This window comes from Microcystis aeruginosa NIES-2549, from assembly GCF_000981785.2.
Classification (GTDB): Bacteria; Cyanobacteriota; Cyanobacteriia; order Cyanobacteriales; family Microcystaceae; genus Microcystis; species Microcystis aeruginosa_C.
Genome location: NZ_CP011304.1, coordinates 924,192 through 980,579 on the forward strand (window position 1 = coordinate 924,192; position 56,388 = coordinate 980,579).

Below are 56,388 nucleotides of genomic sequence, written 5' to 3' on the forward strand. Positions count from 1 at the left end.
ACCAACCACCGCTTTAGATGTGACTGTCCAAGCAGAAATATTAAGATTATTGCGAGATTTGTGTAAAAGCGATCGAGAAATGTCAATGGTTTTTATCTCCCACGATTTAGGAGTTATTAACGAAATTGCCGATCAAATTGTCGTGATGTATCAAGGAGAAATTGTCGAACAGGGACCGAAAGAAGAAGTATTAAATTCTCCCCAACATCCCTACACAAAAGGTTTACTTGCCTGTCGTCCCCGCTTAAACTCTCGTCCAGAAAAATTGCCCACCGTCAGCGATTTTTTACAAGTGGAAAAAGACTCTCAAGGTAAGATTATTAAACTACAGGAAATTACTCCACCAGCAGTTAAATTTATTACTCTCCAGGAGGAAGAAAGCAGAATTGAAGGTTTACAACATCACGAGAATATTTTATCAGTAGAAAATTTATCGGTTAGATTTCCAGTTAAGGGAGTTTTCGGGCAAGTAAAGACCTTTTTTAATGCCGTAGATCAGGTCAGTTTTGCCGTTAAACAGGGGGAAACCCTCGGTTTAGTCGGTGAGTCGGGCTGCGGAAAATCTACCTTAGCAAGGACAATTCTGCGCTTAATTCCTGCTACTTCTGGAAATATCTATTTCCGAGGAGAAAATCTCGCTAAGTTAAACCCCAGCGATCCAAAATTAAGACTACTGAGACGGGAATTACAGATAGTTTTTCAGAATCCCTACAACTCCCTGAATCCCCGTTTATCCATCGGTAAAGCAATTTTAGAACCGATGGTTATTCATCATACCGGCGGCAATTCCCAAAAGCGACGGCAACGAGTAGAATATTTATTAGAACGAGTTAAACTTGATCCTAATTGGTTTGATCGCTATCCCCATCAATTATCAGGAGGACAACGACAAAGGGTTTGTATTGCTCGCGCTTTAGCCTTAAATCCTCAGTTTATTATCTGTGATGAATCTGTCTCTGCTTTAGATGTTTCCGTGCAAGCGGGAGTCTTAAATTTACTCAAAGAATTACAGCAGGAATTTAATCTCACTTATATCTTTATTTCCCACGATTTAAGTGTTGTCAGATTTATGAGCGATCGGATTATGGTGATGAATAAAGGTAAAATTGAGGAAATGGGTACAGCTAACCAAATTATTAACTCTCCCCAAAGTGATTACACGCGTAAACTTATCGCTTCTATTCCCCAATTTACCGAAAGTCTTGCTAGTTAAAATTAGCCATCAAACCGAAAGGATTAGCTGCCTCTAATTGTGCCGATAAACCTAACAAAGTAATTTCATCAGCAGGTTTACCCACTAACTGGATTCCCACGGGTAAACCCTGACTATCAACCCCTGTGGGTAAAGCAATTGCAGGTAAACCACTCGCATTAGCAATCGGAGAAGGGGCAATCCAAGCAATCATCCTGTCAACCGCTTCTTGCGGTGGTAAATTTTCCCACTCACCAATTCCGGGAGGTTGATGTAGGAAAATGGGCAAAAGTAAGACATCAAAATTATCAAACATCGCCACAATTTGCCGCGAAATAACGTGCATCTGCCGCACCGCTTGCAGGTATTCCCCCGCGCTGCCAGAATTGTCTAATAACCATTGGTTAAGGGGACTTAATAACTCCTTGGGAATTCCCGTCGCCGCCGTCCCCGCTTGCCAAATACGCCGAAAAGGAGCGATTAACGCCTGTAAATCGGGAGAATACTCGGTTAAATGATGCCCCATACCCTCTAAAATTTTAGCCGTCTCGATCACAGCATTTTTATAGACGGAAGCCGCCTCGCCGAAGGGGGATATGGAAGTAGAAAAAGCGATTCTCAGGGGTTTTACGCCTCTCTGAGTGGCTTCTAGGAAAGAAAAGGGCGGATCGGGTAGCCAGTAGGGATCGCCCGTCGTATAGCCCGAAATCACGGTAAGCAGCGCCGCCCCATCTGCCACCGTCTTAGAAAGAGTGCCGTTAGTGGCGATACCGCTTTGAAATTCCCCCACCGGGGCATAGGAAACCCGTCCACGACTGGGTTTTATCCCCACCAAACCGCAACAACCCGCCGGAGTACGAATGGAACCGCCACCATCGGAACCCTGGGCAATCGGGCAGAAACCCGCCGCTACCGCCGCCGCCGCACCGCCACTGGAACCGCCTGCGGTATAATCGCGGTTGAAGGGGTTACGAGTCGGCAAAAAACCCGGATTTTCGGTGTAGGGAAAGGAACCTAGCTGGGAAGTGGCAGTTTTGCCCAGAAGGATAAAACCCGCCATTTTCATTCTGGTGACGATTCCTTCGTCGTATTGGGCGATATTTCCCTGTAAAGCGGCGACTCCGTAACTAACCGGCATTCCGGCGACGGCATTTAAGTCTTTAATGGCGGTGGGAACTCCAAAAAAAGGCGGTAATTCGGCAGTAGCGGCGATTTGACTTAATTGTTCCGTTTGGATGCTGGCGGTTGCTAGGGCGCTTTCCCCGGCGACATGGACAAAACTACCAATTTGACAGTCAAATTTCTCGATTCTGTCGAGGTATAAATGGGTTAATTCTAGGGGGGAGATTTGTTTAGTGCGAATCAGTTGGGCTAATTCTAGGGCAGATTTTTGTAATAATTCATCACTCATGAGCGATCGAGTTAAAATAGGTAAGTGAAAATAATTATATTCTTTAATGATAGAGATGGTTTTAAAAGAAAAAGTAAAAAAAGACCATTACTGTAAAAATTTCCCGATCCCCTCTTTTCTTTGAAAATTATGACCCCACAGTTAATTGAAATTCTCTCGGCTGACGAAATTCGTCGCACCATTACCCGTTTAGCTTCCGAAGTTATCGAAAAAAGTGGCGATTTAAATAACTTGATTTTGATCGGTATCTACACGCGAGGAGTGCCTTTAGCTAATTTAATTGCTAATCAAATTGAGAGCTTAGAAGGGGTAAAAGTTCCCGTAGGAGCGATCGATATTACCTTCTATCGCGACGATCTTGATCGCATTAAAACCCGCACTCCTGCTAAAACCAAAATGCCCCTAGATGTCACGGGAAAAACCGTGATTTTAGTCGATGATGTTATCTATAAAGGTCGCACAATCCGCGCCGCTTTTAATGCTATTATTGAGTATGGCAGACCGCAAAAAATCCGCTTATTAGTTCTCGTTGATCGTGGTCATCGGGAATTACCAATTCACCCAGATTTTACTGGCAAAAAACTCCCCACCGCAGCCGAGGAACAGGTCAGAGTTTATCTACAGGAGATTGACGGCAAAGATGGGGTGGAATTAATCAAATAAACAGATAATTGGTAACTAATCCCCGGAGGAAAATAAACAGAATTGCTTCGATAAGTAGGTAGGCGTTAAAAATTATCAGACACCCCCCTTATCAAGGGTAGGGTTGATTCATGAATCAACCCTACCTTATCAGGGGGGGCAGGGGGTATCGAACCTAAAATCCATTTTTAATTTAATTATAACCAGCTACTTAATAGCCACAAAAATAGCACTTGTTAAGTTTTTTCCTGTTTAGAAAACTTAACAAATTTAACCAACGAATTACTAAAGTCTGCTGAAGCTTTTACCCTCTATATATTTGCTAAATACAAAAATAATCTTTTTTAGGGCAAGGTAAAAGCAGCAATTACAGGATAATGATCGGAGGGAATAAGATTCAACCAACGGCAAGGATCGACTTTTGCCCAATCTAACTGCAAACGGCTATCATAATAAATGGTATCGATGGCTAAATAGGGGGTATCGGTGTAATTATTAAAGCTCATTTGTTCCGCTAATTCCAAATCGGCTAAAGCATCCTTTAATTTAATTTCTGACTGGAGAGGTTGAGTTAAAATCTGACGGGGTAATTGCTGAGAATTAACATTAAAATCACCTGTTAAAAATAGGTAATCTTTTGTTAAATCTAGTTGACAAAAACGCTCCTGTATGCACTTAGCACCTAAGTCCTTAGCTTTGTCGCTATAGTAATCGAGATGGGTGTTATAAAACTGTAAAGTTTGCCCCTCAAGAGTGCGAAATTTAGCCCCCGTTACCATGCGGGGATAAGGATTACCCCAAGCTTCGGTAATACTGCCAATAATATCGGGAGTTTCTGATAACCAAAATTCGTAAATTTCCAAACATTTCAACCGACTTGGTTGATACAAAATCGCACAATGTTCATCTAATCCTGTTCCCCTGCGATCGCTTCCTAAACTTTGGTATTTTGGCAATAAACGGTGTAGATCCAATAGTTGATTAGCGCGAGCTTCCTGAGTACCAATTATATCGGGAGAATAGTGAGCAATTAAAGCCGCGACTGCTTCCCTTCTTACTCGCCAATTACGCTCATCGGGATCGGGTTTATCGTAGCGAATATTAAAGGACATCGCTGTTAGTTTCATAGCAAAATGGAGAATAGGGAAGATGGAAGGGAATGGGGATTTCTGTCAGTGAATAGTAATCAGTAATCAGTGAACTGAAAACCCACATCTGATAACAAAGTCCGAATCTAAAACCTAATTCGTTAAGCTAAAAGCTTCGATGTGCTTAGTTTCTAACCTTCTTTTTAGGTAGGAGAATTGCCAGATTCTGTCTTTTGCCCCTTGCCTTCAGAAGCTGATAACTGATAACTGCCTTTTTCTAGGATCGAGAATCAGAATCTATATCTGTCTTCACTTCGGGGATAATATCCGGTCTTTGGGCATCTTCCCAACCAACCGGACGTTTAGAATTATACCAAGCGATCGAACCGATGGTGACAGCAGCCAGAAAACCGACCACATAAACTGCCACGAAATAAACGGGGAATTTGCCACTGGCCACTTCTAGGAGTAGATACATAATTTTTTCACGATTAAGCTTTTAATTTGTATATCTTAACAGAATCGGCCCCCTCATCCCTATTCTCGATCGCTACTGGTCCACCAACCGGAAGGCAGCCAAACACCGCCATGAAAAGCTATTTTTGCCGGTGTCATCACATATCCCCAGGCCTCGCCGATCAATTCTCGCTCTAGATTATAAATAGGGATTCTGCGACGCTGATACTCGTTTTCTTCTGGAGATCTGCCGGGTTGATAATCTTCCAAACCATCCAAAAGCTCAATATCATAATCTGCGTTAAAAGTCAATAAAATTCCCTTCACCCAGCCCTCCCCCTCGGTCAGTCCGGGATAACCGAGGGCGGTAAGATGGTATAAATGCCCCCTTGTGTAGGCGGTTTTAGAGTTGATCACTTTTCCTGCACAGTAGGCAGAATAGTTACTCTCCCTGGGTTTCAGGGTTCCATAAACAAAAACTTCCATCATCGATCCAATTGTGCAGCTACTCCTCCTAATAGGATATCGCGAACAAATTGACTGGCTAAAAGTTCGTGGGGAAAACCGAGGGAAATGGCACTGATATTATCGAGTCTTTGCAGCTGTTCCCCAGTCAGGTTAAAATCCACACAGGCGAGATTATCCTGCAATTGGGACAATTTTCGAGCGCCAATGATAGGAATTACGGAGTTAGGGCGATTTCTGAGCCAATTTAACGCCACTTGTGCCGGTGATTTGCCGATTTCTCTGGCAATCTCTAGGACGGTCTCGGCAATTTTCAGATCGCGATCAAGAATTTGAAAAGGTTGGTCGGTCATGCTTAAACGACCATCGACGGGGTTGGGTTGATTATATTTTCCCGTTAAAACTCCTCCTCCCAGGGGACTCCAAGCTGTCACCCCGATGTTTAATGCTTTGGCCATAGGCAATAATTCCCGTTCGGGGGTGCGTTCCTTGAGAGAATATTCTATCTGTAGTCCGATAAAGGGTGTCCATCCCCGTAGGGTGGCTAGGGTGTTCGCTTGGGAGACAATCCAAGCAGGACTGTCAGAAATGCCGATATAAAGCACTTTTCCCATCCTGACCAAATCATCGAAAGCACGCATCACTTCCTCGATAGGAGTGAGAGAGTCCCAAATATGAAGCCAGAGTAAATCGATGTAATCAGTGCCTAAACGCTTTAAACTAGCTTCTACCGCCTGAAAGAGGTTTTTTCGATGATTTCCGCAGGCATTGACATCGCCGGGGCGGGTGTTGAGAGAATATTTCGTGGCAATTACCCATTTTTCTCGATCGCCCTTGACAAATTCCCCCACTAATGTTTCACTGGTTCCGTTAGTGTAGAAATTAGCAGTATCGAGAAAATTGCCCCCCGCTTCCGCAAAAGCCTGAAAAACCGCCCGACTTTCCTCTTTATCCGACCCCCAACCCCAATCTTCCCCGAATGTCATCGTTCCTAGACATAGTTCCGAAACTCGCAGACCACTATTACCTAAAAGTTTGTAACGCATAATTAACTAAAATTTTGAATAATGAAGTTAATTATAATTGAATTTGATCGACATTTTTACTACAGCATCCAGTCTTTTTTGTCAAGTACATTTGATACAAGTTTCATAAGCTAACCCCAGTGAAAGCTATGACCTTAAAGGAGGATAAACCACCTCGGTGGGGGGGTCATTCCCCCGTTAACTGGGCGATTCTATTTAGGGTTTGCTGAATAAATCTAAAAACCTTGTTGGGTAAGACTTTTAGACTTTTTGTCAATCAAAAAGTACCAGGTATGGGAGTGATCAGGGGGAAAATTCCGGGACTTTTTCCCTAAAAATTAGGTAATTGGCCACCTCAAAACCGGTAAAATCCCACACCCCACACCCCACACCCCACACCCTGCCCCCACCGAAAAACTTTTTCAGCAGACCCTATTTAGTTGCTTGATTACCTTGGTTCGTCGTGGAGGGTTTCGGACGCTTCCCCAAGCTCGGCGTTTATGGGCCAAGCAAGTTGACACAATGCCTTACTTTTATGAAACCATCCTCCTAAATTGCCCTTAAAAAGGGGTATTTAAAGCTGAAAAAAGGGGCTTTGCGCCCCAAAAAATCTTTAGTCAACGGCTTAAAAATCTACACCAGACTATAGACAATTACTAAACCCAAAACTGCGGCAAAGACAATTAAAGCGTAGAATTGGGCGCGACCATTTTCGAGGTATTTGAGACCTTCACCACTGACAAGAGTAGCTAAACCGGTTAAATTCACTGCCCCATCGATAACGCGATAATCCACTTCCATAATTTGCCGTGCGAGACGACGACAACCCTGGACAAAAACTCGATCATAGAGATTATCAATGTACCATTTGTTCAGGGAAAAACGATACAAAGCGGGGAATTTTTCCGCAATAGTTGCGGGGTCAATTTTCTTCTGGAGATACATCAAAGAAGCGACAGTAATCCCGATTAAAGCAATCCCCACCGAATTACCCGCCATAATCAGAAACTCTGTCCAATCAAAAGCATGAACTTCTTCCACCACTTCGTTAGGAACATGAATAAAACCCTCGAAGAAATTCTGCCAAGGTTTACCCACCAAACCGATTAACAAAGAGGGAACCGCCAAAATCATGAGAGGTAAAGTCATAGTAATTGGCGATTCGTGGGGTTCATGGGCATGATGGCCGTGGTTGTCTTCTTCCTGTGCTTCCGAGTCTAATTGCTTAACATTCATCGCCCCCGGTCCAAAAGCTGGAATCGCGCCCGCATTGGCTAACAGTCGGCGTTTAATCTCCTTATTAGTCCCTCTAAACTCCCCTTCAAAGGTGTTAAAGTACATCCGGAACATATAAAAAGCTGTTAAACCCGCAGTAGCCCAACCGATTAACCATAAAGACGGGTTCGCCTCAAAAGCTAAACCGAGAATTTCATCCTTAGACCAGAAACCGGCGAAGGGAGGAATCCCACAGATGGCCAGAGTTCCCACCAGGAAAGTCAGGGCAGTAATGGGCATATACTTGCGTAAACCGCCCATCATCCGCATATCTTGCGCTAAAACCGGCTCATGACCGACCACATCCTCCATACCGTGGATGACCGAACCGGAACCGAGGAACAACATCGCTTTAAAATAAGCGTGGGTCATCAGGTGGAATAACCCGGCACTATAAGCGCCGATACCCATAGCCATAACCATGTAACCCAATTGGGAGATGGTGGAATAGGCTAAACCCTTTTTGATATCATTCTGGGTGAGGGCGATACTTGCCCCTAGGAAGGCGGTAAAGGCCCCCGTCCAAGCAATTACCGTCATCGCCGTGGGAATTGGCTCAAAAACGGGATACATCCGAGCAATCAGGAAAACTCCGGCGGCCACCATCGTGGCGGCGTGAATCAGGGCCGAAATTGGGGTCGGACCTTCCATGGCATCCGGTAGCCAGACATGAAGGGGAAACTGGGCTGATTTGGCCACGGGTCCAAGGAAGACTAAAACGGCGAATAATGCCGCTAAACTGCCGGCAATGGCTCCAGAAGAGACTAATTCCTCTAGACGTTCACCCATGATATCAAACTCGAAGCTACCAGTGGCCCAGAAAAGCCCCAGCATTCCCAGTAATAAGCCAAAATCGCCGACGCGGTTGGTAACAAAGGCTTTTTGACAGGCCTCGGCAGCCGCCGGACGAGTGAACCAGAAACCTACTAGCAGATAGGAACACATCCCCACCAATTCCCAGAAAACGTAGATCTGGACGAGGTTGGGACTGATGACCAAACCGAGCATAGAACTGCTAAAAATGCTCAGATAGGCGTAAAAACGCACATAACCGGGGTCGTGGGCCATGTAACCATCGGTATAAATCATCACCAAAAAGGCCACGGTGGTGACGATAACCGACATTAAAGCACTGAGGTGATCGATCGTATAACCCATTTTCAGGTGAAAGTTACCCGCCGATGCCCAATCGATCATTTGGTTGTAGGGAGCGTGTCCATTGATTTGACTCCACAGCAGCGCAAAAGACAGCACCATCGACGCGCCGAGGGTAGAAATGATCAATACAGCATTCACCTGTCGCAGACGATTGGTGACTTCATTAAAGGAAATTAAGCCCGCGCCCACTAGGGTAGCGCCTACCAAAGGCAGGACGGGAACTAGCCACGCGTACTGATAAAGCGGTTCCATTCAGTAATACCTAGTTTACAACTTCACACTATTTGGTTTATCTTCATCTATTGTGACATAGGTTAATTCTTAAGAAAGTGTTTATACCTAGTTTTGCTCAATAGGGCGGCGAAAGGTCAAAGGATCTTATCAATTTGGCAGTTTAGCGAGCGGGACGGTAATTTTTAGGGAGAAGCGGGAAAATTATCGAATAACCACGAAAGCAAGAGAAAGACCAAATACGGGTTTCCCCTAGCTAATACGACAATTTATTTAGTACAATTTAACTATACCGATCAAAATTAGTCCAAAAGGGAAATTATTCTTTGTATAGTGCCTGTCACAGTTAAAATCATTGAGTATGATGGGGAGTTTAACTTAACGAGGTATCATGTCCACCGCTCGCCATATCCTAGCACTTCTAAAAAGTCATGTAGAAGGCGAAGAGCAGCAATTTTATTCTGCTGCCCTACAGATGGCTGCACACGAAGCAAGACAAGGACATGGTAAGTTAGCCCAAGAAATTCGCGAATTAATTGACCAAGCAAAGGCTAGTAAATCGGTTATTGAAAAAAAATCTGATCCAATTCCTTTAGTACAACCAAAAGGAGATTTAGCCAATCTGGTTTCGGTCAGATATCCCGATATTCGATTATCGGATATGATTTTAACCTCTGACCTTGAATTTAGACTTAAACGAGTATTAACTGAACAAAGACAAGGAAAAAGACTCAGAGAACATAATCTTATGCCTCGTCGGAAACTGTTGTTAGTAGGTCCACCGGGTTCTGGTAAAACAATGACGGCTGAAGCTTTAGCAGGAGAGCTTAAATTACCTTTGTTTACGACTTTATACGATAGTCTAATGGGCAAGTATATGGGAGAAACGGCTAGTCGTTTAAAAGTGATTTTTGAGGCAATGACAATAACAAAAGGGGTCTATTTTTTTGATGAATTTGATGCGATTGGGACTCAACGTCATAATTCTAACGACGTGGGAGAAATTCGTCGCATTCTCAATTCTTTTTTGATGTTTTTAGAACAAGAGCAAGGGGATAGTTTGATTTTAGCAGCGACTAATCATCCTCAGTTACTAGACAAAGCTCTTTTTAGGCGTTTTGATGATGTAATTGAATATCAGCTTCCCGATGCCGCAATTATTCGTGAATTGATTGAATCTCGTCTTATTTCTTTTGAAATTGACTGGAAAGATTGGTCAAACATTCTTAATCAAGCCAATGGACTCGCTCAAGCTGAAATTGTCAGAGCGACAGATGACGCAGCCAAGCAAGCTGTTTTGTCAAATAGTCAGAAGGTAAGCGAAGATTCTCTGATTTCAGCTATTATGGAACGTAAGGATCTGAACTTCAATGAATAAAACCTAATCCCATAATGTCGCAACGTTCTCGCCGTCTTCCTCACTTGTATCTACGGAATAACGATAAATTTCGTAAAAGCGCCGATTATACTTCACCGCGCTCAGTTAATGCTCCACCACCACCCGATCGGAACAGAATAGAACACGCTGCAAAATTAGAACTTGCTATTGGTGAAGCGATTACGAAAGCTCGTCAACAATTAGAATCCCGTTTATCGGCAATTGCCGTCGGACAACCCGGATTCTATTTAGAATTTCAGGTAACAAAAGATCAAGCGAATGCTTTTGAAAATTTAGGAGATAAACGCAAAAAAATTGAATTAGTTGCTGTTAAGCCTTCTCCTGAACAAGAAAATATAGTTAAGGCTACTGTTTTTGTACCAGAGTCAGCGACAGAATTTTTTGAGAACAAAGTAGAAGAATATCGTGATGAAGAAACAACAAAAGGAAACCCAAAAAATGCAGCCCTAATAACACGACTAGAAAACGTTGAAATTGGTACAGTTCAATCATTATTTACTGATGATCCTGCTTTATTTCCTCAGAATGGACAATCAATATGGTGGGAAGTATGGTTACGTCGTGGACAACTTGAAGACTTCCAAACCATTGCTCAAAGACTCGATATTATGACTAAATTTCATATACATTTTCCCGAAAGAACTGTTACTTTAGCTATGGCTAATGTAGAAAAAATACAGCAAGTTCTTCAAAATTCTGATACGGTTGCAGAATTAAGAATTGCTAAAGATACGCCTTCCTTTTTTCTTGATATGAAATTAATTGAAAAGGAGGAATGGGTCGAGGATTTATGGAATCGAACTTTACCTCCTAGAGATAATGCTGTTGCTGTCTGTCTTCTTGATTATGGAGTTAATAGACGACATAAACTGATTGAAAAAGGTCTTGATAGTAGTGATTTATATACTTGTGATCCTAATTGGGGAACTCATGATCCTCATAATACACATGGTACAGAAATGGCGGGTTTAATTCTTTATGATGATTTATTTAATGCTTTACAAACACAAGGATATATAACGCTTATTCACCGTTTAGAATCAGTTAAAATTCTCCCTCCTGTCGGACAAAATGATCCTGAACTTTATGGCGCAATTACAGAGCAAGCAGTCTCTCGTCCAGAAATACAAAATCCCAAGCGAAAACGTATTTTCTGTATGGCTGTAACTAGCGAGCAGCCATCACCAAATTATGGAACTCCCTCCTCATGGTCAGCAGCAATAGATCAACTATCTTTTGGTGAAGATAATTTTAAGCGATTAATCATTATTTCAGCAGGAAATATCAGAGAAGAAATATCTTTATCTGATTATTTAACCCGCAATGATGTGGCAACAATTGAAAACCCAGCACAAGCTTGGAATGCTCTTGTTGTGGGAGCTTACACTGAAAAAGTTAATATCAGTCATCCCGACTTTCACGGTTGGCAACCTGTAGCTCCTTGGGGTGATTTATCTCCTAAAAGTTGTACTTCTGTTTCTTGGGAAAATCAATGGCCAATTCGTCCTGATATTGTTTGTGAAGGGGGAAATTATGCCTCAGATGGGGAAAATTATGCACAAATGATTGACGATTTATGCTTATTAACAACTGCTCATAGTCATAACTATAAATTGTTTACTTATATGTGTGATACCAGTTGTGCAACTGCACTCGCTAGTTATATGGCTGCTCGAATTCTTTCAGAAAATCCCAAATATTGGCCAGAAACAATACGCGCTTTAATCGTTCATTCAGCCGAATGGACTGTTAGGATGATAGCTAATTTTCCAAAGAAATTGAAGCAGCAAGATAAAAAAAATTTGATTCGTCGCTATGGATATGGTGTTCCTGATTTAGACAGAGCTTTAAAAAGTTCAAATAGTGACTTAACAATGGTTATTGAAGATCAATTGACACCTTTTAAAAAAGATGGTAGTGTCATTAAAACAGACAAAATGAATCTTCATAGCTTACCCTGGCCAAAAGAAAAGTTAGAAGAATTAGGAGAAGCCAAGGTAGAACTGAGAGTAACTTTATCGTATTTTATAGAACCTAATCCAGGGGAGCGAGGTTATAAAAGAAAACACCATTATGCCTCTTATGGACTCAGATTTCAAGTAAAAAAACCTTTAGAGACCGATGACCAATTTCGACATAGAATTAATAAAGCTACCAGAAAAGAAGAAAAAAATATTTCTGGCAGTAAAGAGGAAGATAACTGGTTTTTGGGTCCTCATTTAAGGAGTCAAGGTTCACTTCATTCTGATATATGGACAGGAACGTCCGTCGATTTAGCAAGTAGAGGAATGATAGGCGTTTATCCTGTTGGTGGATGGTGGAAAGAACAAACACAAGAGGAACGCCATGATCAACCTGTTCGCTATACATTAATTGTAACGATTCGAGTACCAGAAATTGAGTGTGATATTTACACCCCTGTATCTAATTTAATTTTAATCAGTCAAGATACACCCACTAACATACCAATAGAAACAGAGATTTAATCTTTACATCGAACTTCATCCATTAAATATATCTCAGGAATTGAGAAAATTGGTAACGATTCTCTGTCAGTTTCCCTACCAACTTTTTCACCTTCCCTCCCCAACAACCCAACTTAATCAGCGCGATTTAGACATGGCTAGAGGAAATAGAGGTTTAGAGGAACTAAAGAGTTGGTCAATAATGGGTAAAATGTTTGTGTATAGGACATTTTGAAACCCGCGGATTTGCCTCCCGATGGCAAACCATTCCCACTTCCATGGCGCGTTACGTCCCATAAATTCCCAACTCATTTTTTCCCCATGACTAAACCCTTAGACTCCCTGAAACAGCCCAATCCCTCGGAAAAAACAGCCCCTAGAGATGATTGGTTAGATAGCGAACTATCTCGTTTAGAAGATTATGAACCTTACGATTGGGGAGAAATAGATCCCTTAATGTTAGGCAAACCCGTACAATATGTTTCTAGTATTGGCTTAGTTGTAGAGGGTGGCAAAGATTGGGGTTGCTGATTTGCAATAGGAATCTTCTTGTGTGGGGTTTTTAAAACCTAGAGCCAAACTAACTTTTGGATAGGATGCACAGTTGGCATTCATAGCTTGAGTCAGCAACACCCCTCCCCAGCAACCCAAGTTAATCAGTGCGATTAAAACATGGCTAGAGGAAATAGAGGTTTAAGCGATGGTTAATCTTCTGGATCTTAGTCAGTTATACTAAGTATATCCATAACTTATACTTTTTAATAGCAGAACCGACTGAAGAGCAATATTTACTTATTCAGGTATTAGATACCCTAGCTGATCCATCTGCCAACCTAACTGAGTTGGCTGCTGATAAACCTTTTTTAAAGTGTTAATATCCCGGCTAGAAATCGGGGCAATATCTCTAGTTTGAGCGAAATACATCACATCCGTCTCCAGGGGACTATGACCCCAAATTCCCAAAGCGTGACCTAATTCGTGCCGCGCTGCCGCTAAGGCCGACCGATCGGCTAAATTAGGACTAATCTGGATACTCATCCGATGAGTTAGGCGATTTTCCTTGACAAAAATCTCGTATTGTGTTATGGCAGAACGCACCCGAGGCAGTTCTAACTTACCCGTTTCGGCATTAAAACGGACTCCCGACGGCGGTAACTCCCGTTTAATGAGGATATCGGCCAATTCTGCCCGATTTACCAACTCGATCGGCAAATACTGCCCCCATTCAGCGATCGCCTGTTGTACCAAACTCAGCCAAGAACTGCGATCGCTGTGAACATAAATCTTCACGGGAAATTGCGACCAAATCAACGCCCCCACGGGACTGATTTCTACAGCATCAAAATAATCCCCGGACTGGTTTTGCTCTTGCCATTGGGCTAAATTAGCGGGTAAAGGATGGGTTTTTAACTCTGGTAGCGATCGACTGTCGGCGATCAAAGAATAGGAAAACAGCAAAAGACTCGCCAAGGCTGCGAGTCCTAGAAAAGAGAACCGACCTCTTAGCATTTAGCGATTTAACCAGCCGGCGCTCAGTACAATAGTTAGGGTGATAAATACCGTCCCCAAGGCCCAAGTCACCTGATTTAAAGTTTTTTCCGCCGTTTTTGCGCTGGTAAAAATCTGTGATTGACCGCCAATACCGCCAATACCATCCCCTTTGGGACTGTGTAATAACACCAAAATCGCCAGAAAGGCCGCCGCCAGCGCCCAAATAATCTGTACTACCAGCACCACTGTCATGATTATTACTCTCTATTTTCCATTACAAAGTATAGCAGTTATCATCAGTTATCAGTTATCAGTTATCAGTTATCAGTTATCAGATGTAAGTTTTAAATTTTTATGGCTCTCTCGGAAATTGGGTGAAAAATGTTCATTATCTTACATTCAAAGATGCCCTACGCCCTTTCTTCGATAAGACTTGCTGATCAGCATAACTACAAGAGAGCGGTTTTTATTGGTCATTTTTCTGCTAATTAGCCAATTTTTTAATTATTTCCACTGATTACTGATTACTGATTACTGATCACTGTTAAAGCGAGATGCGGACGGGAGTGCGACTGGCTTTAATTTCCACCTCGGCCGGTTTAATCAGCGATCGCCCAGTCATTTCTATCGGGACGGGAATAGAGAGAATTTCCAGGATAGTGGGGGCAATATCAGCTAAACGACCATCATCCCGCAGCTGCACATCGCCACCGTGGCCGGGTATTTTTCTTCCTTCCCCTTCAATTAAAATTAAAGGAACGGGATTAGTCGTGTGGGCCGTCCAAGGATTACCCGACTCATCCACCATCGTTTCCGCGTTACCGTGGTCTGCGGTGATTAACACTGTTCCCCCCAATTTATTGACGCTACTTAACAACTTAGCCAAGCATAGATCCACCGTTTCCACTGCTTTCATGGCCGCGTCTAAAATGCCCGTATGACCCACCATATCGGGGTTAGCGTAATTGACTACCACGAGACTATAGATCCCCTGTTCGATCGCCCCACAGACCGCTGCTGTCACCGCGGCTGCCGACATGGCCGGAGCTTGGTCATAGGTGGCGACTTTTGGACTGGGGATTAATTCGCGCACTTCTCCCTCAAAGGGTTTTTCTAACCCCCCATTAAAAAAGTAGGTGACGTGGGGATATTTTTCGGTTTCCGCACAACGAAACTGTTTTAATCCCTGTTGAGCGATCACCTCTCCTAAAATATTATTTAAATTCTGGGGGGCAAAGGCCACATCTACCGGTAATTTCGGATCGTATTGGGTAAAAGTGACAAAACTGAGCGGAGAAATTAAATCTCGATCGAAATCTTCAAAATCGGGCATAGTCAGGGCATAACATAACTGTCTAGCTCGATCGGGACGGAAATTATAGAATATCACCCCATCGCCCGCTTCGATCGCCCCCGGGGCAATTCTGGTGGGGGGAATAAATTCATCGGTAATATTTTGATCATAAAATGCCTGTAATACTTCCGTGATCGATCGCCCGTCGATACCTTGATCACTGGTCATCACGTTATAGGCTTTTTCCACCCGATCCCAACGGCGATCCCGATCCATGGCATAATAACGGCCACTGAGAGTCACCATGCGACCGAGACTGATTTTATTAATATGTTCTTGAATCCGTTTAATAGCGAGCATCCCGTCGGTGACATTAGTATCGCGACCATCGGTGATGACATGAATGCAGACATCGCTAATCCCTTGCACTTTCGCTAAGTCTAATAATCCCAGTAAGTGATCGAGATGGGAATGGACTCCTCCCTCGGAACACAAACCAATTAGGTGTAATTTGCTTTTTTTAGGGCGAATCTCGGCGCAGAGTTTTAATAAAGCCTGATTTTGTTGAATCGAACCATCTTCGATCGCATCGGAAATCCGTACTAACTCTTGTGGTACAACTCGCCCCGCTCCGATATTGAGGTGGCCAACTTCCGAGTTGCCCATCTGTCCTTCTGGTAGTCCCACATCCTTAGCGGAGGTGCGGATTAGGGTGTGGGGATAAACTTCCCAGAGACTATCCATAATCGGGGTTTTCGCCATTGCGATCGCATTATCCGACCTTTGCGGGCGATAACCCCAACCATCAAGGATAACCAGTACGACTGGGGATATAGGTGCGTGGGTCATGATATACAGTCCTAAATTAAGAGTGGATTTCCATGCACTAAGATAATATCATCGAAACTTCCATTGATCACCGGTGTCCGGGCGATCGACCAGCGAATGTCAGCAAATGATGGGTATGTCTCAAAAAAACGAAACAACTGCTTTAATAATCGCTCTTTTAGCCACTGCGGGCATTTTAGGTGGAGGTTACTTCTGGCTACAAAGTCAATGTGCCGCGGGTAAAGAATTTTTTCTCTGTGGCAGCAGTAAAAGTCCGCAAAAATCGCCAACATCGGAAAGTGCCTCCTCTCCCCTACCCCCTCCCCCCTCACCCCAGCGAGTGGTCAGTTTTGCCCCACCGACTTCTATCCCCAGTGGCACGACAATTCGCATTAACGGCTCTACCAGTATGGTACAGATTAATCAAGCCTTAAAAGCCGCTTTAACGGCCAAATTTCAGGGGGTAGAGGTCTTGACAAATGCTCAAGGATCTGATAAGGGATTAGAGGAAGTAGCCCGGGGGGCGATCGATATTGCGGCGGTGTCACGACCTTTAACCGAGTCGGAACGCTCTCAGGGATTGGCTTCTAGTCCGATCATCCGAGATGCGATCGCTATTGTGGTGGGAGTAAAAAACCCCTTTGCGGGGGGGTTAACCACTGCCCAAGTTAGGGGTATTTTTACGGGAAAAATCACCTCTTGGTCCGAGGTGGGCGGTTCTGCTGCTACTATTCAAGTGATTAATCGTCCTCCTATTAGTGGCACTTATCAAAGTTTTCGTCAGGAAGTGCTGCAAGGGGGAGAATTTGGTACAGGAACTAATTTTAAAATGATGGATAGGGATGCCACTACCCCAATTTTGCGAGTTTTGGGACTGAATGGCATTAGTTACGCAACCTATAGCCAAATTGCCGACCAAAAAACCGTCAGAGCGCTCGCTGTGGACGGAATTTCAGCCAGTGAACCTAATTATCCCTGGCAGCGTACCCTTTACTACGTTTACAAAGAACCTGCTAGTGAAGCGGTTAAAGCTTTTATGGGTTTTGTGGCCTCTAGTGATGGTCAAGAAGCGATTTTTCGGGCTAATGAAGACCTACAAAAGTAGTCGAGGAAAACTAACTCAGAAGACAAAACAGGATAGACTTTTCTCTAGTCCGATTTAGTTTGAGGGCCATGAAGGATTTATTGGCGATTTTTAGCAAGGAATTAAGCTTTTGGTTAGCGGTACTATCAAGCCATAATTAGCCAATGAACAAAAAACAGAGGAAAACCTATAATGCTATTTTTGCCGATCCCATCCGTTGTAACATCGTTTGGGATGATGTCCTTAACTTAATTCAGTCATTAGGAGGTAACATTACTCAAGGCGATGGCTCAAGAGTACGATTTGACCTTAACAAAATTTCCCTCAATATTCATTCCCCTCACCCCCAAAAAGAACTAAAAAGATACCAAATTAAAGCTCGTCGTGAATTTTTAATTAAAGCAGGAGTAAATTAATGCAATACAAAGGCTATGAAGCTGTGATTGAATACGATGAAAGCGATCGCTTATTTTTTGGTCGTGTCATCAACATAGAAGATATTATCGTTTTTGATGGTCTTTCCGTTGATGAACTAGAACAAGCTTTTAAAACTGTTATTGAACAATACTTAGCAGATTGTCAAACCCTTAATAAAAACCCTAATCAACCGACTTATCCCTTATCTTCTCATTAGTTAGAAGGCGATTGCGTTTTGTGGTGAGTGATTAGGCGATCGCCTATAATAATTAGGATTATTGTCAAGTTCAGCCGCTATGACTACCACAAACAATCAAGAAAGAAGAAACCAGTTGATGATGAAAGAAATCATTCCTTTCGATCAACGACTAAATTCTAGATTAAATAAACAAAAAATTACCATATTACAAGTTAATTTAGGCAAACACTACAATTGATATTATAATCATTGCCATTTATAACCGCTTCTTGAGGTTCTTTACTCGGCAGATAATCGGCTATTGCGATTGATGTTTGACGTAGGTTCGTAATACATCATTAATTAGGTCGTGATAGCTCTTTTCTTGAGCATGATTCCTAAACCACTCAAGGATTTCTGAATCCAACCTGATACTAATTTGCTCTGTTTGTGGATTTGGTTTGACCAGTTTAGCATTCTTGAAAAATTCATCATCTAGGGGAGGAATATCTGAATAATCAATATCCTCATCGGACATTTGCATAAATTTCTCCTGTCGCTCTTTAGGAGGCATATCAAGGGAAAATTCAGGGTTGATCATAGCGTTTTCTCTCCCGTTCATTGGCTTTTCTGGCTGATATGAGACGAATGGTTTGACTTATTTGAGTATGAATAACTACGATGATCGCTTTCTTTTCTTGGGTGGCAAGCGTTATTTGCCCTATTGAAACAAATCTCGTTTCCCCATAGTTGCATCGGGTATCCTCAAAGGTCAGGATAGAAGGATCAGCGAATATAGCGATCGCTTCCTCGAAACTGATACCGTGTTTGATGAGATTGCTTTGGTTTTTATTGTTGTCCCAGTCGAAGACCATATCATCAATATATACATTTTTGTGCGTACAAGATCAAAGCATCTGAACAATCGCTTTTTCTGGGAATGAAAAGTAATTCATTGATCTATTCGGCTCTTCTGGTTTCTGTGTGGAAACGAGGTCTATACTAGAGTTCTTCCATAATTAATTTTTGAGAGGGCAAAAATGAGAAAAATAGGCATAAAATTGCATAAAATCACTAAATAGAGCATTTAATTGATTAATGCTCATTCTTAATTTTCCTGACTCCGAGACTACTGGCTCCGTTCGGCTGAGCTCACGGCCGAAGCCTTAATCCTCACCTAACGGAAGATTTTTGATTTTTGCCAGAGGTCTAGTACAAAAATTCTGCACTATCCATAGCATGGTAGGGAATGGGAGTTAGAAGACAAAACAGGATAGACTTTTCTCTAGTCCGATCGATTTTGAGGGCCATGAAGGATTTATTGGCAATTTTTAGCAAGGAATTAAGCTCTTGGTTTCGGCGCTGTTGGTTAGCGGTACTATTAACCGGCAGGGTTTTTTACTTCCTATTCACACGCAAACCCGATTGGCGCGTCACCCAAGAACAAATGGTGGCAGCTGGGCCCGCCTCGCTGATTATCGCCATGATCACGGCCGCAGTGATCGGGATGATCTTTACTATCCAAGTGGCCCGGGAGTTCCAAGCCTTGGGCGCCGGCAGTATGGTGGGGGGAATTTTGGCCCTGGCTCTCGGTCGGGAACTCTGTCCGATTATGATGGCGATCGTGGTAGCCGGTCGGGTAGGATCGGCTTTTGCGGCGGAAATCGGTACCATGAAGGTGACAGAGCAGATCGACGCACTCTATATGCTCAAAACCGATCCCGTGGAATATCTGGTGCTGCCGCGTTTAATTGCCTGTTGTCTGATGGTTCCCGCTTTGAGTGTTATGGCATTGCTGATCGGTTTGGGTAGCGGTTTGCTGGTCGGCCAAAGTTTATACGGGATTGCTAATTCAGTTTTTCTCGACTCGGTTCGCGGTTTTCTGCGCGTGGGAGACGTGCTGAGTGGACCAGTTAAAGGGGTGGTTTTTGGGGCTTTAATCGCGATTATCGGCTGTAATTGGGGTTTAACGACCGATGGCGGTGCTAAAGGAGTCGGCCAAGCTACGACCGCAGCTGTAGTCACTATGCTCTTAGCGATTTTTGTATCTAATCTGCTGATGACTTGGATCTTGTTCCAAGGATCTGGTAATAGTTCGGTTTTGTTTGGACAGTAATTTCAGTTAAAAACGCTCATTTTCTAGCCATTGTTCTAAGTCCTCTACTGACTGAAAATCTAATAAAGCTTCTCCTAAGTTTTCTAAATTTTCTAGAGAAAGACTTGAGAGCTTGGCGGATAATTCGGCAGAAATGCCACCTATACGCCGATTTAATTGACGTAGAAGCAAATTGATGGCTTCTTCTTGTCTTCCTTCCCCTTTGATTTCCTGATAGATGACAGATTCTTTCATAATGTCCTTCCTCAACAATTGTTGAATATTGATTATCCCTAGGTTGAGATTAAATTATCTCTAATATCCATCGGGGAAATATTTAGCAAGACAAGCGGAACAAATTCCTGCTTTGCTAAAATCATCTCCATAGTCTTGTACGTTAGCTGATGCTTGACGACAGTAGGAACAAATTTGAAATATCGTTGCTATCGTTCTCTGTTCTTCCACATCATCAAAATCATAAAAACACTCATTACTGAGAATTTCACCGATATTGACATCGCAACGGAATGATTCTTTAATTATGTCCAAAACTATCGACTGTTGTTCTTCAAAACTTAGGGACTGAAACGCCTTATTTTTCAAATACAATCGACCTAACATTGCATTGACGGCATAACTAGCTTGATGATCTGACATAATGATAATAGAGGGAATTAATAGAATAAAAATAACCGCAGTAAATTAGTTAAAAACGCTCATTTTCTAGCCATTGTTCTAAGTCCTCTACTGACTGAAAATCTAATAAAGCTTCTCCTAAGTTTTCTAAATTTTCTAGAGAAAGACTTTGGATATTGGCAGATAATTCGGCAGAAATGCCACCTATACGCCGATTTAATAGACGTAAAACCAGGTTAGCCTCTCCTTCTTGTCTTCCTTCCTCTTTGATTTCCTGATAGATGACAGATTCTTTCATAATGTCTTTCCTCAACAATTGTTGAATGATGTCTTTGTTTAATACTAATCCAGCGAGAATTGCGGTGGAGGCAGCCAGATTGCTTTGTTCTCGACTGTCGCTGATTTGTTCGATTTTTTGGGCGATTTGCCGCAGTAAATTCTCTTGCTCCTCAGCTTGAGCTAGTATAGCAAAGGGCAATAGTCCTGGTGCTTGCAATAAGGGTTGATAGGGTTGTTCCCATAGTCTAATCACCTCAAATTGATGATAAGTTTTTCCCTGTTGATAGTCATTCTGTCTGACTAGGGGTAAGGTACTCCTCCTTAGATAAATCACTACCTGATGGATAGGTTTGCCTTGATAGCGTCGATAGAGTCTTGTGGCATAATCGAGCATTCTATAGGGAATATCCTCTTTAGGGTCGGTTTGGAACTCAATATGTAAGATTAATTCTTCTGACTCTAAAAAGATTAAACTATCGGCTCTTATCGGCTCCAATGACAACTCTGAGGGTTTAATTTCGGTTAAATCTAAAGGTTTACCTAATAACCAAGTGGCTAAATCTCTCGAATATTCCAGGGCGATAAATTTACAAGTAGAATCATACATTAGTCTTGACTATATTTTACCTAAAATGTCGGATGAATGCCCCCGCTAAATTTTTCGACAAGATACTCACCTTTGCGGGGGATGAAATCCGACCAGGATATTGACTGCGAAGCACGATTTTAATTCTACCATTTGTAGGTAAACTGTGTTATACTTAATTGATACAGGGTCGAGGATTAATCGATGCTAGTCGTAGAAGCCAAGTTAAAAAACGGGACACCAGAGCAATATCAACGGCTTGATGAAGCTATCAAAACTTCTCAGTTTGTGCGTAACTCTTGTGTTCGTCATTGGATGGACAATAAGGGGACAACCCGCAATGATCTCCAAAAACTTTGTGCGGTACTAGCTAACAATAAAGAGACCCCTTGGGTTAACAAATTAAACTCTCAAGCTCGTCAATCGGCTGCTGATAGAGCCTGGCAATCAATTAGTACATTCTATAAAAATTGTCATGCTAAGATACCGGGGAAAAAGGGGTTTCCTCGATTCAAAAAGCATAGCCGTTCGGTTGACCCTTCGGCTTCGCTCAGGGTCAACGTCGAGCGAAGTCGAGATGTTGAATACAAACTAACGGGCTACAAACTATCAGATGATCGACGTAAAATCAGATTTACTGACGGTTTTAAAGCAGGAGAATTTGATTTATGGTGTAGTCAAAAGACATTAGTTTATTATTCAGAACAACAGATTAAACGGGTAAGAGTTGTTAGACGTGCTGACGGTTATTATTGCCAGTTTCTGATTGACGTAGAACGGCAAGAATACCATAAACCGACGGGACAAATAACAGGAATTGACTTAGGGTTAAAAGAGTTTTATACTGACGCTCAAGGTAATACTGTAGAGAATCCACGTTATTTAAGAAAGTCAGAAAAACGACTGAAAAAAGCACAAAGACGATTATCCAAAAAGTTTCGCAAAGGAAAGAAACAGTCTAAAAACTATCACAAGCAACGGATAAAAGTAGCTAGGCTTCATCTTAAAGTGTCAAGACAACGTAAAGACAAAGCAATTAAAGACGCTTTGGCGTTAGTCCAGTCTAATGATCTGGTAGTTTATGAAGCTTTAAAGGTAAGAAACTTAGTCAAAAACCGTAAGCTTGCCAAGTCGATTAGTGATGCTTCTTGGTATCAATTCACTGAATGGTTGAATTATTTTGCCAAGATTTATCGGATTGTTTGTATTGCTGTTCCTCCCCATTTCACGACTCAAGATTGTTCAGTTTGTGGGACGAGAGTTCAAAAAACATTAAGCACTAGAACTCATCAATGTCCCAATTGTAAAACAGTCTTAGATAGGGATCATAATGCAGCAATAAATATTCTTAAAAAAGGGTTGCAATATTTGGGAAAACATCTCAATGCCTCGACTTCGCTCGGCATTGACACTGAGCGAAGTCGAAGTGTCAATGGTACTGTTGGGCAAACAGAAACCGACCTAAACGCCTTGGGAGAGTCCGACCTCTGGGTTTTTAATGGAGACATTGAGAATCTAAGTTGTCTCGTTGAACAAGGAATTTCTAACAGCGATGTGGAAAGAATCCCCCGTCACAGCGTAGCTTGACGGTGGGAGTATGTCAATCAAAAATGGAGATAAATAAACTAAAGCCTGGTAAGACATCCTCTCCGCTTAAATTAGCGGGTAGTTCCATAATTTCTAAGGGTTGCTGAGGACGATAAATTTCCACCTGTTGTTGTTGAGGATTAACTAGCCAACCTAATCGCAAACCACTGTGGAGATATTCCCGCATTTTAGCTTGAATTTCTGGGAGGGAATCGCTACGGGAGCGCAGTTCAATAACGAAATCGGGACAAATAGGCGGAAATTTCTCCTGTTCTTCTCGACTTAGAGCTTGCCAACGGGTTAAACTCACCCAAGCGGCATCAGGAGCGCGATATCCGCCTTTCGGCAAACGAAAAATCGTCGCCGAACTAAAGACTTTACCCAATCGGGTTTGACGATTCCAGATACCTAAGTCAATGATAAAATCGGCTTCTCGGTTGCCGCTAATTCCCCCAACAGGTGGCATCACAATTAATTCTCCTTGGGCGTTTCTTTCCAGTTGCCAATCTGGGTTAACTTGACAGAGACGGTAAAACTGCTCATCGCTGAGATTGACTGTATCTAAGTTTAAAATCACTGCTGCCATAGCTATATTTCGCCCTAGAAAACACTCTAGTCTTAATTATAGTCAATTATACTAAATCCGGTTATTAAAAACTGATTATTTATTCCTCCTCTTGCCTCTTGCCTCTTGCCTCTTGCCCATCCTGATATGTAGCATATACTCAACGGATTTAGTCTTAGATTCCCCGCCAGATTGCGATCGCACCGTCTCGATCTCCAGTGACTAACCAACGACCATCTTGACTGGCAACCATTCTTAAGATGACGTTTCCCTTCAGGGTATTCAAGCGCCGACGGGTATTAACATCCCAAAATTTGACGGTTCCATCCCCGGAAGTGCTGGCCAAAACTTTGCCCCCATCGAGCAGGGCCATATCAGTTACAGCGTCGTTATGGGCGAGAATAGTAGTGGTGCCGATGCCACTTTTCACTTGCCAACTGCGGATCGAACCGTCTTGACTAGCAGTACCGGCGATCTTACCATCCTTGGAAAAAAGCACCCGATAAACGGGGAATAAATTACCCGCATAGGCACGAATAAAGCGACCGGTACTCACTTTCCACAGTTTAACGAAACCATCGTAATCGGCGCTCACAATTCCTTTACCATCGGGACTAAATGCGATCGCCTGAATCGGATGATTATGGCCGTGCAGGGTTTTTAACAGTGTACCCGTCTGAAAATCCCAGAGTTTAACAGTACGATCCCAGCTACCCGTAGCCAAAATTTTGCCATCGGGAGAAATAGCGGCATCGGTAACGAGAAAAGCATGGCCAGTATAGGTCATTTCTAATTTTCGCGTGCGCGTATTCCAGCGTTGCACTTTTCCCCCCGCATCGGCAGTTACGAAAGTCTCACCATCGGGACTAAATTGGATAGCATTGACAGTATCTCCTAGTTGCCAAGTCCTGAGAGGTTTTTGAGTTTTTAGGTCCCATTCCCTGACAGTACCGTCAAAACTACCACTTAGCAGCAAGGAGTTATCGGGACTAATGGCCAAAGCATAGATGGGATCCTGATCGGCTTTTAAAATAGTAACCCGTTCCACCATCTGCCAAGGAACGATTTCTGCTAGGGGAGACGCTTGCGGAGTGATGGTTTTCTCTTTTTCCCGATTGACTGCACAACCACCGGATAGCAACAGCAGCAATAATAAAGATAATGTCGGTTGATAAAGGGTTATTTTCATAGAATTTTGCCGTTGTCAAAATCATCTTAAACTACTTTAAACTTGAATGGGTAAAATTTGCAGAGAATAACGACAACGAGGAACAAGATAAATGACAAATTCTTGATTGGTTGTGTTGGCTTCTTCCAGAACATTCTGTAAATTTTCACCGTGAGCAATCACCCCTTTTTCATTATAGGCAATGTATTGATTTTTATACAAATCAAGCACGGTGTCACGATTTTTGTTTAACCAACGTAACATTTCTTGGGCTTGTTCTTGAGAGATTTAGTCTGTCATAATCTTTCTAGGGAGAGACGTTTTTGATTAGAAGAAAAGCATCACTAATCAGTTTATTTTTGTCAATTATAGCTTCTAGTTGCTCCGATTGATACCGACCTGATTCGACTTCTAAAGAAGCGGCATCCAAAGCATTAAGATAAGCATCGTTTAAAGTGTCTGTTAATTCCTGATCACTTAAATAATATCCTGATGCTTTTCGGCGTTTATTGTGGCGTTGAATTTCTCTAACACTATTGCGAATGGAGACATCCCAAGAACGAGTGGTTCGGTTTTCTGCCTGTTGTTTAATTAAATGCAGTAATAAGATAACAGCATAACTACGAATGGTGCTAATAATCCCATTTTTGCTCATATCTTCAAGGTCTTCTACAATCGCCAGTGAACCTTTAATATCACCTTTTAAGAGCAAAGCTTTTAATTCTAAAAGTTCTTCCATAATCCAATTTCTTCCCCAAAATATACCTTAATTATATCTTGCCACAAGTCTCTCTATCCCAAAGCTCATTTAAGGCCATCTTGAGCAAAAAGTTAATCATTTTTTCATTTATTTTAAGTTTTTATGTGCTATGGTGTGGCCGTTCTTGTGAAAATGGAGTTTTTAATATTGAATATATTGTAGGGGCGAATTGCATTCGCCCTCTTTGAATAACTTCTGCTGCTCACCTATTATGTGAGAGAAAGTCACCAATAGGAGATGCACCCGTCCGTCTATCTATTCAACCGACAAAAAACGGTGAAGCGAAAGCTGATCAAGTTAAACAATTTTTAAAAATACAGGAGGAAGAAAATGAATCCAACCACCGACGATTTTAACGGTTTTAGCATTAATATCTTCCAAGATGAGGAGAGAGATTGGATAGCATACTTAGTAGAAATGCCTAGCGTTTCCGCTTTTGCTGATAGCCCCCAAACAGCACTCAATCAATTAATTCTAGCTTGGGAAGGCGTTAAAGAAAGTTATCGTCAACATGGTGAAGAAATTCCTCATTTAGCTATGACAAAAAATTAGGCACACTAGCAGGGTCTTGAAAAAAAATAGTACAAATGCTCGGACTTTTTTTTCCAACCCCTAACCCCAAATTCTGCTACTCAGATTCAGGTTTTTTAGCGTCTTTTTCCGGGGTATTAGGGGCGGGATTTGGGGCTATTGTCGCAATTTGGGCGGCCATTCTTGTCATTGCTTGACCTTGGGCGAATTCCTGCTGTAGTTGTTCGCTAGAAGAAACCAAACGACTTAAACCCTGGATTAAACGGATAATTTCCTGTCGCAGTTGCGGATTACCGGTAATTTCATCCACATCCGAGGTGATTTTCTGAAGATTGGCAAAAGCAGCGCGAGAGGAGTCGAGGAGTTGCTGTAGGGTGACAACAGTGGCAGGATCGGAGAGATAGGCGGTAAAGTTGCCCAAATTTTCGCTTAATTTAACAGCATTTGCCGAAATAGTATTTAAATTCTCAATAATTTGGCTTTTCTGCACTTCCGTGAGGATCGGATCCAAAGCAGCGAGAGTAGTTTGTAGGCGATCGCTAGTAGTTTTGATACTATCGAGAGTAGCAATTAAACGATTTTGATTAGCTGCCAAAAAAACCCGCAGTTCTTCGGTGGTTTGTCCCACCAAAAGCAGCGTTTTTCGGGCCTCTACCAGGGTAGCGTCTAAATTTCTCAGGCCGCCACTTCCCTGTAAACTTCTCAGTAAAGTAGTCGCTTCCTGACTCAATCCCCCGACACCGGAAAGATCACTAGAAAGGCGATCGAGAGAACCGGATACTTGCGGTAAGGATTCTAGGGATCTCATCCCCGAATTAACTTTACCTAGAGTACCGCTGCGACGTACCTCGCTTAAAGCCGTGGTTGCCTCACCACTAAAGCGATCGAGTCCCCCCAAGGCATTGGCAGCGCGTTGGGTGAAGGAACGAAATCCAGCCACCATATCGGGATCGCTAACTAGATTAGAAATTCTCAGTAAAGATCTGATCAAGGTATTGACATTTAGCGCCGATTGCCCTTGTAAACGGGAACCGTTACAGATAATCACCTCCCCATTACAGTTAGGACTCAAAGGGGGTTCTTTGACACCACCGACGGGTAAAGCTTGCAGGGGAGTAATATCGATCGTGGTTTCACCCACTAAACCGGATTGAATGGCTTCGATGAGGGAATTACTGGGAATTAGGCGATCTGCTGGCGAAATCTCCACTTCTACCGCGACTCCCTCCGGTTCTGGGGTAATTGCCGTCACTTGTCCGATTCTCACTCCCCGATAACCGACGCGGGTTCCCACCATCATGCCACCCACATTAGGAAAAAGGAAGCTGGCGCGATAACTGCGTCCCCCGAAGCTAAAATTACTTAACCAGGCGACAAACCAGATTAATATTCCCCCCGATGCCAGTAACATTAAACCGATACCACTTTGCCGCAGAGTTGGGGAAATCCCTCGTTGTGAACCGCCAGCTTCCATAAATAATTACTCCTCATCTCTACACAGTATCTATGATAAGAAATTATTCAATCAATCGATCGGGTGACATTCTAGGCTATGATTTCCCTGACTATAGTTATTTCTCTACATTAAGGAAAATCTACGATGACAGCCTTTCCCATCGATTTGAGTGCCTATAAACCCATCAGTCTTGACCCCAGTAACCCCACCCTCACCGACGAGCAAAGAAGCGCCCTAAAAGCCAATATCCAACTCTGTCGCGATGCTATCATCTTTTTTACTGCCACGGGTGCGGCCCGGGGTGTGGGTGGACACACCGGCGGCCCCTACGATACCGTCCCGGAAGTGGTGATTCTCGATGCTCTTTTCCGCAGTCAACCTAGTCAATTTGTACCAATTTTCTTCGATGAAGCGGGACACCGCGTCGGTACTCAATATCTCATGTCTGCGTTAGAAGGTTCTTTACCCCCAGAACAATTAATGCACTACCGCGAGGCCAATTCTAAACTCCCCGGACACCCGGAATTAGGATTAACCCCCGGCGTCAAATTTAGTTCTGGCCGTTTAGGACATATGTGGCCCTACGTTAACGGTGTCGCTTTAGCTAACCCCGGAAAAACCGTTTTTTGTTTAGGTTCCGATGGTTCTCAACAGGAAGGCAATGACGCGGAAGCTGCCCGTTTAGCCGTAGCTCAACACATCAATGTTAAGCTGATTATTGATGATAATGATGTGACGATTGCTGGTAATCCTTCCAAATATTTACCCGGTTATGATGTGGCTAAAACTCTTGTTGGCCATGGCGTAAAAGTGTTAGTGGGAGATGGGGAAGATATCGATAGTTTGTATCGCAATATCTGTGAAGCAATTAATACTCCTGGCCCGATTGCGATTATTAATAAACGTCCCATGTGTCCCGGAATTGAAGGTTTAGAAGGTTCTAACCACGGCCATGATGTGATTTCTGTTCCCTTGGCTTTGAAATATTTAGAGGCAAAAGGACACAGCACCGCCGTGGAATATCTCAACAGTATTAAGAAGCCTTCTAATGACTATAAATTCCTCGGTTCTGGGGATAAATGGGGTTCTAACCGCAACGTTTTCGGCGAAGCGGTGGTCAGTCTTTTAGGCAAAATGAGCGAAGAAGAACGCAAGGCTAAGGTATTAGTAGTAGATAGCGATTTAGAGGGTTCCTGCGGTCTGAAAATTATCCACGATAAACATCCCGAAGTGTTTATTCCTTCCGGTATTATGGAACGGGGCAATCTTTCGGCGGCTGCTGGTTTTGGTATGGAAAAAGGTAAACAGGGAATTTTCGCCACCTTTGCCGCTTTTCTAGAAATGTGTATTTCTGAAATCACCATGGCGCGTTTGAATTATTCTAATCTTTTATGTCATTTTTCCCATTCTGGTATCGATGACATGGCGGATAATACTTGTCACTTTGGTTTGAATAATTTCTTTGCCGATAATGGACTCGATGACGGTTACGAAACCCGTCTTTATTTTCCAGCCGATGCGGCACAAATGACCGCTTGTGTCGAGGCAACTTTCCATCAACCCGGTTTACGTTTTATCTTCTCGACTCGTTCTAAAACTCCCAATATTCTGGATACTAAAGGCAATAATTTCTTTGGCGATGGTTACACCTTTGTCCCCGGAAAAGATGAAGTAATTCGTGAAGGCACTGCCGGTTATATCATCAGCTTTGGCGATGGTTTATACCGCGCTTTGGATGCAGTGGAACGTCTAAAACAAGAAGGTATTGACGTGGGTTTAATTAATAAACCGACTCTCAATGTAGTGGATGAAGAAATTATCACTAAAGTTGGTAATTCTCCCTTTGTTTTAGTGGTAGAAGCATTTAACCGTCGTACAGGTTTAGGTAGCCGTTATGGTTCTTGGTTACTCGAACGCGGTTTAACTCCTAAATACGCCTATATCGGTACTCACCATGAAGGTTGTGGCGGTTTATGGGAACAATTCCCCCACCAAGGTATTGACCCAGTTGGTATCATTAGTAAAGTTAAATCTTTAATCGCTTAGAGAGTATTTTAGGGTGAGCTTTAATCAGTTATCAGTTATCAGTTATCAGTCAACAGTGAACATCTTTAATAATTAAGTAGGTAGGCGTTAAAAATTATCAGACACCCCCCTTATCAAGGGGGGCAGGGGGGATCCCCCCGCCTATCAGCACCCCCCTTATCAAGGGGGGCAGGGGGGATCGAACCTAAAATTCATTTTTAATTTAATTATAACCAGCTACTTAAGATTTTAGCTTGGTTGATAATCCGAGCATTTGTACTAAAATTTCCAAGACACAGTTTAAATCCCTGACAGCTTATAAACTTTAGCCGCTTAAATCGCACCATTGAGGGGAAATCCCCCCTGAACTAGGTACGGTAAGCCCCTAGGAGCCAACAAACCGGTCAATCTAGAATAATCTTTAGGGTATAAAAGTAATCTCTTATAGAAAATGCAGCCAACCAATCCACAACAATTTACGGAAAAAGCTTGGGAGGCAATCGTCAAAACGCAGGACATTGCCAAACAGCACAGCCAGCAACACATCGAAAGCGAACATCTCATGAAAGCCCTTCTCGAACAGGAGGGATTAGCGGGCAGTATCTTTAGTAAAGCTAATATTAGTCTAGCCCGTTTGCGGGATCGAACCGATGACTTTATCCGTCGTCAACCGAAAATATCTAACCCCGGCGACTCGATTTATTTAGGTCGTAGTTTAGATAGTTTACTCGATCGAGCGGAAAATTATCGTCGAGAATTTGGAGATGACTTTATCTCGATCGAGCATTTAATTTTAGGTTACGCTAAAGATGATCGCTTCGGTAAAAATATTTTTCAAGAATTCGGACTTACCGAAAACAAACTCAAAGAAATTATTCAACAAGTCAGAGGTAGTCAAAAAGTGACCGATCAGAATCCAGAAGGCAAATACGAAGCCCTAGAAAAATACGGACGGGATCTGACCCAATTGGCACGGGAAGGTAAATTAGACCCCGTAATTGGACGGGATGACGAAATCCGTCGCACCATTCAGATTCTCTCGCGTCGGACTAAAAATAACCCGGTTTTAATCGGAGAACCGGGAGTAGGAAAAACGGCCATTGTCGAAGGATTAGCCCAGCGGATTATTAACCGTGATGTGCCAGAATCTCTATTAGATCGGACTCTTATTTCTCTCGATTTAGGTGGCTTAATTGCGGGAGCAAAATATCGCGGGGAATTTGAGGAAAGATTAAAAGCTGTCCTCAAGGAAGTCACCGAGTCCCAAGGCAATATCATCATGTTTATTGACGAAATTCATACCGTTGTCGGTGCGGGAGCCACTCAAGGGGCAATGGATGCGGGCAATTTATTAAAACCAATGTTAGCCCGGGGTGAATTACGTTGTATTGGGGCCACTACCCTCGATGAGTACCGCAAATATATCGAAAAAGATGCGGCGTTAGAAAGACGTTTTCAAGAGGTTTTAGTGGATGAACCAAATGTGGTCGATACTATTTCGATTCTTCGCGGTCTCAAAGAACGTTATGAGGTGCATCATGGGGTGAAAATTGCCGATAATGCTTTAGTGGCAGCGGCGCTGCTTTCTAATCGTTATATTAGCGATCGCTTTTTGCCCGATAAGGCCATTGATTTAGTTGATGAAGCGGCAGCCAAATTGAAGATGGAAATCACTTCTAAACCGGAAGAACTCGATGAAATTGATCGCAAAATTCTCCAGTTAGAAATGGAAAAACTTTCTCTACAAAGGGAATATGATCCAGCTTCGCGAGAACGGTTAGAAAAGTTAGAAAAAGAACTGGCTAACCTCAAGGAAGAACAATCGGGATTAAATGCCCAATGGCAAGGGGAAAAAGAGATTATCGATAAAGTTCGTGGGGTTAAAGAAGCGATCGAACAAGTTAATCTCAAAATTCAGCAGTTGGAACGAGATCCTAATGTGGATCTGGGTAAAATGGGTGAGTTGCGCTATGGTAAAATTCCCGAACTTCAGAATCAACTCAAAGAACTAGAAACTCAATTGGCCGACAAACAAACCACCGGCAAAAGTTTATTAAGGGAAGAAGTTCTCGAATCGGATATCGCCGAAATTATCTCGAAATGGACGGGAATTCCTCTCAATAAATTAATCGAATCGGAAAAAGAAAAACTCCTCAATCTGGAAGAGGAATTACACGAAAGTGTCATCGGTCAAGAGGAAGCGGTCACAGCCGTAGCCGAAGCGATTCAACGTTCCCGCGCCGGTTTATCGGATCCCAACCGTCCCACGGCCAGCTTTATTTTCCTCGGTCCGACGGGTGTTGGTAAGACAGAATTGGCGAAAGCTTTAGCTCGCAATCTCTTTGACACCGAAGAGGCTCTAGTTCGCATCGATATGTCGGAATACATGGAAAAACACAGCGTTTCCCGTCTCATGGGTGCGCCTCCGGGATACGTCGGCTACGATGAAGGGGGACAATTAACCGAGGCAATCCGGCGTCGTCCCTACTCTGTCATCCTTTTTGATGAGATTGAAAAAGCCCACCCCGACGTTTTTAACGTTATGTTACAAATCCTTGACGATGGGCGCTTAACCGACTCTCAAGGTCATCTGGTTGATTTCAAAAATACCATCATTATTATGACCAGTAATATCGGTTCTCAATACATTTTAGACGTGGCCGGTGATGAGTCTCGTTACGAGGAAATGCAGTCCAGGGTGATGGAAGCAATGCGGAATAGTTTCCGTCCCGAATTCCTCAATCGTATCGATGAAACGATCATTTTCCATAGTTTACAAAAAGTGCAACTGCGATCGATTGTCAAACTACAGATAGCCAATCTCAGCGATCGCTTGATGGAACAAAAATTAGCCCTGAAATTTGCCGATATTGCCCTCGATTATCTAGCAGAAATTGGTTACGATCCAGTGTACGGTGCGCGACCCCTAAAACGGGCAGTACAAAGATATGTGGAAACTCCGATCGCTAAGGCAATTCTGCGCGGCGAATTCAAAGGGGGAGACACGATTTTTGTCGATGTGGCCGATGAAAGATTGACCTTTAAACGGTTAGCTTCCCCGGTAGTAACTGCTTAATTAAGTAAGGGTGGGCCATGCTCACCCTTTGATTATTATAGAAGCAGGGGATTTTTGCTTGAATCTATGACTGTAACACTGTTTGCACCACGTCAAAGACCCGAAGGTTAATGCGGATGGAGGGACTCGAACCCACACATCGAAAAGATACTAGAACCTAAATCTAGCGCGTCTACCAATTCCGCCACATCCGCAAATATGTCAGCTTATTCCATCATAGCATAAGATACTATAGGAAAGATAAAATTTTTTATTCTTAATAATTTTATGCTCTTAGGTTTTGTCTTTCAGTCTCCCGGCCCCGTCCTCTGGGAGATTGGACCGATTTCGGTGCGCTGGTATGGATTTCTGATTGCTATGGCGGTATTATTGGGTGTCACCCTCTCCCAGTACCTCGCCCAAAAAAGAGCGATCAATCCCGATTTAATCGCTGATTTGGCCATTTGGTTAGTAGTAGGGGCCATACCTGCAGCCCGTCTGTACTATGTTCTGTTTCAGTGGCAAGAATACGCGCAAAATCCTGCTGATATTATCGCCATTTGGAAGGGAGGTATCGCTATTCACGGGGCAATTATCGGGGGTTTGCTGGCAGCCCTAATCTTTGCTCGCATTAATCGGGTTTCTCTTTGGCAATTACTCGATCTGGTGGCCCCTTCCGTCATTCTCGGTCAAGCGATCGGACGTTGGGGTAACTTTTTTAATTCGGAAGCTTTTGGCAGTCCGACTAATTTACCCTGGCGGTTGTTTATTCCTCCGGCTAGTCGTCCTTTGAAATATATCGCCGTCGATTATTTTCATCCCACCTTTCTCTACGAATCTCTCTGGAATCTGGCAGTTTTTGCCCTACTCATCTATCTATTTTTTTGGGGTTTAAAATACCCTAGTAAATTAAAAATTGGCACCCTTACCCTAGTTTATTTTATTGCCTACAGTCTAGGTAGATTCTGGATCGAGGGGCTACGCACTGATAGTTTAATGTTTGGTCCTTTGAAAATGGCGCAAATAATTAGTTTAGGAGCGATTGCTGTCGGTCTTTTCGGTTTATTCTGGTTATATAAACTCCAGCGTCCTTTACCGGATGTGGTGGCGACTGTCGGTTATAATCAAAAGTTACCCTAGCTAACCCTGACAATGGATTTAGTAACGATTTTTCAACAGGTTTTAAACGGTTTATCGATCGGTAGTGTCTATGCTATTTTTGCCCTTGGTTACACTTTGATTTTTTCCATTCTAGGTATTATCAATTTTGCCCATGGCGCAATTTTTACTCTCGGGGCCTATTTTACCTACGCTCTAGCGGGGGGAGTTTTCGGTTTTAATGGTTTATTGGCTAATGCCAAATTACCCTTTTCCTTACCCTTTTTTTTAGCACTCTTGCTAGGCTGTATCCTTTCAGGTTTCACCTCGGTTATTCTGGAAAGATTGGCCTTTAAACCCCTCCGGGTAAGGGGTTCCGATTCTCTCTTAACTTTGGTTTCTAGCCTAGGGGCAGCCGTGGTGATTGTCAATGTTATTCAATACTTAGTCGGGGCAGAAATTTATACTTTTCCCGATGATATCTATGGCAATCTTCCCCCCGCAATTAATTTCGGTACAGCTGATCGCCCCGTGGCAATTCGCACAATTCAGATTATTATTTTTCTGGTTTCAGCAGTTATGGTGGCTTTACTAACTTATTGGGTTAATTTTACCAAAATGGGCAAAGCTTTACAAGCGGTAGCTGAAGATGTCACCACGGCCAGTTTGTTGGGGATCAATCCCGAAAAGTTTATCGTGATTACCTTTTTTATCAGTGGTGCCTTGGCAGGTTTAGCAGGAACTTTAGTCGGTTCTAGTGTTAGTATTGCTGGACCCTATTTCGGCATTGCTTTCGGATTAAAAGGTTTAGGAGTGATCGTTTTAGGGGGATTGGGAAGTATCCCCGGAGCGGTCATCGGTGGTTTATTATTGGGTATTGCAGAAGCTTTTGTTCCCGCAGAATATTCCGGTTATCGAGAGGCGATCGCTTTTGCTATTCTCTTTATTATGTTGTTAGTTCGTCCCCAGGGTTTACTAGGCAGAAAGTTAATTGAAAAAGTCTAAGTCCGGTTAATTGGCCGAGAGAAAAACTGTTTTTCCCGACAAGGAAGATTGATAGGCAGCGTATGCCACTTCTAGGGCATAAAGACTGGCTTGGGGAGTAACATAGAGAGGAACCCGATCGAAGAGATAATCTAGCACCATAGCGGTATCTTTGGCAAAAAGACCGCGACGGGTTTCCACTTCTAAAGCTTGGCTACCTTCACTATTAATTAACTGCCCTTTTTCCCCTTCAAAAATTAAGCTACCCCCCTCACCATGAATAGTGAAAGTTCGCTCATTTTGCCAAAAAACTTCGCCTTTACCGTAGGTAACTTCAGCAATTAAGCCATTTTTAAATAATAACTGCGCCTCACACAAACAGGCCAGAAAATAATCGGATTCTGGAGCATTCCAATAACGACAATGACAGGATACGGACTCCACTTCCCCAAATAAATTAGTAAAGCGATGGATACGAGAAAGGGCTGCAATCAAAGGAAAACCGAATAAATCCCGATGAAATGTCCAGCGCCGGGGTGCTGGTCTGCCTGGGACGATCGTGGTATAACGGGCTAGGTGGATATTGCCAAGGCCGGCTAAATATTGCTGTTGGGTTTGATGCAGTCCCCCCAAAAGCTCAATATGTTCGACGTGCAGTAATTTGTTCTCGGTTTCGGCTAGGGTGATTAATTCTGCTGCCGCTGCCGGGTGAAAAGCCAGGGGATACTCGACGATAACGTGCTTACCGGATTTTAAGGCAGTACGGGCGATCGAGGCATGGGCCTGATTAACGTTGGCAATGACAATCAGATCGAGATCGGGATGGCTGGCCAGGCTTAGTGCCGAATCTAGGGCAGAAATTTGGTATTTTTGCGAGAAATTAGCGATCGATTCGGGACTATTACCGCTAACATACAGAAGCTGGGCGCGATCATCGGCTTGCAAGCTTTCAGCGCGACGTTGAGCGGCGAACCCTGTGCCAACTATACCAATTTTTAGGGAACGATGAGAAGTCATCAGGGGCATTCTGGCGACCTTAATTATCGGGAAGTGGGGTGTGGGGTGCGGGGAGATGGGGAGAATAAATAAAAATAATCTCCTGACTCCTGAATCCTGACTCTTGCCTTTCCCAGCTTTATCTTTACAATCAACCCATCTATTATCTCAAAAATAGCGCCCTAAAAGATGTGGGGGGGGTGAATTCATATTTTGAATGGACAACGCCAATTTTTTACTCCTGTTTAGGGACCGGAACTTCTAAACTGCCATCGGTTGTCGGGGAGCATGACGACTAGGGGAAACCACTACGGGAGTTGGCGACACCGTACAGGTTAATTCTAGAGACTGTTCTAAACTAACCACCCGATTGAGTTGTTGCCATTCAGTGCTAAAAGGAGGCATCGCTAGAGCGCAGGCTTTCCAATGAGCTTCGACGGGAACATCTAGTTGTTGACAAGTGCCACCGCGCCGACCTTGGGTTTGATAGTATCGGCAGTATCGACAGGAAGAAGTAAGAAAGTTTGCGGGTTGCATGGGTTGGCTTTAAAAGGAAGATCATTATAGGGAACTCAAGGGATGACTCTCTTTTTGCTCTGTCTAATATTGTCCTACCCCGTGCCAAGGGTATTTTCCTGACTACCATAGCTAGAACTGTTATGCCATATAGTTTTTAGTGATCCCCCCAAAAAATTTTGTTTTTAGAATCTTTTAATAGTTACTTTGCAAAAAGCAGCACTGTCTCAAAACTGAAGAGTTTAACTCAGTTGTGTCCGAGGTTATTGGGTCTAGTATCGGCGATAACAGAACGGGGATCAAGCCTTAGCTCGATAGAATTGATGAATACAGGTTCAATTAAGACAGAAAAGATAGGCCAATTGATTCCCGACTCAAAACCACTCTTTCCACAAGACTATAAAAAAATTTAATCTTTTACACCGCCCGACTGGGCAAAACAAAAAGCACAACATTGCCAACGCTCAAGCTCTCCTGAGGGAGTGGGAGACTGACAACGAGGACAAATCGGCCAAGATCGGGTCCGGTGAACTATTTTCTGGCTCCAACTCTCTAAACTGTCCGGTTGCTGGGGATTTTCCGGCGGTTTTTCCGGGGTGACATAACTAGGATGATCTCTCAGGGAATTAGGCGCGATCGCTTCTGGGGGAATTAACTGACTATCTTGCTGCCAACGGGCAGCAGAAAAGCGGATATCGCTCAGGGGAGTCTCTAACTGACTATTAAGCCGTTTTAATAAGCTATAGCGTTGTAAAGACAATTCCTGTGCTAAAGCGGCGCTACTGGTAGCCACCGATAAAACCCCACGATTGAGGGAAAAAGGCCGGGTTTGCTCGAGCAGACGGGGATTAATAATTTTTGGCCATAATTGCAGCACTTGATCATAGTGGCGATATTCTTCCCAACCCCCCTGTTGAGTAATAGCCGCCAAAATTTTGTCAAGAGAATGTAAAGACATCTGGAAAATCTAGAGAGTACCACGTTAGACTAGGACGAAAAAACCCCCTAACTTTTTAGCATAACCTTTAATACCCCTGCCCTAGTCATCTGCCATGAAATCCGATCGATCCCCATCCTCCCAAGATTTGCCTCTCTCGATCGTCCATCAGCCCAGTTCAGCCATCGATCCCGCTCAGGAACCAGAATACCTAGAAGCTGCTGTCATTAACGTCTATCCCCAAGCTAAAGATATCTTTTTTACCCCTTGGGGTATCGGGGCAATGGCGATCTTTTTAATTGCTAATAGTCTCCTCTCTCTCAATCAATGGTTAACCAACACCACCGCTACCCCGAGGAAAGCTGAGAATTCCCCCCGCGAGCAGCACCAAAATAACTCCCGCCACCTCGATCGATTGATAGCGATCGCTCGTCCAGTACAGAAAACCCCTCAAACCAGTCCGATCGCTAATATTCCCGCTCCTCCCCTTAAAACCAGTCCGATCGCTAACATTCCCGCCCCACCGGTGGTTCAGCCTCCCCCCAGCGCTGTCAATCTGACTAACGCCCTCTTACCCCCGAATCCGCCACCGTCCCTGATGCCGGCCCATCAATTACCCGTCAGTAAGATCGAGCAATCTTTACCCGTCGCCCCCCCGGACCCCGCTACCCCGCCCGTATCTTCCCTAGTTTCCGCACCACCGCCACCACCGCCCCAAGTCACCCCCGTCCCCTCTCCGGCGGTCATTAACGAACGAATGTTAGAGGAATTGCGCCAAAGAGAAGAATCACCCGCTAATTTACCCTTTTTTCAACGGGAAAAAGCCCGTCGCTTGGCCAATCAAAACCCACAGGATGCGGCGGAGTTAATGAAACAGTTACCGCCAGAATTACAAGTAGCCCCTTCTCCCAGTAGTCCGCCACCTTCAGAAACAGCCGATCCCTCCCAGTCCCCCGTCCCTAGTTCTATCATTATTGATAGGAGCGGCACTTCGGTAAACTATTAGGGTTGGTATCGGGAGGACGGCAATGGGTTTGTTAGATCGCATGGGCCAAGCAATTCGCGCCCAAGTCAATAGTCTGATTCAGGAAAATCAAGATCCAGAAAAACTGCTGGAAAAGGCGATCTTGGAGATGGAAGGGGAATTGATCCAAATGCGACAAGCCCTGGCGGCAGCCGTCGCTACCCAGAAACGCACCGAGCGCCAACGACAACAACAGGAAAAAGCCGCCCAAACTTGGCACGAACGCGCCCAATTAGCCCTACATCACGGTAACGAGGAACTCGCCCGCCAAGCTCTCAGCCAATGGCAAACCTATCAAAGTCAGATCGCCCCCCTACAAACCTCCCTGCAACAACAGACGGCTATTATACAAAAATTAAAGAAAGAACTCTTGACAATTGAACGCAAATATGCTGAGATGAAAGCACAGAAAAGCCTTTATGTGGCCAGATTGCGATCGGCGAGCGCCAGTCAAAAAGCCCAAGAAATTATGGGCAGTTTGAACAGCAGTCAGATGGGGACTATTTTCGAGAAATTAGAAGCAAAAGTCTTAGAAGCCGAATCCCAAGCCGATTTAATCGGGTATAAAGACCCCTTAGAGCGACAATTCCAAGATTTGGAGGGACAAAAACAAATTGAAGCGGAATTACTCAAGTTAAAACAAGAAAACTTGGATGGGTGATGTGGGGTGTGGGGTGTAGGGTGTGGGGTGTGGGGAGAAAAAAGCGTTCGACAAAAGCTCACGCCGAAGTCTGTCTCCTGACTCTTGACTCCTAACTCCTATCGCCTATCCTAGCTCCCGTGGTTTATATTAGAGAATGAGCCGTTAGGCAAGATGGGAAATTTTAAGAACAGTTAACTGATTTAGTACACACCGAGAGGAACAAGAGCGTCATGGGTTTATTCGATCGCCTTAGCCGAGTTGTCCGAGCTAACCTCAATGATATGGTGAGCAAGGCTGAAGATCCAGAAAAAATGCTGGAACAAGCTGTCAGTGAGATGCAAGAGGATCTAGTACAGGTACGTCAAGCGGTTGCTAGAGCGATCGCTGAACAACGACAAACGGAACAAAAATACAGTAAAGACCAGTCAGAAGCCAATAAATGGGAACAAAGGGCCAAATTAGCCCTTTCTAAAGGGGATGAAAATCTCGCCAGGGAAGCTCTTAAACGCAAGAAAGATTGCACGGAAACCGCCGCCATTCTCAAAAATCAACTGGATCAGCAAACGGTACAGGTAGATAGTCTGAGAAAAAACTTGATCGCGCTCGAAAGTAAGATTTCTGAGGCAAAAACCAAGAAAAATATGTTAGTAGCTCGCTCCAGAGCCGCAAAAGCTAACGAACAAGTCCAAAAAACCCTCGGCAGTATCAATACCAGTAGTTCCGTGGCTGCTTTTGAGCGCATGGAAGAAAAAGTTATGCAGTTAGAAGCTAGTAGTCAAGCTTACGCTGAAATCACTCAGACGGGCATCGAAAATCAATTCGCCGCACTAGAATCAGGTAGCGATGTGGAGGATGAATTAGCACTGCTAAAAGCACAAATGTCCGGGGGAGCATTACCCGGTACAGCTTCTAGTCAACCCACTTTACCCCAAGCAACCACCGTCAGGGATTCGGTAGTGGATGCAGAATTAGAGGAATTGCGATCGAAGTTAAAAGAACTGTAAAACTTTGAGAGCGTCGAGACGTACTATCTACGGTACGTCTCTATTTATTAATTTTGTTGTTGAGATAGGGAATAAGCTAAAACGCATTTTAACCGCCTATCCTTAGATTAGTTCTCTCCTCCGACGTCGGGGTAGGGTTGATTCATGAATCAACCCTACTATGAATCAACCCTACTATGAATCAACCCTACTATGAATCAACCCTACTATGAATTAACCCTAACATGAATTAACCCTAACATGAATCAACCCTACTATGAATTAACCCTACTATGAATTAACCCTAGGGGCAAGGGGGGGTGTTGCCTCTTGGCTCATCTCAACAAGCAATTTAAATACTTAACATCTTCTTAATTGCTACTCATAATTAACCATCACTATTATGCGGGATGATTTATCTAATTTACGCTCCTCAATTATCGAAGTAATTGCCTTACAAAAAAGAGCCGAGCAACAGTACAACCAAGCACAAGCTGAGGTTTTAAAATGGCAAGAAAGAGTTAAACTCGCCCTAGATAAAGGTGATGAGTCTCTGGCACAAGAAGCTAATATAAAGAAAAAACATCACATTAATACCGCAAATATTATTAAAAATCAACTGGAAAAACTGAATATCCAAGTTGATAAACTGAAAGAAAAATTGCCGATTTTAGAAAGAAAGATTAACGAAAAAAGTATCGGCAGTATAGATACTATTTACCCTTCAGCTTTTGAGCGCATGGAAGCAAAATTTATGCAGTTAGAATCCAGTAGTCAAGCGATTGGTGAATTGAGTCCTAGCGACATGGAACGGGGGTTCTTCTAGATTCTGTGTGATAAGTTTAACTTACTATATGATCGATCGATCTTTGTGTCCTTTGTGTCTCTGTGGTTCGTTCCACTCACTGCCCCAAGACTGTATCTTAGAATACATTTTACCCACCAAACCTGGGAGAGCCGAACGGGTATTCGTTGGACTAGAAGCGAGTAGCGATGTGGATGATGAATTAGCACTGCTAAAAGCACAAATGTTACTGGGTAAAACTGCCTATCCACCTACCGTCAGGGATTCGGTAGTGGATGCAGAATTAGAGGAATTGCGATCGAAGTTAAAAGAACTGTAAAACTTTGAGATTGTCGAGACGTATTACAGCCCGTCTCATCAATATGAAGTATAACTTAATCTGGTATCTACGAGCGAAGAGCGGCTAATCTTAAGCGTTTTGGCGTTTCCCAGAACAAAAACTTTGTACCTCATCATTAGAAAAAAATCCCCAAGCAATGCCGCTCAAAACCCTTTAATTCTGAAGATAATCCTAAGATTCAGCCCGAAAAAGAGCCAGAAAGGTGAGGATAGCTAGGATGGAAGTGAAAAGCAATTTTGACTCGAAATTATCCCAAGGGATCGATCGCATTTAACGAAACCCTTACCCTAACAGCATAAGACAAGAGAAGGACTTATTAAGGAGAAACCCAGCCATGAAAATCGGCGTAATCAAAGAAAGTGACCAAGGCGAGGCGCGGGTGGCGCTAGTGCCGGATACCGTCGCCCGTTTAGTCAAGGCGGGATTTGAGGTAATTGTCCAAAATGGGGCGGGAATTAGCGCTAACTTTGCCGATAGTGCCTATAGTGCCGTGGGTGCTGCCCTGAGCGAAAACAGCGAATATATCTATGAAACTGCCGATATTATTCTCAAAGTCGTCCCTCCTAGCGATAGCGAGATCGATCGCCTGAAAGGTGGCGGTATCCTCATCGGCTTTCTCGATCCCCTGCGTCAACCCCGGCGCATTGCCAAATTAGCCGATCGCGGAATAACCGCTTTGAGCATGGAATTAATTCCCCGCAGTAGTCGCGCCCAGAGCATGGATGCCCTCTCCTCTCAGGCTAACCTCGCCGGTTACAAAGCGGTACTCCTCGCCGCCGTTGAGCTGCCGAAAATGTTCCCGATGATGACTACCGCCGCCGGTACGATCGCCCCCGCCAAAGTGCTGGTATTGGGGGCAGGAGTTGCTGGATTGCAAGCTTGCGCTACCGCCCGCCGTTTGGGGGCAGTGGTGGAGGCTTTTGATATTCGTCCCCAAGTCAAAGAAGAAGTACAGAGTGTCGGGGCGAAATTTATTGAAATGCCCCTAGAAGAAGATACCGTCGCCGATAACGGTTATGCCAAAGAGGTTTCTCTTAGCACACAGGAGCGCATTTGTCAAGCCCTAACGGAACCAATTAAGCGGGCTGATGTGGTGATCACCACGGCCCAAGTACCGGGGAAACAGGCCCCGCTGCTAGTCACCAAAGAAATGATCGCCACCATGAAACCGGGGTCGGTAATCGTTGATTTAGCGGCGGAACAGGGCGGAAATTGCGCCTACACCCAACCGGGACGAGAAATCATCGAAAATGGGGTAAAAATCGTCGGAGCCGTTAATCTTCCTGCCACAGTGGCCACCAATGCCAGCCAGATGTACGCCAAAAACCTGCAAATGCTGCTACAGCTTCTAGTCAGCAAAGAGGGCAGTTTAAACCTCGATTTTGCCGATGACATCATTGATAGTGCCTGTGTCACCCACGCTGGCGAAATCCGCAACCAACGCATTAAATCCGCCCTCAGTGAACAGTTATCAGCTTTTTAGCTATCAGGATTCAGGAGGCAGGAGTCAGGAGTCAGGAGGCAGTATTCTCCCCACACCCCACACCCCACACCCCACACCCCACACCCCACACCCCACTTCCCCAATCCCCAAACCCTATCCCCTATTTCTTTAACCAATGACTGCCCAACTTTTAACCGCTTTAGTGGTATTTGTCCTCGCTTCCTTTGTCGGTTTCGAGGTGATCAATAAAGTCCCTCCCACTCTCCATACACCCCTGATGTCGGGAGCCAATGCAATTTCAGGTATCGCCGTTGTCGGTGCGCTCCTCATCGCCGGAGGCACGGATTGGCACGAATTAACCGTAATTTTAGGGTTAATTGCCGTTATTTTGGCGATGGTTAACGTGGTCGGTGGTTTTGTCGTTACCGATCGAATGCTGCAAATGTTCAAGAAAAAAGAGGCTAAATCATGAATAATGCCCTTATCACAGGGATCGAGTTATCCTATCTACTCGCCGCCATTTTATTTATCATCGGTCTTAAACAATTATCTTCCCCCGCTACCGCCCGTCAAGGCAATTTTCTGGCTGCCATCGGGATGCTAATCGCCGTTATTGCCACCTTAATCAATCAAGAAATCCTCAGCTATGGTTTAATCGCCGTGGCGTTGGTGATTGGCTCAATTATCGGCCTGGTTTCGGCGCAAAAAGTCCCGATGACGGCTATGCCCCAAATGGTGGCGATTTTTAACGGTTTAGGCGGTGCTGCCAGTGCTTTAATTGCCATGGGCGAATATTGGCGTTTACTGCAAAGTGGTGAAAATATTGCCTTTGACTCGATACTGATCGCTATTTTGGGTATATTGATCGGTGGTGTCACTTTTACCGGTAGTGTCCTCGCTTTTGCCAAATTACAGGAATTAATCAGTGGCGCGCCCGTAACTTTTCCTTTCCAACAACCCTTTAACATTCTCTTGCTACTCACCTTTTTAGGGGGTAGTGTCTATCTCTTTTTTGATCCCACCTCGATCGATGTTTTCCTGACCTTGGTGGCACTTTCCCTAATTTTCGGGGCTTTATTCGTGCTTCCCATCGGCGGCGGCGATATGCCCGTGGTTATCTCCCTCTTAAACTCTTTTTCGGGACTTGCCGCCAGCGTGGTCGGTTTTATCCTGATGAATAGTATGCTGATCATCGCCGGTGCTTTGGTGGGTGCGTCGGGGATTATCCTGACTCAGATCATGTGTAAAGCCATGAATCGATCGCTGGCTAGTGTACTATTTGGGGCATTTGGTACAGGTGCTAGTGCCGGAGGCGAAGCGAGCGCCACTTCTAGCCTTGATAAATCGGTTCATGCTATTGATTCAGAAGAAGGGGCAATGATGCTCGGTTATGCGCGTTCTGTGGTGATTGTACCCGGTTACGGCATGGCGGTGGCCCAAGCACAACACGCAGTGCGAGAATTGGCTGAACAGTTGGAAAAAAATGGCGTTGAGGTTAAATATGCTATTCACCCCGTGGCGGGAAGAATGCCCGGTCACATGAATGTATTACTGGCCGAAGCTAATGTTCCCTATCCGCAACTCTACGATATGGATGATATTAATCCTGAGTTTGAGCGCGTCGATGTGGCCTTAATTATTGGGGCGAATGATGTGGTTAACCCCGCTGCCCGTCACGATAAAGCTAGTCCGATTTATGGAATGCCAATCCTCGACGTGGATAAGGCACAGCACACGATCGTGATTAAGCGCAGTATGCGATCGGGTTTTGCCGGGGTAGAAAACGAATTATTCTACAATCCCAAAACCTTTATGCTCTTTGGTAGCGCTCAAGATGTGGTAGCACAATTAGTATCACAAGTCAAGGATTTGTCATAATTCTTAACAAATGGGACGGGGTTTTCACCCCGTCTTTTTTTTATCTGATTTTTCAGAGTTTAAAGATAATCAAGAACTAATTCCCCTTTGCTCACTTTTTCGGTAATTAAAGTTCTGACTAACTCTAATTCTTCCAGGGTCACTTTACCATCAGACCTCATAGCTAGGGCGATTCTTTCCCTTTCCCCTTGAGTGATCACGCCATCAACACTAGCCTGTTCGATAATAGCTCGCAACTTTTCTAGTTCCTGATGTTCTTCTGCGGTTAATTCTACTTGATTAGGACGAGATATTTCCATAAAAATTTCTCCTTGAGTGATCAATACAAACTTGATAATTTTTTTCTAAGTAGTAGAAGGCATGGCAGTTATCCCCAGTCAGGATCAGGAATTACGGACGATGCCTAATCAGTTTACACTTCATATTTGCTCGGAAACCCTCTCAACAAATACTTTTGTATTAAAAACATTAATAAAGCTGAGAGCCTTGACTATTGCCTCTGGTCTATTCCCTTGCCTCACGGTTAACTTTAATTTTGTTCGACCACTTAGAGTTTGCCAATACATTATAGCAGTTATCTTAATGGTGAGAGACAGGCTGTAGTATAACTTTGTCTCTTTGTGCTTGAGGAAAAAAAGCTGTCTTGTCCCCTCCAGAATCGAGGTTAATTTAATCTAATTCTACCCCCAAGGCTCGCAATTTTGCCTCTAGTATTTGCCCTCGTTGTTCATCGGTTTCTGCCCGTTTTTGCACTTGCTTGAGTTTCTTTCCTAACTCTACAAAAGTCAAAAATCCCTCGCCATCCGGTTGACAAATCTGACAATCTTCTGCGGATAAAAGAGGGCTAACCCAATTATCCATCACTTCGATAATTTCTAGGTTAGACTTCCTCGCTTGCCAACCACTAAGATGATTGCGAACGGTATCGTAAAGATAAGTACCTAAGCAAAATTAATTACACATTTCGATAAAGCTTTTGCCTTTTGCCTCTTGCCTTTTGCCTATCTTCACTAGGAAATTTATTTTGCACGACTACTTAGTATTCCAAGACTCCGTATTTCTGATAGACATCTAACTTTTTGATCATTTCTTTCCAAGGGCCGTATGAGGAGAAATTCTCATGTACGGTTCCGAATAGGAGGGGATGGGGGCGACTCTATTCTCGACCCCTAATAATTTCCCTGTTATTATCATTTTTATCTAGCCGACGGCTGACTGCTTCAAGATCACTGATCACTAAAATCACCGCGACGTTGGATCAGGTCTGAGGGGCTAAGATTGGAGACGAAATTGCGGAAAGCTTGACGTTCCTCTTCATCTGCGTCACGATCAACAGGAATAGAAGCCGAAGCGATCACTTCTTCCATTACCCAGACAGGACTGTTGGTACGCAGGGCAATAGCGATCGCATCACTGGGACGACAATCGATTTCTTTTTTGACTTCGCCGCGCTGGAGACAGAGGACAGCATAAAAAGTATTATCTTGGAGAGAATGGATGATAATCTTTTCTAAATCCATGTCCCAAGCTTTAAAAATATTAGCGATCAAATCGTGGGTGAGGGGACGAGGGGACTTTTGTTGTTCGAGGACGGTCATAATGGCCTTAGCCTGATCTTGTCCGATGTAGATAGGTAGGGCGCGACGCTCGGAACCATCCTTCAGCAGTACAATGGGACTGCGAGTGATAGCGTCTAGGGCAATTCCAGCGACTTTCATTTCGATCATGACTATGGCTTCTCCAAGATAGAGATTCAGCTAGGGAAGGAGTGGGAAAGCAACCTGAATAATATAGTGCTTCGTTACACTCACAGTATGCCCTAAGATGGCAGAGATTAGCCTCATCTTTAATGAAAAAAATACATCAGCTGCCGTCAGGCTTGAATCAGTGATCAGTAATCAGTAATCAGTAATCAGTATTCTCCGAGTCGGGAGTCAGTATTCAGGAGATTGCTTTTATTTATTCTCCCCACACCCTACACCCTACACCCCACACCCTACACCCTACACCCTACACCCCACACCCCAAATAAATTACTTAATTTGTGCTATGATAATAGTTTTGGGATAAATTTAAATAGGAGCAGACCGTCTGTATGTCTCGTTATAGAGGACCGCGCTTGCGCGTTGTGCGTCGTTTAGGGGAATTACCGGGCCTAACCCGTAAAAATGCCCGTCGTGCCTATGCACCCGGGCAACATGGCCAGGCCCGCAAAAAACGTTCAGAATATGCCATTCGTCTAGAAGAAAAACAAAAACTGCGTTTTAACTACGGTGTCAGCGAAAAACAATTAGTTCGCTATGTCCGCAAAGCTCGCCGGGCTACTGGTTCCACCGGTCAGGTGCTGCTGCAACTCTTAGAAATGCGTCTGGATAATACCGTTTTCCGTCTCGGTATGGCTGGGACAATTCCGGGGGCGCGACAATTAGTCAATCACGGTCACGTCACCGTTAACGGTAGAGTTGTGGATATTGCCAGTTATCAGTGCCGTCCGGGTGATGTGATTGGAGTTAGAAATCAAGAGCGTTCCCAAGATCTAGTCAAAAGAAATATGGAATACCCCGGTTTAGCCAACCTGCCGAGTCATTTGGAATTTGACAAAAACACCCTTGTGGGCAAAGTGAATGGCGTTGTGGAAAGAGAATGGATTGCCCTCTCGATTAATGAACTGTTAGTAGTGGAATACTACTCTCGGAAAGTCTAGGAAAAAAGCCTTTTCCAGATACCTTGAGGACGCAATTGGCAGCGTCCTTATTTTATTGGTTAAATTTAGTGTTTTTGATTGTATATAGGGCTGGCTAATACTAAATCCTGTTTAAAAGTGATAGGTCAGAGTCAGTCAAAAATGGCTCCTTGAGAAGGTATCTGGCTCTTTTGGGTTTGGTGGGTAAAATGTATTCTAAGATAAGGTCTTGCCAGCGGGGGAGTGGAACGAACCACAAAGACACAAAGGACACAAAGATTGATCGCTCCTATATACGTTAAACTTATCACACAAAGAATAAGAGAGCCAGTATCTGTATGGAGTGAAACTTATCATCGTCAATGTTACTGACTGCTTGATACCTCCCCTGAACGGTTACAGTTAAGAGAGTAGTCCGTTAGCACCCACTTCTAAATGGGATATTATCAACATGAAAACTAAATTATCTCAGCTTTATGAAACTGATTTTAATTTGTGGCTTGAGCAAACCGTAAATCACTTAAAAAAGGGCAATTTACAAGCCCTTGATTTAGATAACTTAATCGAAGAAATATCCGATATGGGACGTAATAATAGACGGGAGGTATTCAGTCGTTTAAAAGTTCTATTGATCCACTTACTTAAATGGCAATATCAACCGGAAAAACGGACTAATAGCTGGATAAATACCATTGATGAGCAAAGAGAACAATTAGAGCTTATTTTAAGGGATAGTCCTAGCTTAAAACCCTATTTAGCCGATATTTTCGCAGAATGTTATCAAAAAGCAGTGCGAGGGATGGTAAATGAAACTAATTTACCAAAAGAAACTTTTCTGGTTGATTGTCCTTTTAGCCAAGAACCGGTTTTAAATTGGGATTATCTTCCTGAAAATAGCTTTTGAACAATAGATATAAGTACCTAAGCAAAATTAATTACACATATCTAACTACCTTTTGCCTTTTGCCTTTTGCCTTTTGCCTATCCTAACCAAGAAGTTAATTTTGTCCTATTACTTAGCAGTTTTATGATAAAATTGCCCTGCTGTCAAGACTGATTTTTTTCTTGCCAAATAGCTAAAGCCATTTGATGAACAAATCGCCAAGGTAGATGATGCTGACGGGCAATAGCGGCACAATCTTCGTATTCTGGTTGTACGGTAATCGGTTGATTAATTGACTCTTTGTAGGCAACTTTTAGCCGAATTTGGCCATAGACAGTATCGATCAATTGTATTTCTCTTTTTAAGATCGATCGCTCTTGAATTGTCCTTCTAATGCCTAAAGTTGTGGTTTCCTGAAAGATCATATTTTCACAAATAGCAATTTTATCCAAGGCACAAATTACTGTCAAAAGTATTCCCAAACGGGATTTTTTCATAGTAATTGCTTGACTAAATACATCCAAAGCACCCACTTGTAATAAAGACTCGCTTAAGTAGGCGATCGCTTGCGGATTTAAGTCATCAATTTGAGTTTCTAAAACTGCCACAGTTTCGCTTTCATCTAGCTTTTCTGGTGTTTTTTTCCCTAACCAAAGCCGGACAAGATTGGGAATCGGTAAATCTTTTGTACCTGCCCCTAAACCGACCTTTTCTAACTGCATTTCCGGCGGTTTACCGAAACTTTTAGCTAAAGTTGTCACAATAGCTGCCCCCGTGGGTGTTACTAACTCCGCTTCGATGCCATTACTATAAATTGTGACTTGTCGCTGGCTGAACAATTGTACTACTGCTGGCACGGGAACTGGTAAACGACCATGGGCGGCCTGAACTGTACCGCCGCCGGTGGGTAGAGAAGAACAGTATAATTCACTCACCGATAGCCAGTCCAAACCCAAACAAGTCCCGACGATATCAATAATGGCATCGGTTGCCCCGACTTCGTGAAAATGCACTTTTTCCGGCGCGATCCCGTGAACGGCTCCTTCTGCGATCGCAAGTTGTTGAAAAACCGCTAAACTCCATTCTTGGACTTTCTGGGGTAAATTTGCCTGTTTAATTAAATTTTCAATCTCCGGTAAATGACGAGCGGGGGTATGATGATGATGGTGGTGATGATCAGCGGACTTCTCGGCAGTGACATCGACGTGAACCTTAGTAGCAATTTGACCGCGACGATGCACTTTTTCGGCTCTTAACTGATATTCATCCTCAATTCCTAAAGTTTTTAGTTGTGCAATCAGGTATTCTAAGGGGACTCCTAAATCTACTAACGCCCCTAAACACATATCCCCGGCAATTCCCGTGGGACAATCCCAATAGGCGACGATTTTGCTATCATGGCTACTATTTACTCTCTCCATCCCGAAAATCCCCAACAACGTTCTATCCAAGAAATCTGTCATGCCCTGAAAAACGGGGCAATTATGCTTTATCCTACCGATACCGTCTATGCGATCGGTTGCGATCTCAATGTGAAATCCGCCGTCGAACGAGTTCGCCAAATCAAGCAACTATCTAATGATAAACCCTTGACGTTTCTCTGTTCTTCTTTGTCGAATATTTCTGAGTACGCAGTGGTCAGCGATTATGCCTATAAGATTATGCGACGAGTCATACCCGGTCCCTACACTTTTCTCTTACCGGCGACTAAATTAGTGCCGAAAGTGGTGATGAATCCGAAGCGGAAAACTACCGGTATCCGGGTTCCCGATCACGTTATCTGTCGCACTATTATCGAAACCCTAGAAAATCCCATTATCTCTAGTTCTGCCCATCTTCCCGATGAGGAGGGAGATTTTCCCACCAAGGGATTAGAATCCGCTAGGTTATTCGATGCCCTCGATCATATAGTTGATTTAATTATCGAAGATGGTTCGGCTCCCGGTTCGGAAGTGTCAACCATTGTTGATTTTACCGGCGATCAACCGGAGATTGTGCGTCAAGGTTTGGGTTGGCCGGAATTACAACAATGGTTATAACGAAGGCAAAAGGCAAAAGGCAAAAGGCAAAAGGCAAAAGGCAAAAGGCAAAAGGCAGCTTTGTTCTCCCCACACCCCACACCCCACACCCCACACCCCACACCCCACACCCCACACCCCACAACTTCCCACTGATAACTGATAACTGATAACTGTATCGGTTATTGCGACTTTTTATTTCCTGAAAACCGCCTTGTGGAAGTCAAGTTAGTTGCTTAAGATGGAGATAATCGCAGTCAGAGAAAACCTCTCAAGGAAATTATTACTATGGCTTTCACTCTTTATTCTCCCTTCCTAGAAATTAATTCTGTCCAACGTCAAATCGATCAACTTTTTCAAGAAGTATTACCGACAACTTTATCGGTATCTCGTCCCCCGGTGGAAATCTCTGTTAACGAGGATTCCGTGGAATTAAAAATCGAATTACCCGGTGTGGATATTAAAGATATCGATGTGGAGGTTAGCAAACAAATGGTGGCTATTAATGGGCAACGTCAACGCCCTGCCGAGGTGGAAAACAGCGAATTTTATTATGGTAAATTTAGTCGCTTGATTACCCTGCCAGTGGAGGTGCAAAATAGCCAAGTTACCGCTAACTATCAAAACGGTATTCTTTCTCTCACCCTCCCGAAAGCGGTGGCAGAAAAAAATAAAGTGGTGAAAGTTAATCTTGGTTAGATGAGAAAAAGACTGGAGAAATTCTCCAGTCTTTGGTTTTATTTGCAGTCGCTAACTGTTAATGGGATTCTTTGCCATTTAGGTTGACGGGACGGGGCTGAATAACACCAAAACCGCCGTGATTGCGTTGATAGATAACGTTGATTTCGTTCGTGTCTTTGTTGCAGAACATAAAGAAATCGTGATCGACTAATTGCAATTGTGTTAGTGCCTCCTCAATAGTCATCGGTGGCATGGCAAAGTATTTCATCCGCACTACTTCCGCAGGTAATTCGGGAGTGCGATCACCAATTAGGCTATCATCTAAGGGTTTCTCTTGCACCACCTCGCTAGTTTTAACGGTGGCGTGGGTGCGATGATCCACCAATCTTTCTTTATACTTGCGGAGTTGACGAGCGATTTTATCAGAAACTAAATCAATACTTGCGTACAAATTTTCGCTTCCTTCTTGAGCGCGAATCACTGTTCCATTAGCATAAACCGTCACTTCCGCTTTGTGGCGATCAGGAATGCGTGCATTCTTTTCCACGGAGAGGTGAACATCGACTTTTGTGGTTATGCCGTTAAAATGTTTCACCGCTTTCTCCAGCTTTTGTTCCACATAATCATGAATAGGTTCGGTGACAGCGATATTATTGCCCTGAATCAATAGCTTCATACTCACTACTCCATCTAAAAATTTTGCTATAGACCGTCCACATCAACTATTTTTAAGGGATGTTGATGCTAGGAATTTAATCCTCAAAAACCTGCTCGATCACGCTGTTGTTAGAGGTCACAGTCTAGATATTGTCGGTGTTCTCTTTCTCTTTTTTTTGTCGGATCGCGCGGAAAATTCATCGGGTCGAGCGCCTATTTGCAACTGGATTTATCTACCTCTATTCTAACAAGTTTCTGCAAAGCTTCTCTTAACAGAAGTGCGAAGTTCTGTTAACTTTTATTTAAAGAAACCGATTTTGGCCGCCAGCAAGGGAATCCGGTGATTGTTTCTCCTGTGCGACGGTTAACATCCGAATAGATGGGATATCCTTAGATTAGCACTTAGTATTCTCCCCGACATATATATCTTCCCTTCTTTTAATCTTCCTTTGCGCTCTTTTACATTTCTTAAATATTTTGACAAATCTCGCAATGAATGCTCAAAAAATACCTCGTCTCTGTGGGCTGAAAATTCAGGCAATTACTCCCTATTCTCTGGCCTGGGCGCAACAGCGGTCGCTGGTGGCGGCGAGAATTGCCGATCCCGACTTACCCGATGTGCTGCTGCTGCTGGAACATCCCCCCGTTTACACCCTCGGTACCGGTTCAGATATTAAGTTTATTAAATTTAATCTTGACAAAACCGACAAAGAAGTGCATCGAATCGAGCGAGGAGGGGAAGTCACCTATCACTGTCCGGGGCAGTTAGTGGGCTATCCGATCCTCAATTTGCGCTATTATCAGCAGGATTTACACTGGTATTTGCGACAATTGGAAGAAGTCATCCTGCAAACTATCGCTATTTATGGATTATCAGGGCAAAGAATCGGGGGCTTGACGGGGGTATGGGTAGAAGGGTATAAAATAGCGGCGATCGGTATTAAAGTGAGTCGTTGGATTACCTATCATGGTTTTGCCATCAATGTTTGTCCGGATTTAAGCGGGTTTGCCGAAATTATTCCCTGTGGGATTGCTAATAAACCCGTGGGCAGTTTAGAGCAGTTTCTGCCTAATATTAGTCTTAGGCAAGTACAGCAAGATTTATCGAGGGTTTTCGCCTCAGTTTTCGGTGTGGAATTATTTTCTCTTGACAAGGATTAATATGAGCGATCGCAAAGACCCAGAAAAACTCACCGTGGAAAATAGGGCTGATAACCCCGAAAATAACGGTAAAACCAGTTTATCGGCCCCCGATGCCTCCGAATACGTCTCCTCTTTATCTTCGCGTAATCCCGTGCGTCAGCGCATCCTACTATTAAAAGATCTTCGACCGGGTAACGCGGGGTTACTACTGGCCCCCCTGATGGTGATGACCATCGGCCTCGTCTTTAGCTGGGACTGGTTAGGCTTTTCTGGGGCGATAGTAGCGGTATTAATATCTTTACAGGTGATTTTACCCTCTATTCGCCAGTGGATCGCCCATTATCTCACTCCCTCTGAACGTCAGACGGTTTTCGCTTTTATAGTTTTTATAGCTGCTCTGGCCGGATTAGGGAAATATTTAGGAGTTTACGAGCGCATATTGCGATGGTTAGACAGTTTTAAATACGATGAGTTCGGTTCTTGGGCCGAGTGGGTGGGGGCCTTGGGACAGATTATGATTGCTGTGTTAGCTGTCTATGTGGCCTGGGAACAGTACGTTATTTCTAAGGATTTAACCATACAACAAAATCGCATTACCCAACAACAGACGATCGATTCCTATTTTCAAGGGATTTCCGATCTAGCCTTGGATGAGGAGGGATTTTTAGAAGATTGGCCCCAGGAAAGAGCGATCGCAGAAGGTCGCACCGCTTCTATCCTCAGCAGTGTCGATGCCTCTGGAAAAGCGAAAATACTGCGTTTTTTGAGTCAATCGCGGCTATTATCACCGATTAAACGCGATCGTTATCTGGGCCGACCGATTCTAGACGGGGAAGGGGGTTATGCGGAGGATCGAGAGTTCGGTACAAGAGTAGTACAATTGGGAGTAATGTTAGCGGGGGCCGACATTTCTGGGCAGGATTTGCGCTGGACGGATTTAAGCGAAGCGAATATGGTGCGGGCCGATTTAAGTTATGGCGATTTGGTAAAAGCAAATGTATCGCGAACAATTCTCTACGAAGCTAATTTAAGAGGGGCCGATATCAAAGGGATGCGTTTATTTTATGGTTCCCTAGAAAATGCTACCCCCCGCAGTCGTACCGTTCCCCCCAATTATGACAGAGGAGAACACACGGGAGCAGTGGTAGAAAATGTCAATTTTACCGGGGTGAAAAACATGAGCGAGGAACAACGTCACTATTGTTGTCGTTGGTGTGGGGAAAAGTCCCGCGCAACCATTCCGGGGGGATGTGCTGATATTGCCAATCTTTTGGGTCGTTAACGGAGGCGGTCGGCAGTCCTGATGACAAAGTTGGTACCGCCAAGCATGAGAATATTCTGATTGAGGAATTGGCGTTATTTCAGCTTCTATTTTCCACTCAGTGCCTCTCCTGATATGTAGCCTATACTCAAGGGATTTAGTATTACTTCAGATCTGATTACTCAATCCAAGCTTTTGGGGGGTTCTACCCCCCAAACCCCCCGTTGGGGGCGTGGCGCCGCCCCCAAACCCCCCGCGCATTAGTTTTTCGGTGAGATGCTTACACGCAGCTGCTAATACATCTGTAATAATTTCAGAGTCACTCCACTTGCAAGAGTGCCTCTCCTGATATGTAGCTTATACTCGACGGATTTAGTATGAATAATTAGAGTTTGCTGAATAAATCTAAAAACCTTGTTGGATAATATCTTTAGGCTTTTTTGAAATCAAAAAGTTCCGGGCCTGGGAGTGATCGGGGAGAAAATTTAGGCACTTTTTCCCTGAAAATTAGGTAATTGGCCACCTCAAAACCAGTAAAACCCCACACCCCACACCCCACACCCTGCCCCCACGAAAAAGTTTTTCAGCAAACCCTAATTAGAAGATATCCTCATCGGTAAGGGCAGTGTTATAATCAGTGGTATTCATGGCCAATAATTCCCACAAATTTATGAATCAAAAAGTCGTTATTCTTGCCACTGCTTCCGCTAGTTTATTAACCCTATTAGTTACCACTAACTCCGTACAAGCTGCCCCAGAGTCCTTTCATCCTAGTTTCAATACCGAGAACTTAGGTGACATGATTATCGCCAAGACAACCGGGGAAGAAAATCCGATTTTACGTCATCTTAATTGTAGTTGTGCCACCTGTACGCAATCCCTTAACTCCTCACTCAATTGATAATTTTCCGCCCCAACGATCCTGGGGGATAAAAGTCCGCTCTAGATTAATTTTTGCCACGGGTTCCGTGAGGGTAAATTCTCCCGATTCGATCAGTGCTTTTAATTCTAAAGCGGCTTCCCGGGACAGGGAAATACTGGCCAAAGGAGCCACCCTCACACTTTTTCCCTCGATCATAATCCGACCGCTTTTTAGTTTAGCGTAGGTGATTAAACCAAAGGTAGGACGGACTCGCCGGGGAATGGAAAAATCCACCACTGGGGCGACAATTTCCTCATCTTTTACGGCACAATGTCGAACGATTTCCTCGCTTAAAATCGGAATCGGTACCGCTACCCCTAACATTAAAGAAGCCCCATAATTTTTGAAATAACAACCCCGCACCCAGCGAGCATTCATTTGTTTAGCATCACCAATTAAGGCTAAGGTGGAAGCTGGGCCAATAGGAGTTCGATTTTGTAGGCGTTTTTGTAGGGGAAAATGTTGGGTTCCTTCCCAGGCAATATAACCGATTCCTCCTCCCAAAAAAATGCGCGTACCGATGCCGATAGCCTCTAAATCCGGGTCATTTAACAGGGGAGAAATTGCCCCGGGGTTAGAATAAACTGCATTACCTAATCGCGGCTGTAGTGGTCCTAAATAAGTATATAAAGTCCGCTCTCCTCCATTGACTCCGACGATAAAATTCTGGTAGAGATTCCGAGGATTAAAAAGATAAAATTGATTGATAGTATCCTTAGAAATAATCGTTTCAAAAGAAGCACGAGGATAACAATCGGTGGCCTGGCCGACAGCACGCAATGGCAGCGATTTTCCGGCGATTAAATCCTCAATAATATGTCCGCCGCCCCTTTCGGGATTTTCTCCCTCTAAATTCTCATTTTTGGCCGCTAGATCACTAATAGCACTGGCTCCTAAATATAAATCCACCGCCCCAAAACCAGCATAAGCAGGAATCCCATCTAACCAACATTGACGAATTTTTATCGGCGGATCTGTCTGACCTAAATTAATAATTGCCCCCGAAGATTCCATCGGTTCAAAGGTTCCCGTACAAACCACATCTACTTGGGAAAAAACCTCCTTAATTCCCATCTCGGTAACGCGGCTTTTTAATTCCTCTACTGTCCAGACTACAGCCGTTTTTTTTGCGATCTTGTCGTTGATTTCAGCGATTGTTCTCATGATAAAAATTGGCAAGATGGGGGGTTAGGGAGCTTTTTGCTGTTGTCAGTAAACAGTAATCAGATTTGAGTTTTCAGTGAGTGGTATTAACCGAGCAGTATTAAATGGCGGTGACAGTGCTGTTTTTTCACTGATTACTGATTACTGATCACTGATCACTGTTATAAGATGAGAAAGGGAAAATTTACGATCGAAGCTTTTCTATGACAGTTACACCCGTTCCGGCCTCCTTTAATCCTGTTTCTGGTCTAGTTAACCGTATTCTCGGCATAAAACCGCTTTTTGACATCGCTCGCTATCAGGCCCGCAATATGATGATTAAAAGAGCCGAAAAACTAGGCGTACCTTGGCGGGAAACCGTCAAACAATGGCAGCAACGGGATTGGAGTCGGGAACTGCAAGCGGTAGAAAATCCCGATCTCGTCTATCCCGAATACTACGTTTGTTCTTTCCACGCTTACGAAAAGGGCAATTTAGACTGGTTGC

At 43.8% G+C, this 56,388-nt stretch carries 58 protein-coding genes, 1 tRNA gene and 1 pseudogene (2 of these 60 running past the window's edge); 31 read left to right on the forward strand and 29 right to left on the reverse strand.

Annotated features, from left to right (window positions below):
• Window positions 1-1,213, forward strand: partial view of an ABC transporter ATP-binding protein gene (locus myaer_RS04375; RefSeq protein WP_046661107.1) — the 3' portion only. The gene continues 662 nt to the left of window position 1, outside the view; the window shows 1,213 of its 1,875 coding nt (coding positions 663-1,875); the start codon falls outside the window, past its left edge; its stop codon occupies window positions 1,211-1,213.
• Here the strand turns inward: myaer_RS04375 and myaer_RS04380 are convergent.
• Window positions 1,206-2,603: an amidase gene (locus myaer_RS04380; RefSeq protein ID WP_046661108.1), complete on the reverse strand. Its 1,398-nt coding sequence runs from the start codon at window positions 2,601-2,603 to the stop codon at window positions 1,206-1,208. The two genes, myaer_RS04375 and myaer_RS04380, sit on opposite strands and share 8 nt — an antisense overlap.
• Window positions 2,604-2,732: 129 nt before the next feature.
• Between myaer_RS04380 and pyrR the strand changes: the two genes are divergently transcribed.
• On the forward strand, window positions 2,733-3,266 hold the full coding sequence (gene pyrR / locus myaer_RS04385) for a bifunctional pyr operon transcriptional regulator/uracil phosphoribosyltransferase PyrR (RefSeq protein WP_004160703.1): 534 nt from the start codon (window positions 2,733-2,735) through the stop codon (window positions 3,264-3,266).
• Between the two features lie 323 nt (window positions 3,267-3,589).
• Here the strand turns inward: pyrR and myaer_RS04390 are convergent, their stop codons facing one another.
• From myaer_RS04390 to myaer_RS04410, 5 genes are all read right to left on the reverse strand, one after another.
• A complete protein-coding gene (locus tag myaer_RS04390) occupies window positions 3,590-4,372 on the reverse strand; it encodes an endonuclease/exonuclease/phosphatase family protein (protein ID WP_046661109.1) in 783 nt (260 codons plus the stop codon).
• Window positions 4,373-4,610: 238 nt separating this feature from the next.
• A complete protein-coding gene (gene psb35, locus myaer_RS04395) occupies window positions 4,611-4,811 on the reverse strand; it encodes a photosystem II assembly protein Psb35 (RefSeq protein ID WP_002737145.1) in 201 nt (66 codons plus the stop codon).
• Window positions 4,812-4,870: 59 nt separating this feature from the next.
• A complete protein-coding gene (locus tag myaer_RS04400) occupies window positions 4,871-5,278 on the reverse strand; it encodes a gamma-glutamylcyclotransferase family protein (RefSeq protein ID WP_052734160.1) in 408 nt (135 codons plus the stop codon).
• On the reverse strand, window positions 5,275-6,300 hold the full coding sequence (locus myaer_RS04405) for an aldo/keto reductase (protein WP_046661111.1): 1,026 nt from the start codon (window positions 6,298-6,300) through the stop codon (window positions 5,275-5,277). Before myaer_RS04405 ends, myaer_RS04400 begins: the two co-directional genes overlap by 4 nt.
• A gap of 612 nt (window positions 6,301-6,912) precedes the next feature.
• Window positions 6,913-8,964, reverse strand: coding sequence for an NAD(P)H-quinone oxidoreductase subunit 5 (locus myaer_RS04410; protein WP_016514691.1), 2,052 nt, complete (start codon window positions 8,962-8,964; stop codon window positions 6,913-6,915).
• A 370-nt stretch (window positions 8,965-9,334) separates the two neighbouring features.
• Between myaer_RS04410 and myaer_RS04415 the strand changes: the two genes are divergently transcribed.
• From myaer_RS04415 to myaer_RS04425, 3 genes are all read left to right on the forward strand, one after another.
• Entirely contained in the window at window positions 9,335-10,321 is a 987-nt protein-coding gene (locus myaer_RS04415) for an AAA family ATPase (protein WP_002798035.1), read from the forward strand.
• Between the two features lie 14 nt (window positions 10,322-10,335).
• Complete coding sequence (locus tag myaer_RS04420; protein ID WP_046661112.1) at window positions 10,336-12,828, forward strand: S8 family peptidase; 2,493 nt, start codon at window positions 10,336-10,338, stop codon at window positions 12,826-12,828.
• Window positions 12,829-13,128: 300 nt separating this feature from the next.
• On the forward strand, window positions 13,129-13,338 hold the full coding sequence (locus tag myaer_RS04425; protein WP_002761322.1) for a hypothetical protein: 210 nt from the start codon (window positions 13,129-13,131) through the stop codon (window positions 13,336-13,338).
• A gap of 261 nt (window positions 13,339-13,599) precedes the next feature.
• On the opposite strand, the gene myaer_RS04430 is transcribed toward myaer_RS04425, so the two are convergent.
• The 3 genes from myaer_RS04430 to gpmI all read right to left on the reverse strand — a co-directional run bounded on the left by myaer_RS04430 (window position 13,600) and on the right by gpmI (window position 16,441).
• On the reverse strand, window positions 13,600-14,316 hold the full coding sequence (locus myaer_RS04430) for a peptidase (protein ID WP_046661113.1): 717 nt from the start codon (window positions 14,314-14,316) through the stop codon (window positions 13,600-13,602).
• Complete coding sequence (gene secG / locus myaer_RS04435; protein WP_002736485.1) at window positions 14,317-14,550, reverse strand: preprotein translocase subunit SecG; 234 nt, start codon at window positions 14,548-14,550, stop codon at window positions 14,317-14,319.
• A gap of 292 nt (window positions 14,551-14,842) precedes the next feature.
• Window positions 14,843-16,441, reverse strand: a complete 1,599-nt coding sequence (gene gpmI, locus myaer_RS04445) for a 2,3-bisphosphoglycerate-independent phosphoglycerate mutase (RefSeq protein ID WP_046661114.1) — start codon at window positions 16,439-16,441, stop codon at window positions 14,843-14,845.
• A gap of 106 nt (window positions 16,442-16,547) precedes the next feature.
• On the opposite strand from gpmI, the gene myaer_RS04450 reads away from it, so the two are divergent.
• From myaer_RS04450 to myaer_RS04460, 3 genes are all read left to right on the forward strand, one after another.
• Window positions 16,548-17,525 carry a phosphate ABC transporter substrate-binding protein gene (locus myaer_RS04450; protein ID WP_080949712.1) on the forward strand — a complete coding sequence of 326 codons (978 nt, stop codon included), beginning with the start codon at window positions 16,548-16,550 and terminating at the stop codon, window positions 17,523-17,525.
• A 143-nt stretch (window positions 17,526-17,668) separates the two neighbouring features.
• Complete coding sequence (locus myaer_RS04455) at window positions 17,669-17,920, forward strand: type II toxin-antitoxin system HicA family toxin (protein ID WP_046661116.1); 252 nt, start codon at window positions 17,669-17,671, stop codon at window positions 17,918-17,920.
• A complete protein-coding gene (locus myaer_RS04460) occupies window positions 17,920-18,138 on the forward strand; it encodes a hypothetical protein (protein WP_012266176.1) in 219 nt (72 codons plus the stop codon). Before myaer_RS04455 ends, myaer_RS04460 begins: the two co-directional genes overlap by 1 nt.
• A 280-nt stretch (window positions 18,139-18,418) precedes the next feature.
• Here the strand turns inward: myaer_RS04460 and myaer_RS04465 are convergent, their stop codons facing one another.
• Window positions 18,419-18,700 (reverse strand): BrnA antitoxin family protein, encoded by a 282-nt coding sequence (locus myaer_RS04465; protein WP_046661117.1) that lies wholly within the window; start codon window positions 18,698-18,700, stop codon window positions 18,419-18,421.
• Window positions 18,687-18,974, reverse strand: coding sequence for a BrnT family toxin (locus myaer_RS04470; RefSeq protein ID WP_046661118.1), 288 nt, complete (start codon window positions 18,972-18,974; stop codon window positions 18,687-18,689). Before myaer_RS04470 ends, myaer_RS04465 begins: the two co-directional genes overlap by 14 nt.
• A 434-nt stretch (window positions 18,975-19,408) precedes the next feature.
• Between myaer_RS04470 and myaer_RS04475 the strand changes: the two genes are divergently transcribed.
• On the forward strand, window positions 19,409-20,215 hold the full coding sequence (locus myaer_RS04475; RefSeq protein ID WP_046661119.1) for an MlaE family lipid ABC transporter permease subunit: 807 nt from the start codon (window positions 19,409-19,411) through the stop codon (window positions 20,213-20,215).
• A gap of 6 nt (window positions 20,216-20,221) precedes the next feature.
• Here the strand turns inward: myaer_RS04475 and myaer_RS04480 are convergent.
• From myaer_RS04480 to myaer_RS04490, 3 genes and pseudogenes are all read right to left on the reverse strand, one after another.
• Window positions 20,222-20,476, reverse strand: a pseudogene (locus tag myaer_RS04480) (DUF4351 domain-containing protein); the annotation flags it as partial.
• Window positions 20,477-20,509: 33 nt separating this feature from the next.
• Window positions 20,510-20,851: a hypothetical protein gene (locus myaer_RS04485; RefSeq protein ID WP_046661120.1), complete on the reverse strand. Its 342-nt coding sequence runs from the start codon at window positions 20,849-20,851 to the stop codon at window positions 20,510-20,512.
• Between the two features lie 49 nt (window positions 20,852-20,900).
• Entirely contained in the window at window positions 20,901-21,716 is an 816-nt protein-coding gene (locus tag myaer_RS04490) for a DUF4351 domain-containing protein (RefSeq protein ID WP_002802840.1), read from the reverse strand.
• Between the two features lie 183 nt (window positions 21,717-21,899).
• Between myaer_RS04490 and myaer_RS04495 the strand changes: the two genes are divergently transcribed.
• Window positions 21,900-23,282 carry an RNA-guided endonuclease InsQ/TnpB family protein gene (locus myaer_RS04495; protein WP_046661121.1) on the forward strand — a complete coding sequence of 461 codons (1,383 nt, stop codon included), beginning with the start codon at window positions 21,900-21,902 and terminating at the stop codon, window positions 23,280-23,282.
• A gap of 13 nt (window positions 23,283-23,295) precedes the next feature.
• Here myaer_RS04495 and myaer_RS04500 read toward each other — a convergent pair whose 3' ends face one another.
• From myaer_RS04500 to myaer_RS04515, 4 genes are all read right to left on the reverse strand, one after another.
• Window positions 23,296-23,868, reverse strand: coding sequence for a Uma2 family endonuclease (locus myaer_RS04500; protein ID WP_046661122.1), 573 nt, complete (start codon window positions 23,866-23,868; stop codon window positions 23,296-23,298).
• 154 nt (window positions 23,869-24,022) lie between these two features.
• The gene (locus myaer_RS04505) at window positions 24,023-25,036 is read right to left on the reverse strand and encodes a WD40 repeat domain-containing protein (RefSeq protein WP_046661123.1); all 1,014 of its coding nucleotides are present in this window, start codon (window positions 25,034-25,036) and stop codon (window positions 24,023-24,025) included.
• A 36-nt stretch (window positions 25,037-25,072) separates the two neighbouring features.
• Window positions 25,073-25,279, reverse strand: a complete 207-nt coding sequence (locus myaer_RS04510; protein ID WP_235614803.1) for a DUF5678 domain-containing protein — start codon at window positions 25,277-25,279, stop codon at window positions 25,073-25,075.
• 43 nt (window positions 25,280-25,322) lie between these two features.
• Window positions 25,323-25,754: a DUF29 family protein gene (locus tag myaer_RS04515; RefSeq protein ID WP_046661125.1), complete on the reverse strand. Its 432-nt coding sequence runs from the start codon at window positions 25,752-25,754 to the stop codon at window positions 25,323-25,325.
• A 351-nt stretch (window positions 25,755-26,105) separates the two neighbouring features.
• Here myaer_RS04515 and myaer_RS04525 point away from each other — a divergent pair, with 351 nt between their 5' ends.
• The gene (locus myaer_RS04525; protein WP_046661127.1) at window positions 26,106-26,327 is read left to right on the forward strand and encodes a type II toxin-antitoxin system HicB family antitoxin; all 222 of its coding nucleotides are present in this window, start codon (window positions 26,106-26,108) and stop codon (window positions 26,325-26,327) included.
• A 76-nt stretch (window positions 26,328-26,403) separates the two neighbouring features.
• On the opposite strand, the gene myaer_RS04530 is transcribed toward myaer_RS04525, so the two are convergent.
• A complete protein-coding gene (locus myaer_RS04530; RefSeq protein WP_046661128.1) occupies window positions 26,404-27,780 on the reverse strand; it encodes an MlaD family protein in 1,377 nt (458 codons plus the stop codon).
• Window positions 27,781-27,906: 126 nt separating this feature from the next.
• Here myaer_RS04530 and myaer_RS04535 point away from each other — a divergent pair, with 126 nt between their 5' ends.
• Complete coding sequence (locus myaer_RS04535) at window positions 27,907-29,808, forward strand: transketolase C-terminal domain-containing protein (RefSeq protein WP_046661129.1); 1,902 nt, start codon at window positions 27,907-27,909, stop codon at window positions 29,806-29,808.
• A 430-nt stretch (window positions 29,809-30,238) separates the two neighbouring features.
• On the forward strand, window positions 30,239-32,863 hold the full coding sequence (gene clpB / locus myaer_RS04540; RefSeq protein WP_046661131.1) for an ATP-dependent chaperone ClpB: 2,625 nt from the start codon (window positions 30,239-30,241) through the stop codon (window positions 32,861-32,863).
• A gap of 111 nt (window positions 32,864-32,974) precedes the next feature.
• On the opposite strand, the gene myaer_RS04545 is transcribed toward clpB, so the two are convergent.
• Window positions 32,975-33,057 (reverse strand) — tRNA-Leu (locus tag myaer_RS04545).
• A gap of 73 nt (window positions 33,058-33,130) precedes the next feature.
• Here myaer_RS04545 and lgt point away from each other — a divergent pair.
• Together lgt and myaer_RS04555 are read left to right on the forward strand one after the other, a co-directional pair.
• Window positions 33,131-33,982 carry a prolipoprotein diacylglyceryl transferase gene (gene lgt, locus myaer_RS04550; protein WP_046661133.1) on the forward strand — a complete coding sequence of 284 codons (852 nt, stop codon included), beginning with the start codon at window positions 33,131-33,133 and terminating at the stop codon, window positions 33,980-33,982.
• Between the two features lie 12 nt (window positions 33,983-33,994).
• The gene (locus myaer_RS04555; protein ID WP_046661135.1) at window positions 33,995-34,945 is read left to right on the forward strand and encodes a branched-chain amino acid ABC transporter permease; all 951 of its coding nucleotides are present in this window, start codon (window positions 33,995-33,997) and stop codon (window positions 34,943-34,945) included.
• Between the two features lie 6 nt (window positions 34,946-34,951).
• On the opposite strand, the gene myaer_RS04560 is transcribed toward myaer_RS04555, so the two are convergent.
• From myaer_RS04560 to myaer_RS04570, 3 genes are all read right to left on the reverse strand, one after another.
• Window positions 34,952-35,950, reverse strand: a complete 999-nt coding sequence (locus myaer_RS04560; RefSeq protein WP_046661136.1) for a Gfo/Idh/MocA family protein — start codon at window positions 35,948-35,950, stop codon at window positions 34,952-34,954.
• Window positions 35,951-36,181: 231 nt separating this feature from the next.
• A complete protein-coding gene (locus myaer_RS04565) occupies window positions 36,182-36,457 on the reverse strand; it encodes a hypothetical protein (RefSeq protein WP_046661137.1) in 276 nt (91 codons plus the stop codon).
• A gap of 388 nt (window positions 36,458-36,845) precedes the next feature.
• Window positions 36,846-37,394: a DUF721 domain-containing protein gene (locus myaer_RS04570; protein WP_046661139.1), complete on the reverse strand. Its 549-nt coding sequence runs from the start codon at window positions 37,392-37,394 to the stop codon at window positions 36,846-36,848.
• A 94-nt stretch (window positions 37,395-37,488) separates the two neighbouring features.
• Between myaer_RS04570 and myaer_RS04575 the strand changes: the two genes are divergently transcribed.
• The 8 genes from myaer_RS04575 to myaer_RS04610 all read left to right on the forward strand — a co-directional run bounded on the left by myaer_RS04575 (window position 37,489) and on the right by myaer_RS04610 (window position 44,490).
• Entirely contained in the window at window positions 37,489-38,379 is an 891-nt protein-coding gene (locus myaer_RS04575) for a hypothetical protein (protein ID WP_046661140.1), read from the forward strand.
• Window positions 38,380-38,401: 22 nt separating this feature from the next.
• Window positions 38,402-39,058, forward strand: a complete 657-nt coding sequence (locus myaer_RS04580; RefSeq protein WP_046661142.1) for a PspA/IM30 family protein — start codon at window positions 38,402-38,404, stop codon at window positions 39,056-39,058.
• Between the two features lie 212 nt (window positions 39,059-39,270).
• Complete coding sequence (locus tag myaer_RS04585; RefSeq protein ID WP_046661144.1) at window positions 39,271-40,044, forward strand: PspA/IM30 family protein; 774 nt, start codon at window positions 39,271-39,273, stop codon at window positions 40,042-40,044.
• Between the two features lie 382 nt (window positions 40,045-40,426).
• Window positions 40,427-40,849 carry a PspA/IM30 family protein gene (locus tag myaer_RS04590; RefSeq protein ID WP_080949713.1) on the forward strand — a complete coding sequence of 141 codons (423 nt, stop codon included), beginning with the start codon at window positions 40,427-40,429 and terminating at the stop codon, window positions 40,847-40,849.
• 28 nt (window positions 40,850-40,877) lie between these two features.
• Window positions 40,878-41,147, forward strand: coding sequence for a hypothetical protein (locus tag myaer_RS04595; protein WP_046661146.1), 270 nt, complete (start codon window positions 40,878-40,880; stop codon window positions 41,145-41,147).
• Between the two features lie 355 nt (window positions 41,148-41,502).
• Window positions 41,503-42,651 (forward strand): Re/Si-specific NAD(P)(+) transhydrogenase subunit alpha, encoded by a 1,149-nt coding sequence (locus myaer_RS04600; RefSeq protein WP_046661148.1) that lies wholly within the window; start codon window positions 41,503-41,505, stop codon window positions 42,649-42,651.
• A gap of 136 nt (window positions 42,652-42,787) precedes the next feature.
• Window positions 42,788-43,084: an NAD(P) transhydrogenase subunit alpha gene (locus myaer_RS04605; RefSeq protein ID WP_002733247.1), complete on the forward strand. Its 297-nt coding sequence runs from the start codon at window positions 42,788-42,790 to the stop codon at window positions 43,082-43,084.
• Window positions 43,081-44,490: an NAD(P)(+) transhydrogenase (Re/Si-specific) subunit beta gene (locus myaer_RS04610; RefSeq protein ID WP_008207177.1), complete on the forward strand. Its 1,410-nt coding sequence runs from the start codon at window positions 43,081-43,083 to the stop codon at window positions 44,488-44,490. The genes myaer_RS04605 and myaer_RS04610 overlap by 4 nt, the downstream gene beginning before the upstream one ends.
• A 59-nt stretch (window positions 44,491-44,549) precedes the next feature.
• Here the strand turns inward: myaer_RS04610 and myaer_RS04615 are convergent, their stop codons facing one another.
• From myaer_RS04615 to myaer_RS04625, 3 genes are all read right to left on the reverse strand, one after another.
• Window positions 44,550-44,789 (reverse strand): hypothetical protein, encoded by a 240-nt coding sequence (locus tag myaer_RS04615; RefSeq protein WP_046661150.1) that lies wholly within the window; start codon window positions 44,787-44,789, stop codon window positions 44,550-44,552.
• Between the two features lie 370 nt (window positions 44,790-45,159).
• Window positions 45,160-45,351, reverse strand: a complete 192-nt coding sequence (locus myaer_RS04620; RefSeq protein ID WP_052734161.1) for a hypothetical protein — start codon at window positions 45,349-45,351, stop codon at window positions 45,160-45,162.
• Window positions 45,352-45,716: 365 nt separating this feature from the next.
• Window positions 45,717-46,217, reverse strand: a complete 501-nt coding sequence (locus myaer_RS04625) for a bifunctional nuclease family protein (protein ID WP_046661152.1) — start codon at window positions 46,215-46,217, stop codon at window positions 45,717-45,719.
• Window positions 46,218-46,585: 368 nt separating this feature from the next.
• Between myaer_RS04625 and rpsD the strand changes: the two genes are divergently transcribed.
• Together rpsD and myaer_RS04640 are read left to right on the forward strand one after the other, a co-directional pair.
• Window positions 46,586-47,194 (forward strand): 30S ribosomal protein S4, encoded by a 609-nt coding sequence (rpsD, locus tag myaer_RS04635; protein WP_002737433.1) that lies wholly within the window; start codon window positions 46,586-46,588, stop codon window positions 47,192-47,194.
• Between the two features lie 430 nt (window positions 47,195-47,624).
• Window positions 47,625-48,077: a DUF29 domain-containing protein gene (locus tag myaer_RS04640; protein WP_046661153.1), complete on the forward strand. Its 453-nt coding sequence runs from the start codon at window positions 47,625-47,627 to the stop codon at window positions 48,075-48,077.
• A gap of 143 nt (window positions 48,078-48,220) precedes the next feature.
• Here the strand turns inward: myaer_RS04640 and larC are convergent, their stop codons facing one another.
• Complete coding sequence (gene larC / locus myaer_RS04650) at window positions 48,221-49,477, reverse strand: nickel pincer cofactor biosynthesis protein LarC (protein WP_071846416.1); 1,257 nt, start codon at window positions 49,475-49,477, stop codon at window positions 48,221-48,223.
• Between larC and myaer_RS04655 the strand changes: the two genes are divergently transcribed.
• On the forward strand, window positions 49,454-50,095 hold the full coding sequence (locus myaer_RS04655; RefSeq protein WP_046661155.1) for an L-threonylcarbamoyladenylate synthase: 642 nt from the start codon (window positions 49,454-49,456) through the stop codon (window positions 50,093-50,095). The genes larC and myaer_RS04655 overlap by 24 nt on opposite strands.
• A gap of 267 nt (window positions 50,096-50,362) precedes the next feature.
• The gene (locus myaer_RS04665; RefSeq protein ID WP_046661156.1) at window positions 50,363-50,773 is read left to right on the forward strand and encodes an Hsp20/alpha crystallin family protein; all 411 of its coding nucleotides are present in this window, start codon (window positions 50,363-50,365) and stop codon (window positions 50,771-50,773) included.
• Window positions 50,774-50,831: 58 nt separating this feature from the next.
• On the opposite strand, the gene hpf is transcribed toward myaer_RS04665, so the two are convergent.
• A complete protein-coding gene (gene hpf / locus myaer_RS04670; protein ID WP_046661157.1) occupies window positions 50,832-51,431 on the reverse strand; it encodes a ribosome hibernation-promoting factor, HPF/YfiA family in 600 nt (199 codons plus the stop codon).
• A 473-nt stretch (window positions 51,432-51,904) separates the two neighbouring features.
• Here hpf and lipB point away from each other — a divergent pair, with 473 nt between their 5' ends.
• The 3 genes from lipB to myaer_RS04685 all read left to right on the forward strand — a co-directional run bounded on the left by lipB (window position 51,905) and on the right by myaer_RS04685 (window position 54,717).
• Complete coding sequence (gene lipB, locus myaer_RS04675) at window positions 51,905-52,573, forward strand: lipoyl(octanoyl) transferase LipB (protein ID WP_046661158.1); 669 nt, start codon at window positions 51,905-51,907, stop codon at window positions 52,571-52,573.
• A gap of 1 nt (window position 52,574) precedes the next feature.
• Window positions 52,575-53,837 carry a pentapeptide repeat-containing protein gene (locus tag myaer_RS04680; protein WP_046661159.1) on the forward strand — a complete coding sequence of 421 codons (1,263 nt, stop codon included), beginning with the start codon at window positions 52,575-52,577 and terminating at the stop codon, window positions 53,835-53,837.
• A gap of 649 nt (window positions 53,838-54,486) precedes the next feature.
• Window positions 54,487-54,717 (forward strand): hypothetical protein, encoded by a 231-nt coding sequence (locus myaer_RS04685; RefSeq protein WP_046663607.1) that lies wholly within the window; start codon window positions 54,487-54,489, stop codon window positions 54,715-54,717.
• Here the strand turns inward: myaer_RS04685 and myaer_RS04690 are convergent.
• The gene (locus myaer_RS04690) at window positions 54,706-55,902 is read right to left on the reverse strand and encodes a homocysteine biosynthesis protein (protein WP_046661160.1); all 1,197 of its coding nucleotides are present in this window, start codon (window positions 55,900-55,902) and stop codon (window positions 54,706-54,708) included. The genes myaer_RS04685 and myaer_RS04690 overlap by 12 nt on opposite strands.
• A 203-nt stretch (window positions 55,903-56,105) precedes the next feature.
• On the opposite strand from myaer_RS04690, the gene myaer_RS04695 reads away from it, so the two are divergent.
• On the forward strand, window positions 56,106-56,388 hold the 5' portion of the coding sequence (locus myaer_RS04695) for a class I SAM-dependent methyltransferase (protein ID WP_046661161.1). 644 nt of this gene lie beyond the right edge of the window; the window shows 283 of its 927 coding nt (coding positions 1-283); the start codon lies at window positions 56,106-56,108; its stop codon lies off the right edge, out of view.

Excerpts from the sequence above, each read along its gene's own strand:
- myaer_RS04380 (WP_046661108.1), bottom strand. The coding sequence starts at position 2,603 with ATGAGTGATGAATTATTACAAAAATCTGCCCTAGAATTAGCCCAACTG.
- pyrR (WP_004160703.1), top strand. The coding sequence starts at position 2,733 with ATGACCCCACAGTTAATTGAAATTCTCTCGGCTGACGAAATTCGTCGC.
- myaer_RS04390 (WP_046661109.1), bottom strand. The coding sequence starts at position 4,372 with ATGAAACTAACAGCGATGTCCTTTAATATTCGCTACGATAAACCCGAT.
- psb35 (WP_002737145.1), bottom strand. The coding sequence starts at position 4,811 with ATGTATCTACTCCTAGAAGTGGCCAGTGGCAAATTCCCCGTTTATTTC.
- myaer_RS04400 (WP_052734160.1), bottom strand. The coding sequence starts at position 5,278 with ATGATGGAAGTTTTTGTTTATGGAACCCTGAAACCCAGGGAGAGTAAC.
- myaer_RS04405 (WP_046661111.1), bottom strand. The coding sequence starts at position 6,300 with ATGCGTTACAAACTTTTAGGTAATAGTGGTCTGCGAGTTTCGGAACTA.
- myaer_RS04410 (WP_016514691.1), bottom strand. The coding sequence starts at position 8,964 with ATGGAACCGCTTTATCAGTACGCGTGGCTAGTTCCCGTCCTGCCTTTG.
- myaer_RS04415 (WP_002798035.1), top strand. The coding sequence starts at position 9,335 with ATGTCCACCGCTCGCCATATCCTAGCACTTCTAAAAAGTCATGTAGAA.
- myaer_RS04420 (WP_046661112.1), top strand. The coding sequence starts at position 10,336 with ATGTCGCAACGTTCTCGCCGTCTTCCTCACTTGTATCTACGGAATAAC.
- myaer_RS04425 (WP_002761322.1), top strand. The coding sequence starts at position 13,129 with ATGACTAAACCCTTAGACTCCCTGAAACAGCCCAATCCCTCGGAAAAA.
- myaer_RS04430 (WP_046661113.1), bottom strand. The coding sequence starts at position 14,316 with ATGCTAAGAGGTCGGTTCTCTTTTCTAGGACTCGCAGCCTTGGCGAGT.
- secG (WP_002736485.1), bottom strand. The coding sequence starts at position 14,550 with ATGACAGTGGTGCTGGTAGTACAGATTATTTGGGCGCTGGCGGCGGCC.
- gpmI (WP_046661114.1), bottom strand. The coding sequence starts at position 16,441 with ATGACCCACGCACCTATATCCCCAGTCGTACTGGTTATCCTTGATGGT.
- myaer_RS04450 (WP_080949712.1), top strand. The coding sequence starts at position 16,548 with ATGATGGGTATGTCTCAAAAAAACGAAACAACTGCTTTAATAATCGCT.
- myaer_RS04455 (WP_046661116.1), top strand. The coding sequence starts at position 17,669 with ATGAACAAAAAACAGAGGAAAACCTATAATGCTATTTTTGCCGATCCC.
- myaer_RS04460 (WP_012266176.1), top strand. The coding sequence starts at position 17,920 with ATGCAATACAAAGGCTATGAAGCTGTGATTGAATACGATGAAAGCGAT.
- myaer_RS04465 (WP_046661117.1), bottom strand. The coding sequence starts at position 18,700 with ATGATCAACCCTGAATTTTCCCTTGATATGCCTCCTAAAGAGCGACAG.
- myaer_RS04470 (WP_046661118.1), bottom strand. The coding sequence starts at position 18,974 with ATGGTCTTCGACTGGGACAACAATAAAAACCAAAGCAATCTCATCAAA.
- myaer_RS04475 (WP_046661119.1), top strand. The coding sequence starts at position 19,409 with ATGAAGGATTTATTGGCAATTTTTAGCAAGGAATTAAGCTCTTGGTTT.
- myaer_RS04485 (WP_046661120.1), bottom strand. The coding sequence starts at position 20,851 with ATGTCAGATCATCAAGCTAGTTATGCCGTCAATGCAATGTTAGGTCGA.
- myaer_RS04490 (WP_002802840.1), bottom strand. The coding sequence starts at position 21,716 with ATGTATGATTCTACTTGTAAATTTATCGCCCTGGAATATTCGAGAGAT.
- myaer_RS04495 (WP_046661121.1), top strand. The coding sequence starts at position 21,900 with ATGCTAGTCGTAGAAGCCAAGTTAAAAAACGGGACACCAGAGCAATAT.
- myaer_RS04500 (WP_046661122.1), bottom strand. The coding sequence starts at position 23,868 with ATGGCAGCAGTGATTTTAAACTTAGATACAGTCAATCTCAGCGATGAG.
- myaer_RS04505 (WP_046661123.1), bottom strand. The coding sequence starts at position 25,036 with ATGAAAATAACCCTTTATCAACCGACATTATCTTTATTATTGCTGCTG.
- myaer_RS04510 (WP_235614803.1), bottom strand. The coding sequence starts at position 25,279 with ATGTTACGTTGGTTAAACAAAAATCGTGACACCGTGCTTGATTTGTAT.
- myaer_RS04515 (WP_046661125.1), bottom strand. The coding sequence starts at position 25,754 with ATGGAAGAACTTTTAGAATTAAAAGCTTTGCTCTTAAAAGGTGATATT.
- myaer_RS04525 (WP_046661127.1), top strand. The coding sequence starts at position 26,106 with ATGAATCCAACCACCGACGATTTTAACGGTTTTAGCATTAATATCTTC.
- myaer_RS04530 (WP_046661128.1), bottom strand. The coding sequence starts at position 27,780 with ATGGAAGCTGGCGGTTCACAACGAGGGATTTCCCCAACTCTGCGGCAA.
- myaer_RS04535 (WP_046661129.1), top strand. The coding sequence starts at position 27,907 with ATGACAGCCTTTCCCATCGATTTGAGTGCCTATAAACCCATCAGTCTT.
- clpB (WP_046661131.1), top strand. The coding sequence starts at position 30,239 with ATGCAGCCAACCAATCCACAACAATTTACGGAAAAAGCTTGGGAGGCA.
- lgt (WP_046661133.1), top strand. The coding sequence starts at position 33,131 with ATGCTCTTAGGTTTTGTCTTTCAGTCTCCCGGCCCCGTCCTCTGGGAG.
- myaer_RS04555 (WP_046661135.1), top strand. The coding sequence starts at position 33,995 with ATGGATTTAGTAACGATTTTTCAACAGGTTTTAAACGGTTTATCGATC.
- myaer_RS04560 (WP_046661136.1), bottom strand. The coding sequence starts at position 35,950 with ATGCCCCTGATGACTTCTCATCGTTCCCTAAAAATTGGTATAGTTGGC.
- myaer_RS04565 (WP_046661137.1), bottom strand. The coding sequence starts at position 36,457 with ATGCAACCCGCAAACTTTCTTACTTCTTCCTGTCGATACTGCCGATAC.
- myaer_RS04570 (WP_046661139.1), bottom strand. The coding sequence starts at position 37,394 with ATGTCTTTACATTCTCTTGACAAAATTTTGGCGGCTATTACTCAACAG.
- myaer_RS04575 (WP_046661140.1), top strand. The coding sequence starts at position 37,489 with ATGAAATCCGATCGATCCCCATCCTCCCAAGATTTGCCTCTCTCGATC.
- myaer_RS04580 (WP_046661142.1), top strand. The coding sequence starts at position 38,402 with ATGGGTTTGTTAGATCGCATGGGCCAAGCAATTCGCGCCCAAGTCAAT.
- myaer_RS04585 (WP_046661144.1), top strand. The coding sequence starts at position 39,271 with ATGGGTTTATTCGATCGCCTTAGCCGAGTTGTCCGAGCTAACCTCAAT.
- myaer_RS04590 (WP_080949713.1), top strand. The coding sequence starts at position 40,427 with ATGCGGGATGATTTATCTAATTTACGCTCCTCAATTATCGAAGTAATT.
- myaer_RS04595 (WP_046661146.1), top strand. The coding sequence starts at position 40,878 with ATGATCGATCGATCTTTGTGTCCTTTGTGTCTCTGTGGTTCGTTCCAC.
- myaer_RS04600 (WP_046661148.1), top strand. The coding sequence starts at position 41,503 with ATGAAAATCGGCGTAATCAAAGAAAGTGACCAAGGCGAGGCGCGGGTG.
- myaer_RS04605 (WP_002733247.1), top strand. The coding sequence starts at position 42,788 with ATGACTGCCCAACTTTTAACCGCTTTAGTGGTATTTGTCCTCGCTTCC.
- myaer_RS04610 (WP_008207177.1), top strand. The coding sequence starts at position 43,081 with ATGAATAATGCCCTTATCACAGGGATCGAGTTATCCTATCTACTCGCC.
- myaer_RS04615 (WP_046661150.1), bottom strand. The coding sequence starts at position 44,789 with ATGGAAATATCTCGTCCTAATCAAGTAGAATTAACCGCAGAAGAACAT.
- myaer_RS04620 (WP_052734161.1), bottom strand. The coding sequence starts at position 45,351 with ATGGATAATTGGGTTAGCCCTCTTTTATCCGCAGAAGATTGTCAGATT.
- myaer_RS04625 (WP_046661152.1), bottom strand. The coding sequence starts at position 46,217 with ATGATCGAAATGAAAGTCGCTGGAATTGCCCTAGACGCTATCACTCGC.
- rpsD (WP_002737433.1), top strand. The coding sequence starts at position 46,586 with ATGTCTCGTTATAGAGGACCGCGCTTGCGCGTTGTGCGTCGTTTAGGG.
- myaer_RS04640 (WP_046661153.1), top strand. The coding sequence starts at position 47,625 with ATGAAAACTAAATTATCTCAGCTTTATGAAACTGATTTTAATTTGTGG.
- myaer_RS04655 (WP_046661155.1), top strand. The coding sequence starts at position 49,454 with ATGGCTACTATTTACTCTCTCCATCCCGAAAATCCCCAACAACGTTCT.
- larC (WP_071846416.1), bottom strand. The coding sequence starts at position 49,477 with ATGGAGAGAGTAAATAGTAGCCATGATAGCAAAATCGTCGCCTATTGG.
- myaer_RS04665 (WP_046661156.1), top strand. The coding sequence starts at position 50,363 with ATGGCTTTCACTCTTTATTCTCCCTTCCTAGAAATTAATTCTGTCCAA.
- hpf (WP_046661157.1), bottom strand. The coding sequence starts at position 51,431 with ATGAAGCTATTGATTCAGGGCAATAATATCGCTGTCACCGAACCTATT.
- lipB (WP_046661158.1), top strand. The coding sequence starts at position 51,905 with ATGAATGCTCAAAAAATACCTCGTCTCTGTGGGCTGAAAATTCAGGCA.
- myaer_RS04680 (WP_046661159.1), top strand. The coding sequence starts at position 52,575 with ATGAGCGATCGCAAAGACCCAGAAAAACTCACCGTGGAAAATAGGGCT.
- myaer_RS04685 (WP_046663607.1), top strand. The coding sequence starts at position 54,487 with ATGAATCAAAAAGTCGTTATTCTTGCCACTGCTTCCGCTAGTTTATTA.
- myaer_RS04690 (WP_046661160.1), bottom strand. The coding sequence starts at position 55,902 with ATGAGAACAATCGCTGAAATCAACGACAAGATCGCAAAAAAAACGGCT.